55 protein-coding genes (1 of these 55 running past the window's edge) are annotated in these 57,671 nt (G+C 64.8%); 47 read left to right on the plus strand and 8 right to left on the minus strand.

Annotation, left to right across the window (positions count from 1 at the left end; genetic code table 11):
- On the plus strand, positions 1-1,443 hold a 1,443-nt coding region (locus AB1446_03750), incomplete at its 5' end, for an O-antigen ligase family protein (GenBank protein ID MEW6546014.1).
- A 63-nt stretch (positions 1,444-1,506) separates the two neighbouring features.
- Here AB1446_03750 and hydF read toward each other — a convergent pair.
- The 3 genes from hydF to gabT are packed head-to-tail and all read right to left on the minus strand — an operon-like array spanning position 1,507 to position 5,599.
- Positions 1,507-2,748: a [FeFe] hydrogenase H-cluster maturation GTPase HydF gene (hydF, locus tag AB1446_03755; protein ID MEW6546015.1), complete on the minus strand. Its 1,242-nt coding sequence runs from the start codon at positions 2,746-2,748 to the stop codon at positions 1,507-1,509.
- Positions 2,745-4,223, minus strand: a complete 1,479-nt coding sequence (locus tag AB1446_03760) for an aspartate ammonia-lyase (GenBank protein ID MEW6546016.1) — start codon at positions 4,221-4,223, stop codon at positions 2,745-2,747. The genes hydF and AB1446_03760 overlap by 4 nt, the downstream gene beginning before the upstream one ends.
- Positions 4,224-4,234: 11 nt before the next feature.
- Positions 4,235-5,599 (minus strand): 4-aminobutyrate--2-oxoglutarate transaminase, encoded by a 1,365-nt coding sequence (gene gabT / locus AB1446_03765; GenBank protein MEW6546017.1) that lies wholly within the window; start codon positions 5,597-5,599, stop codon positions 4,235-4,237.
- Between the two features lie 178 nt (positions 5,600-5,777).
- On the opposite strand from gabT, the gene AB1446_03770 reads away from it, so the two are divergent.
- From AB1446_03770 to AB1446_03790, 5 genes are read left to right on the plus strand one after another with little or no spacing between them, the layout of a single operon-like run.
- The gene (locus tag AB1446_03770; GenBank protein MEW6546018.1) at positions 5,778-6,665 is read left to right on the plus strand and encodes a HAMP domain-containing sensor histidine kinase; all 888 of its coding nucleotides are present in this window, start codon (positions 5,778-5,780) and stop codon (positions 6,663-6,665) included.
- A gap of 4 nt (positions 6,666-6,669) precedes the next feature.
- The gene (locus tag AB1446_03775) at positions 6,670-7,386 is read left to right on the plus strand and encodes a response regulator transcription factor (protein MEW6546019.1); all 717 of its coding nucleotides are present in this window, start codon (positions 6,670-6,672) and stop codon (positions 7,384-7,386) included.
- Positions 7,383-8,162 (plus strand): hypothetical protein, encoded by a 780-nt coding sequence (locus AB1446_03780; GenBank protein MEW6546020.1) that lies wholly within the window; start codon positions 7,383-7,385, stop codon positions 8,160-8,162. Before AB1446_03775 ends, AB1446_03780 begins: the two co-directional genes overlap by 4 nt.
- A 57-nt stretch (positions 8,163-8,219) precedes the next feature.
- Complete coding sequence (nikR, locus tag AB1446_03785; protein ID MEW6546021.1) at positions 8,220-8,639, plus strand: nickel-responsive transcriptional regulator NikR; 420 nt, start codon at positions 8,220-8,222, stop codon at positions 8,637-8,639.
- A 43-nt stretch (positions 8,640-8,682) separates the two neighbouring features.
- On the plus strand, positions 8,683-10,653 hold the full coding sequence (locus tag AB1446_03790) for a glycoside hydrolase family 125 protein (protein ID MEW6546022.1): 1,971 nt from the start codon (positions 8,683-8,685) through the stop codon (positions 10,651-10,653).
- Here the strand turns inward: AB1446_03790 and gyaR are convergent.
- A complete protein-coding gene (gene gyaR, locus AB1446_03795) occupies positions 10,613-11,605 on the minus strand; it encodes a glyoxylate reductase (GenBank protein MEW6546023.1) in 993 nt (330 codons plus the stop codon). The genes AB1446_03790 and gyaR overlap by 41 nt on opposite strands.
- A gap of 82 nt (positions 11,606-11,687) precedes the next feature.
- Between gyaR and AB1446_03800 the strand changes: the two genes are divergently transcribed.
- Positions 11,688-12,608 carry an MBL fold metallo-hydrolase gene (locus AB1446_03800; protein MEW6546024.1) on the plus strand — a complete coding sequence of 307 codons (921 nt, stop codon included), beginning with the start codon at positions 11,688-11,690 and terminating at the stop codon, positions 12,606-12,608.
- Between the two features lie 16 nt (positions 12,609-12,624).
- On the opposite strand, the gene AB1446_03805 is transcribed toward AB1446_03800, so the two are convergent.
- A complete protein-coding gene (locus tag AB1446_03805) occupies positions 12,625-14,463 on the minus strand; it encodes a transglycosylase SLT domain-containing protein (GenBank protein MEW6546025.1) in 1,839 nt (612 codons plus the stop codon).
- Between the two features lie 280 nt (positions 14,464-14,743).
- Between AB1446_03805 and AB1446_03810 the strand changes: the two genes are divergently transcribed.
- The 6 genes from AB1446_03810 to AB1446_03835 all read left to right on the plus strand — a co-directional run bounded on the left by AB1446_03810 (position 14,744) and on the right by AB1446_03835 (position 19,144).
- The gene (locus AB1446_03810; GenBank protein ID MEW6546026.1) at positions 14,744-15,424 is read left to right on the plus strand and encodes a thioredoxin family protein; all 681 of its coding nucleotides are present in this window, start codon (positions 14,744-14,746) and stop codon (positions 15,422-15,424) included.
- A gap of 135 nt (positions 15,425-15,559) precedes the next feature.
- Positions 15,560-16,729 (plus strand): FAD-dependent oxidoreductase, encoded by a 1,170-nt coding sequence (locus AB1446_03815; GenBank protein ID MEW6546027.1) that lies wholly within the window; start codon positions 15,560-15,562, stop codon positions 16,727-16,729.
- 143 nt (positions 16,730-16,872) lie between these two features.
- A complete protein-coding gene (locus tag AB1446_03820) occupies positions 16,873-17,271 on the plus strand; it encodes a DsrE/DsrF/DrsH-like family protein (GenBank protein MEW6546028.1) in 399 nt (132 codons plus the stop codon).
- Between the two features lie 17 nt (positions 17,272-17,288).
- Entirely contained in the window at positions 17,289-17,534 is a 246-nt protein-coding gene (locus AB1446_03825) for a sulfurtransferase TusA family protein (protein MEW6546029.1), read from the plus strand.
- A 79-nt stretch (positions 17,535-17,613) separates the two neighbouring features.
- Complete coding sequence (locus AB1446_03830) at positions 17,614-18,825, plus strand: FAD/NAD(P)-binding oxidoreductase (GenBank protein MEW6546030.1); 1,212 nt, start codon at positions 17,614-17,616, stop codon at positions 18,823-18,825.
- The gene (locus tag AB1446_03835) at positions 18,815-19,144 is read left to right on the plus strand and encodes a metalloregulator ArsR/SmtB family transcription factor (protein ID MEW6546031.1); all 330 of its coding nucleotides are present in this window, start codon (positions 18,815-18,817) and stop codon (positions 19,142-19,144) included. Before AB1446_03830 ends, AB1446_03835 begins: the two co-directional genes overlap by 11 nt.
- Before the next feature lie 135 nt (positions 19,145-19,279).
- On the opposite strand, the gene AB1446_03840 is transcribed toward AB1446_03835, so the two are convergent.
- Together AB1446_03840 and AB1446_03845 are read right to left on the minus strand one after the other, a co-directional pair.
- Positions 19,280-19,870 (minus strand): CAP domain-containing protein, encoded by a 591-nt coding sequence (locus tag AB1446_03840; protein ID MEW6546032.1) that lies wholly within the window; start codon positions 19,868-19,870, stop codon positions 19,280-19,282.
- Positions 19,871-20,041: 171 nt separating this feature from the next.
- On the minus strand, positions 20,042-20,422 hold the full coding sequence (locus tag AB1446_03845) for a hypothetical protein (GenBank protein MEW6546033.1): 381 nt from the start codon (positions 20,420-20,422) through the stop codon (positions 20,042-20,044).
- Between the two features lie 155 nt (positions 20,423-20,577).
- On the opposite strand from AB1446_03845, the gene AB1446_03850 reads away from it, so the two are divergent.
- The 24 genes from AB1446_03850 to AB1446_03965 all read left to right on the plus strand — a co-directional run bounded on the left by AB1446_03850 (position 20,578) and on the right by AB1446_03965 (position 48,717).
- Positions 20,578-20,709, plus strand: coding sequence for a hypothetical protein (locus tag AB1446_03850; protein MEW6546034.1), 132 nt, complete (start codon positions 20,578-20,580; stop codon positions 20,707-20,709).
- 299 nt (positions 20,710-21,008) lie between these two features.
- On the plus strand, positions 21,009-22,091 hold the full coding sequence (locus AB1446_03855; GenBank protein MEW6546035.1) for a DUF917 family protein: 1,083 nt from the start codon (positions 21,009-21,011) through the stop codon (positions 22,089-22,091).
- Positions 22,092-22,109: 18 nt separating this feature from the next.
- Positions 22,110-23,054 (plus strand): DUF1177 domain-containing protein, encoded by a 945-nt coding sequence (locus AB1446_03860; protein MEW6546036.1) that lies wholly within the window; start codon positions 22,110-22,112, stop codon positions 23,052-23,054.
- Between the two features lie 23 nt (positions 23,055-23,077).
- Positions 23,078-23,743 (plus strand): AroM family protein, encoded by a 666-nt coding sequence (locus AB1446_03865; GenBank protein ID MEW6546037.1) that lies wholly within the window; start codon positions 23,078-23,080, stop codon positions 23,741-23,743.
- Positions 23,744-23,889: 146 nt separating this feature from the next.
- Positions 23,890-24,687, plus strand: a complete 798-nt coding sequence (locus AB1446_03870) for a putative hydro-lyase (protein MEW6546038.1) — start codon at positions 23,890-23,892, stop codon at positions 24,685-24,687.
- A 23-nt stretch (positions 24,688-24,710) separates the two neighbouring features.
- Positions 24,711-25,469 carry a 5-oxoprolinase subunit PxpA gene (locus AB1446_03875; GenBank protein MEW6546039.1) on the plus strand — a complete coding sequence of 253 codons (759 nt, stop codon included), beginning with the start codon at positions 24,711-24,713 and terminating at the stop codon, positions 25,467-25,469.
- A gap of 82 nt (positions 25,470-25,551) precedes the next feature.
- Positions 25,552-26,736 carry a tyrosine-type recombinase/integrase gene (locus AB1446_03880; protein MEW6546040.1) on the plus strand — a complete coding sequence of 395 codons (1,185 nt, stop codon included), beginning with the start codon at positions 25,552-25,554 and terminating at the stop codon, positions 26,734-26,736.
- A gap of 2 nt (positions 26,737-26,738) precedes the next feature.
- Positions 26,739-27,290: a hypothetical protein gene (locus tag AB1446_03885; protein ID MEW6546041.1), complete on the plus strand. Its 552-nt coding sequence runs from the start codon at positions 26,739-26,741 to the stop codon at positions 27,288-27,290.
- Positions 27,291-27,428: 138 nt separating this feature from the next.
- Positions 27,429-29,780, plus strand: coding sequence for a [Fe-Fe] hydrogenase large subunit C-terminal domain-containing protein (locus AB1446_03890; GenBank protein ID MEW6546042.1), 2,352 nt, complete (start codon positions 27,429-27,431; stop codon positions 29,778-29,780).
- A 5-nt stretch (positions 29,781-29,785) separates the two neighbouring features.
- Positions 29,786-31,195, plus strand: a complete 1,410-nt coding sequence (locus AB1446_03895; GenBank protein ID MEW6546043.1) for a sigma-54 dependent transcriptional regulator — start codon at positions 29,786-29,788, stop codon at positions 31,193-31,195.
- Positions 31,196-31,507: 312 nt separating this feature from the next.
- The gene (locus AB1446_03900; GenBank protein MEW6546044.1) at positions 31,508-31,774 is read left to right on the plus strand and encodes a hypothetical protein; all 267 of its coding nucleotides are present in this window, start codon (positions 31,508-31,510) and stop codon (positions 31,772-31,774) included.
- Positions 31,775-31,789: 15 nt separating this feature from the next.
- Entirely contained in the window at positions 31,790-33,631 is a 1,842-nt protein-coding gene (gene nuoF / locus AB1446_03905) for an NADH-quinone oxidoreductase subunit NuoF (GenBank protein MEW6546045.1), read from the plus strand.
- Positions 33,609-35,396 (plus strand): NADH-dependent [FeFe] hydrogenase, group A6, encoded by a 1,788-nt coding sequence (locus AB1446_03910; GenBank protein ID MEW6546046.1) that lies wholly within the window; start codon positions 33,609-33,611, stop codon positions 35,394-35,396. The genes nuoF and AB1446_03910 overlap by 23 nt, the downstream gene beginning before the upstream one ends.
- 72 nt (positions 35,397-35,468) lie before the next feature.
- Positions 35,469-35,960 carry an NADH-quinone oxidoreductase subunit NuoE gene (gene nuoE / locus AB1446_03915; GenBank protein MEW6546047.1) on the plus strand — a complete coding sequence of 164 codons (492 nt, stop codon included), beginning with the start codon at positions 35,469-35,471 and terminating at the stop codon, positions 35,958-35,960.
- 246 nt (positions 35,961-36,206) lie between these two features.
- On the plus strand, positions 36,207-36,764 hold the full coding sequence (locus tag AB1446_03920) for a cupin domain-containing protein (GenBank protein MEW6546048.1): 558 nt from the start codon (positions 36,207-36,209) through the stop codon (positions 36,762-36,764).
- 27 nt (positions 36,765-36,791) lie between these two features.
- A complete protein-coding gene (locus tag AB1446_03925; protein MEW6546049.1) occupies positions 36,792-38,495 on the plus strand; it encodes a D-aminoacylase in 1,704 nt (567 codons plus the stop codon).
- 54 nt (positions 38,496-38,549) lie between these two features.
- Positions 38,550-39,644 carry an NAD/NADP octopine/nopaline dehydrogenase family protein gene (locus tag AB1446_03930; GenBank protein ID MEW6546050.1) on the plus strand — a complete coding sequence of 365 codons (1,095 nt, stop codon included), beginning with the start codon at positions 38,550-38,552 and terminating at the stop codon, positions 39,642-39,644.
- Positions 39,645-39,712: 68 nt separating this feature from the next.
- Complete coding sequence (locus AB1446_03935; protein MEW6546051.1) at positions 39,713-41,140, plus strand: serine hydrolase domain-containing protein; 1,428 nt, start codon at positions 39,713-39,715, stop codon at positions 41,138-41,140.
- 79 nt (positions 41,141-41,219) lie between these two features.
- The gene (locus AB1446_03940) at positions 41,220-43,199 is read left to right on the plus strand and encodes a S9 family peptidase (protein ID MEW6546052.1); all 1,980 of its coding nucleotides are present in this window, start codon (positions 41,220-41,222) and stop codon (positions 43,197-43,199) included.
- Between the two features lie 160 nt (positions 43,200-43,359).
- A complete protein-coding gene (locus AB1446_03945; GenBank protein ID MEW6546053.1) occupies positions 43,360-44,994 on the plus strand; it encodes an ABC transporter substrate-binding protein in 1,635 nt (544 codons plus the stop codon).
- A gap of 92 nt (positions 44,995-45,086) precedes the next feature.
- Positions 45,087-46,007 (plus strand): nickel ABC transporter permease, encoded by a 921-nt coding sequence (gene nikB / locus AB1446_03950; protein MEW6546054.1) that lies wholly within the window; start codon positions 45,087-45,089, stop codon positions 46,005-46,007.
- Positions 46,008-46,030: 23 nt separating this feature from the next.
- Positions 46,031-46,909, plus strand: coding sequence for an ABC transporter permease (locus AB1446_03955; protein MEW6546055.1), 879 nt, complete (start codon positions 46,031-46,033; stop codon positions 46,907-46,909).
- A gap of 57 nt (positions 46,910-46,966) precedes the next feature.
- The gene (locus AB1446_03960) at positions 46,967-47,176 is read left to right on the plus strand and encodes a hypothetical protein (protein MEW6546056.1); all 210 of its coding nucleotides are present in this window, start codon (positions 46,967-46,969) and stop codon (positions 47,174-47,176) included.
- Positions 47,173-48,717, plus strand: coding sequence for a recombinase family protein (locus AB1446_03965; protein ID MEW6546057.1), 1,545 nt, complete (start codon positions 47,173-47,175; stop codon positions 48,715-48,717). The genes AB1446_03960 and AB1446_03965 overlap by 4 nt, the downstream gene beginning before the upstream one ends.
- Positions 48,718-48,972: 255 nt before the next feature.
- Here AB1446_03965 and AB1446_03970 read toward each other — a convergent pair whose 3' ends face one another.
- The gene (locus AB1446_03970) at positions 48,973-49,350 is read right to left on the minus strand and encodes a hypothetical protein (GenBank protein ID MEW6546058.1); all 378 of its coding nucleotides are present in this window, start codon (positions 49,348-49,350) and stop codon (positions 48,973-48,975) included.
- A gap of 288 nt (positions 49,351-49,638) precedes the next feature.
- On the opposite strand from AB1446_03970, the gene AB1446_03975 reads away from it, so the two are divergent.
- From AB1446_03975 to AB1446_04020, 10 genes are all read left to right on the plus strand, one after another.
- Positions 49,639-50,328, plus strand: a complete 690-nt coding sequence (locus AB1446_03975) for a FadR/GntR family transcriptional regulator (GenBank protein ID MEW6546059.1) — start codon at positions 49,639-49,641, stop codon at positions 50,326-50,328.
- Between the two features lie 16 nt (positions 50,329-50,344).
- Complete coding sequence (locus tag AB1446_03980) at positions 50,345-50,728, plus strand: (2Fe-2S)-binding protein (protein MEW6546060.1); 384 nt, start codon at positions 50,345-50,347, stop codon at positions 50,726-50,728.
- Positions 50,721-51,821: an NAD(P)/FAD-dependent oxidoreductase gene (locus AB1446_03985; protein MEW6546061.1), complete on the plus strand. Its 1,101-nt coding sequence runs from the start codon at positions 50,721-50,723 to the stop codon at positions 51,819-51,821. Before AB1446_03980 ends, AB1446_03985 begins: the two co-directional genes overlap by 8 nt.
- Positions 51,815-52,318, plus strand: a complete 504-nt coding sequence (locus AB1446_03990; protein ID MEW6546062.1) for a 4Fe-4S binding protein — start codon at positions 51,815-51,817, stop codon at positions 52,316-52,318. Before AB1446_03985 ends, AB1446_03990 begins: the two co-directional genes overlap by 7 nt.
- On the plus strand, positions 52,311-52,679 hold the full coding sequence (locus tag AB1446_03995; GenBank protein MEW6546063.1) for a (2Fe-2S)-binding protein: 369 nt from the start codon (positions 52,311-52,313) through the stop codon (positions 52,677-52,679). Before AB1446_03990 ends, AB1446_03995 begins: the two co-directional genes overlap by 8 nt.
- The gene (locus tag AB1446_04000; GenBank protein MEW6546064.1) at positions 52,672-53,817 is read left to right on the plus strand and encodes an FAD-binding oxidoreductase; all 1,146 of its coding nucleotides are present in this window, start codon (positions 52,672-52,674) and stop codon (positions 53,815-53,817) included. Before AB1446_03995 ends, AB1446_04000 begins: the two co-directional genes overlap by 8 nt.
- 76 nt (positions 53,818-53,893) lie before the next feature.
- Positions 53,894-55,048, plus strand: coding sequence for an FAD-binding oxidoreductase (locus tag AB1446_04005; GenBank protein MEW6546065.1), 1,155 nt, complete (start codon positions 53,894-53,896; stop codon positions 55,046-55,048).
- 112 nt (positions 55,049-55,160) lie between these two features.
- Positions 55,161-56,312 (plus strand): branched-chain amino acid ABC transporter substrate-binding protein, encoded by a 1,152-nt coding sequence (locus AB1446_04010; GenBank protein MEW6546066.1) that lies wholly within the window; start codon positions 55,161-55,163, stop codon positions 56,310-56,312.
- Positions 56,313-56,384: 72 nt separating this feature from the next.
- Positions 56,385-57,386: a proline racemase family protein gene (locus AB1446_04015; GenBank protein MEW6546067.1), complete on the plus strand. Its 1,002-nt coding sequence runs from the start codon at positions 56,385-56,387 to the stop codon at positions 57,384-57,386.
- A gap of 72 nt (positions 57,387-57,458) precedes the next feature.
- Positions 57,459-57,671 carry the 5' end (the start) of a branched-chain amino acid ABC transporter permease gene (locus AB1446_04020; GenBank protein MEW6546068.1) on the plus strand. Its footprint extends 693 nt past the window's final position, so the window shows 213 of its 906 coding nt (coding positions 1-213); its start codon is at positions 57,459-57,461; its stop codon lies off the right edge, out of view.

Below are 57,671 nucleotides of genomic sequence, written 5' to 3' on the forward strand. Positions count from 1 at the left end.
CGGGCGGCCCGCCTGTCTGTTTCCACCCGGGGTGGCGGGCGCGTGAGGCCGGCCCTGGTGGCCCTGGCAGCTTTGCTGGTGGTGGCGGGAATGGGCCTGGCGCTGGGGCGCCCGGCGACTGTGGCTGCCCTGGTGCCCGAGCAGCTGCGGGGGCGGCTGGCGGCGATCAAGCTGGCGGAATCAGGAGCCCAGGACCGCATGCAGTGGACGCGGGATGCCCTCCGCCTGGTGGCAGCTAGGCCCGTGCTGGGGGCAGGAGGGGGAGGATGGAACGCCCTCTACGGGACCGTGCAGACCTACGCGTATTTCAGCACCGAGGTGCACAACCACTACGCCCAACTGTGGGTGGAGGCGGGAACGCTGGGCCTTGGGGCCTTCCTGGCCATGTGGGTGGGCCTGTTGTGGTCATACTGGCGGGCCCGCCAGGTGACCCGGGGACCGGCGGGGGCGCTGTTAGCCGCCACCTTCGTGGCGGCGGCCGGCCTGGGTGCCCACGCCGTAATTGATTTCAACCTTTCTTTACCCGCGGTGGCGCTGACCCTGTGGGCCCTGCTGGGTCTGGTGGCGGCCGCCGAGCCAGTGTCGGAGCCTTCGGGGAGGCGCGGGGTTCGCACCCCCTGGTGGCTGGGGGTGGGGGTACCGGTGGCGACACTAGCCATCCTGCTCCTCACGGTCTCCCTCCGGGTGGGACACGCGGCCGGTCAGCGGGGAGCGGCCGCCCTCAACCAGGGTAACCTGGAGAAGGCCCTGGTGGAGTTCGAAACCGCCCGCAGGTACGACCCCTGGACGGCCTCCTTCCACATCGACCTGGGGCAGGTGTACGAGAGGATGGCGCTGAAAAGCGGGGCACCCGGCCTGATCGAGCGAGCCCGGCTCAGCTACCAGCGGGGAGTGGCCCTTGACCCTTACAACTTTCAACACCGCACGTTGTACGCTAACTTCCTGCTACGGCAGGGTGAGGCGGAACCTGCCCTGCGCGAACTGGAGACGGCCATCACCTGCCGCCCGGCCCTGGCCGCCGGGTACGAGAACCTGGCCCTGGCCTGCGTACGGGTGGCCATGTCTCCCCATGTTGATACCGCCAGGGCCCGCCGGTACCTGGACCGGGTGGAGGAAGTGGCGCGGGAGATGGAGCAATATTCCAGGTTGGCTCCTCCCTTTGCCGGGGCCAGGAGAATGCCACCCAGCACGCCGCGGCTCGTCCTTGCCCTGGGGGAAGCCCGTGTCCTGCGGGGGGACCTGACGGCAGCCCGGGCGTCGCTGGAGGAGGCGGCCAAACAGGCGCATCTCAAACCCGAGGCCAACCTTTTCCTGGCCGCCTGGGCCCGGCTCAGCGGGGAGGACCCGGCGCCCTTCCTGAAAGAAGCGGCATCCATCGAGGACGCCGCCCTGCAGGCAGAATTCATTGCTCAGCGTGCCCGCACGCTCATGTCCGGGTCATAGGCCCGCCGCCGGGGGTCGGGGCGCCCACGGTATGCCCCCGGATCGGTGGGGCGGTCGGTCCCGTCACTCTTCGTCCTCTTCGAGGGCCAGGCGGGCCAGGGGGAACGGCTCCAGGACTCTCTCCAGGATGCCGTGCAGGTAGGCGATGGCCACGCCATAGTTGACGATGGGTACGCCCGCCTGCTGGGCCTGCATGATGCGGTACAGCATCTCCCGGCGGTTGATCATGCAGCCCCCGCAGTGGACGATGAGCTTGTACTGCCCGAGGTCCTCGGGGAAGTCCAGTCCCGACTTCACGTCCACCCGGAGCTCGCCACCCACCCGTTGCCTGAGCCAGCGGGGGATCTTCACCCGTCCGATGTCGTCTGCCACCGGGTGGTGGGTGCATGCTTCCGCAATGAGGATACGGTCTCCTGGTTGCAGGCGGTCGATGGCGCGGGCTCCCCGCACCAGGGTGGGCAGGTCCCCCTTGTAGCGGGCAAACAGGATGGAAAACGAGGTGAGCCAGACATCCCGGGGAGTGTCGGCGCTCACTTTGGCGAAAACCTGGGAATCGGTGATCACCAGGCGCGGCTTTTGGCCTAGCACCCCCAGCAGGTGGCGGAGCTCCCTCTCTTTGACGATGGCCCCGCATGAGTCGTGATCCAGGATGTCCCTGAGGGTCTGCACCTGGGGGAGAATGAGCCGGCCTTTCGGTGCCGCCAGATCGATGGGGACGACCAGGACCACCAGGTCCCCCGGGTTGAGCAGGTCGCCCACGATGGTGGGGGCGGCCCAGTCGCCCGGGGCCGAGCGCACGATCTCCATCTTGAGCCGCTCTATGCCGTCCCGGGTGAGGGAACTTACCGGTACGAAGGTGACCCCCAGGCGGGCGGACAGTTCTCCCGCCACGCGATCCGCCTCTCCGTGTGCGAGCAGGTCGGTCTTGTTGAGCACTCCGAGGATCGCTATTCCCCCTGCGCGCAGCCGGGAGATGATGCCTTCTTCGTACTCACCCGCGCCTGCGGCGGGGTCGACCACCACGAGGGCCAGGTCCGTGCGCCGCATCACGTCCTGGGTCCGGCGCACGCGCAGTTCCCCCAGTGCGCCCACGTCGTCGATGCCGGCGGTGTCGATGATCACCACCGGGCCCAGGGGCAGGATCTCCATGGACTTGTACACGGGATCGGTGGTGGTGCCGGGGACTTCCGAGACCAGGGCGATGTTCTGCCCGGTGAGGGCGTTGATCAGGCTGGACTTGCCCGCGTTACGCCGCCCGAAGATGGCAATGTGCAAGCGCTCGCCCCGGGGAGTGCGGTCGCTCACGGATTGCTCCCTTCCTGGTTTTCCTCCCGGCCGCACGCCGGGTCGCGGCCCCGCTGCGCGGTGGAGCTGGTGCCCTGGGGTGGGGCGTTGCGTTTCTTGAGCAGGCGGGAGCCGGGGATGCCGGGCCGGGTGAGTTCTTCCTTGCTGAAAATGACCTGGATTTCCTCTTCGGGCAGCAAGCCCTTTTCCGCCACCACATGGCTGAGGGGGCACCCCCGCTGGTGGGCTTCGCGGAGGACTTCACAGGCACGCGTGTATCCGATATGGGGTACCAGGGCGGTAGCCAGCCCGTCGCTGCGCTCCAGCAGGTCCCAACAGCGCCGGGGGTTGGCGGTGATCCCGTTGATGCATTTCTCGACGAAGAGTTTCAGGGCGCGTGTGAGCAGGCTCATGGCGCCCAGCAGGTGGTGGGCCACCAGGGGCAGGAAGGCGTTCAGTTCCAGTTGCCCGGCCTGGGCGGCCAGGGTGATGGCCAGGTCACTGGCCATTACGTGGTACGCCACCTGGGTGACCATCTCCGGGATGACCGGGTTCACCTTACCCGGCATGATGGAGGAACCGGGCTGCAACCGGGGGAGGGCTATTTCCGCCAGCCCCGCCCCTGGCCCGGAAGAAAGGAGCCGCAGGTCGCCCGAGATCTTGGCCAGGCTGACCGCGCCCGCCTTGAGCAATCCCGAGACCTCCACGAACACGTCGGCGTTTTGGGTGGGATCCACGGTGTTCTCCGCCCGCGCCAGCCCCAGGCCCGTCAGTTCCCGCAGCTTCTCGATCACCAGAAACACGTAGCGGCGGTCCGCCCCCAGACCCGTCCCCACGGCGGTGCCACCCAGGTTCACCTGGCGCAGTCGTTCCTCCATCTTGTACAGGCGCCAGCGGTCGCGGGCCACCGCTTCCGCCCAGGCGGAGAACTCCTGGCCCAGGGTGATGGGGACGGCGTCCTGGAGCTGGGTGCGTCCCATCTTGAGCACGCCTGCGAATTCCGCCTCTTTTGCTTGCAAGGCGGACTGCAATCCGGCGAAGGCGTCCGTGAGCGGCCGCAGCAGGCGGATGGCGGCAATGCGCAGGGCAGTGGGATACACGTCGTTGGTGGACTGGGACAGGTTGACGTGATCCAGGGGGTGAACCAGGGAATAGTCACCCCTGGTTCCCCCCAGGATCTCGATGGCCCGGTTGGCCAGCACCTCGTTCATGTTCATGTTGGTGGAGGTGCCGGCGCCGCCCTGGAAGGCATCCACGATGAACTGGTCGGCGAGCGCCCCATCCGCCACCTCGGCCGCCGCGCGGGCGATGGCCTCTCCGATGCGGCGGTCGAGCAGCCCCGCCTCCACGTTGGCGAGGGCAGCGGCCTGCTTCACCAGGGCGAGCGACCTGATCAGTTCGGGATGCACCCTTTGCCCCGAAACGGGGAAGTTGGCCGCCGCCCGCACCGTGGCGATACCGTAGTATGCTTCCTGCGGTACCTCGACTTCTCCCAGGAAGTCCTTCTCTACACGAGTTGCCGTACTATCCCGGCCTCCTCTTCCACTTCGGCGATAGCCTCTTCCATCACGTCCAGGGCTTCCGCCAGTTGTTCTTCGGTAATCACTAAAGTGGCGAGCATGCGGATGACGTTACCGTACAGACCGCACTTCAGGGGGATGACCCCCTTCTGCATGCACCGCCTGATCACTTCGGACGTTTCCCGGCTAGCTGGCTCCTTAGTAATGCGATCCTTCACCAGTTCTATGGCCACCATGCTACCCAGCCCGCGCACGTCTCCGATGAGGGGGTGGGAGTCCCGCATTGCCCGGAAGCGGTCCGTCATGAGCCGGCCCAGCCGTTCGGCGCGGCCGGGCAGGTCCTCCTTCTCCATTATATCCAGGACTTCCAGGGCGGCCACGCAACCCACAGGATTGCCCACGTAAGTGCCGCCTATGCGGTTATCGCCGGGTGCATCCATGACTTCCGCCCGGCCCACCACACCGGATAGGGGGATGCCGGCAGCCAGGGACTTGGCCACCGTGACCAGGTCGGCCTTCACTCCCGAGTGTTCCAGGGCGAACAGGCGCCCGGTGCGGCCGAAGCCGGTCTGCACCTCGTCCGCTATCAACAGCACCCCGTGCTTTGCGCAGATTTCCGCCAGGCGAGGCAGGTACTCGCGCGGCGGCACCACGAACCCGCCCTCTCCCTGAACGGGCTCCACTATAACGGCGGCCGTGTCCTCGGGAGCCACGAACAGTTCCAGCAAGCGGTCGAGCAGGTCGGCGCATGCTACCCCGCATTCAGGGTAGGTGGCACGGATGGGGCAGCGGTAACAGTAGGCATAGGGAACCCGGTATACCTCGGGTGCGAAGGGACCGAATCCCTGACGATACGGTTTGCTCTTACTGGTCAGGGTCATGGCCATCATGGTGCGGCCGTGGAATGCACCCTCGAAGGCGATGATGGCCGCACGACGTGTGTACGCCCGGGCGATCTTGATGGCGTTTTCCACCGCCTCGGCTCCCGAGTTGAAAAACGCGCATTTGGCCGGTTGCTTGACGGGGGCCTTCTGGCCCAGCTTTTCGGCCAGATCGACCAGGGACTCGTACGGGATTATGGTGAAGTCGGTGTGGAGGAAGCGGTCTACCTGGCGGTGGACGGCCTGGTTCACCTGTGGGTGGCAGTGACCCACGTTGAGGACGCCGATGCCGCCCGTCAGGTCGATAAAGGTGTTGCCGTCGATGTCGGTCACCAGGGCTCCCTGGCCGCGGTCGATGACCACGGGAGCGTGGACGGAGAACGCGGCTGCCACGTACCGGTCCTTGCGCGCCAACACCTCCCGCGAGCGCGGTCCCGGCACCTCGGTGACCAGCCTGATGAAGTTACGCACCACACACCCCTCCTCTTTTTATACGGTGCTGAATATCCCATTCGGTGCCCGCGCGGCACTTCCCTTCTCATGATGGCGCAGTCTGGTACCATGGGGAGCGTACGGGCTGAGCAACGGTATTGTCATCTACTTGCAACATTTTTTCCAGAAGGGTAATATGAGGTGCGGGGGTGCGGCTATGCCGGCACCGGCGGTTGACAGGACTGGTCAGTGCGAACCCGGCGAAGAGGCGGCGTCCCTGCAGCAGCGCCGGCGGGAATTGGAGTCCGACCTCCAGCGGCTGCAGCAGGAGAACCTCCGCCTCGTGCAGGCCAACCGGGAATTGCAGGAGCGCCTGGCCGAGTTGCGCCGGGCCAACGCTGAACTGGCGCGGGCCTGCCAGTTTACGTCCGACTGTTGCCACGAGTTGCGTGCTCCTCTGGCTTCCATCATCGCGTACGCCGAGTTGCTCCAGGAAGGTGCGGGAGGACCTCTCACCCCCGTGCAGCAGGAGTACGTCGACGGGATCGTGGAACAGGGGCAGGAACTGTTGAGCTCGATGAACGACATCCTGGACCTGGCCCGCATCGAGGCCGGTCGCATGGAGGTCCGCACTGCTCCCCTGCACCTGGACGAGGTAATTCTTCCTCTGGCCAGACGGATGGAGCCCCGCGCCCGCCGCAAGGGGTTGGCCCTCCACGTCAGCCTGGAGGGCCGGGGGCAGCTCCCCCCGGTGGAGGCTGACCGGCAAAAGGTGGAGAGGGTGCTGTGCAACATCCTGGACAATGCCGTCAAGTTCACGCCTCCCGGAGGTGAGATCAGGGTCAGGGCGATGTGGAATCCCCCGGCAGAAGTGGTGGTGGCGGTCCAGGACAACGGTCCCGGTATCCCGGAGGAAGAGCAGGAAGCCATATTCGACCGCTACTATCGCGCCCGTGACCAGGGCGACGGCACGGGTGCGGGACTCGGGCTCACCCTGGCCCGGCAACTGGTGGAGATGCAGGGGGGCAGGATTTGGGTGGAGAGCCAGCTGGGAAGGGGTGCCACTTTTTACGTAGCCCTGCCCACCCGGGCAGGCGGGAGGTGAGGAATTGCCAGGCAGGACGATCCTGGTGGTGGAAGATGATGCGGCCGTTTCCCGGTTGGTCGAACACCGGCTCGCCCAGGAGGGGTACCGGGTGGTTGTCGCCTCCGATGGGGAGCAGGGTTTGCGACTGTTCGAGGCGGTAAAACCCGACCTGGTGATCCTGGACCTCATCCTGCCCAAGATCGACGGGTACGAAGTGTGTCGCATCATCCGCAAGGCGTCCATGGTCCCCATAATCGTGCTCTCTGCGAAGGGGGACGAGGTGGATAAGCTGGTGGGGTTCCGCATGGGGGCGGACGACTACGTCACCAAGCCCTTCAGCGCTGCGGAACTGGCCATGCGGGTGGCGGCGGTGCTGCGCCGCTGTGAGGGCCTCCGGGATGATCGGGAGGGTGCGGTGCTGGATTTCGGTGAGCTGTGCATCGACCGACGCCGGCGTACGGTGACAGTGAGGGGCCAGAAAGTGGACCTCACTCCCAAGGAGTTCGATCTTCTGTGGGTGCTGGCTTCCCACGTGGAATACGTCTTCACGCGGGAGCAACTGCTCTACCAGGTATGGCAATCTGACTATGAGGGTGACGTCGACAACGTAACTGTGCTGGTGAGCCGGCTCCGGGACAAGATAGAAGAGGATCCCGCTCATCCCCGGTTCATCAAGACGGTTTGGGGCGTGGGGTACAAGTTCAGCGTCCCCAAGGCGGAACAGGAGGCGTCGGGTTGACCCTGACGGTGGCTACCGCGGCCGGGCTGGCCATTGCCCTGGGTGGGGCGCTGCCTGTATTATGCCGGGGCAGGCGTTGGCCGTCCACCCTGCTGCTGGCAGTGGCAGGTGGCGCGGTGCTGGGGATCGTGGTCCTGGACGTGTTGCCTGCGGCCTGGGAAAGGGGCTCTCTCTTCACCCTGGCAGGTGGGATGGCAGGCGGAATTGCCCTGATGACAGCCCTGCACGTCATCCTCGACCCCGCCCGCCGCGGTGGCGCGGTGCGCGACCGTGCCGCGCCGGGCTCTGGTGCCCGAGGGGACCACTGTACCGGCCTCTGCCCGGTACACGGTAACGATTACTGGGTCCAGGCCGGTTTTATGACCTGGCTGGCGGTAGCGTTGCACAACGTGCTGGACGGCTTCGGGATCGGGGCCGGTTTCCAGGAATCAGGACACCTGGGATGGGCACTGGCGGCAGCGGTGGCGTTACATAACATCCCGGTAGGGATGCTGGTGGCCACGCCTTTCGTGCTGGGACAGGCAGGGGCTTTCCGGGTGGTGATGACCACCCTGGTGGCGGGGCTGTTCACACCCCTGGGGGCGCTGCTGGGCGGGAGCCTGGCGGGGTTGTCCCGGACCGCCCTGGCCGGGTCGGTGGCCCTGGCGGGAGGAAGCCTGCTCTTCATCCTGGCCGAACTTTTCCGGATGTCCTGGAGCGAATCCCGCCTCCTCACGCTGGTGGGCGGGTGTTCGGGGGCGTTGCTGGCGCTGGCGCACCTGGCCGGTGGCCACTGAGGCCGCCCCCGGAGGGTCACTGAGGCTGCCGTTGAGGCCGTGATGGAGGGCTCGGGGATGGGAAGCTTACGCAGGTTCGGGGTGTCCATGGAGGAAGACCTCCTGGAGAAGTTCGACCATCTTGCCCGTTCGCGCGGTTACAGTAACCGGTCCGAGTTTTTGCGCGACCTGGCCAGGCGGGAGCTGATCCAGCAGCGGTGGGAGCTGGAAGACGCCGAAGTGGCGGGGACGGTTACTCTGGTATACGACCACGATGCCCGCGGCCTGGGTGACGAACTCACCCACCTGCAGCACGATCACCACGAGCTGGTGCTTTCCACCATGCACGTCCACCTGGACGAGCGTAACTGCCTGGAAGTGGTGGTCCTGAGGGGACCGGCGGCCCGGGTACGCTCCCTGGCCAATGCCCTGATCAGCCGGCGGGGTGTAAAACACGGTCAGCTTACGATGACCTCCACCGGGCGTGAACTGCCCTGAGGAAGGCCGAGGGCCGGGGAACGGGGGCCGAGGTGAGGTAGCTGTGGGTGGTGGGGACAGCCGTCTCCTCACTGTTCCCGAGGAGATAGCGCGTACCGAGGAGTTCTGGGTTACCGGAAACGAGTTCGTGGCCCTGCCCCAGATCCGGGCCCGGGACGGGGCCGTCCTGTCTATCAATGTGCTGTCCTGGGGTGCACGTGGCCTCCTGGAACTGACGGGGCCCCCGGGGCGCGACGCCGTGAATGGGTGCGCCTCAGGTTCAACTGGCCCCGGGGATCCCGAGGATGATGCGTCACCGCTGTTGCGGGTGGGCCTGGAGACAGAGGCGGGTCCGGAGAGGCTGGTCCCCACCGGTGTGCGGTGGCTGGGGGACTGGATCCCGGAGGTCCATTACCGGGTCCCCTGGGGCACCTTACGGGTTACCTGGCTGGCCCCCTGGGGTCACAAGGGCCTTGTGGTGAACGCCCGCGTCGATCCCCCTCCCGCCCCGGTTACCCTGTACGTGGAAGGGTGCGTGGGCCAGGTGCGTCACCGGGTGTTCACAGCGCGCGGCCTGGCGTCACCGGTGGTCACCCGGTGGCACCGGTGGATGGAATGCCTGGTCTGGGAGGTGGGATCTCCCTGGCCTTTCCTGGCGGTGGCGGTACGGCCCGCCCACTCCGACATTCGGTGGGAACAGCCGTGCCCCGCCGGCCCCAATGTTCGCCTGGGCCGGGAAGGCGAGGAACTGACCGTAGTGCTGGGGATTGCCCCCGATGGAGACGGGGCCGCCTGTCAGGCGGTGGACCTCTTACGCCACGGGTATCCTGCCCTGCGGGAACGCTCCCTGAATGAGCTTTCCCGCCTGGCAGCGGGGGCCGCAGGGCGAGCCGGGTCGCCGGCCAACGGGCTGGAGGGGTATCCGGTGTGGCGGCGCAACCTGCTCTTCAACTTTTTCTATAGTCGGGGGATGTGCCTGGACAGCGAAGAACTGGTGCTGGTGACTTCCCGCAGTCCCCGCTACTACGTGTGCGCGGCCCACTGGAGCCGGGATTCGCTGCTGTGGAGCTTCCCCGGTCTCTTGCTCGCGGATACCCGTACCGCCCGGGAGGCCCTGCTGCAGGCTTTCCGCCTGTATTCCCGGCGGGCGGGTACCCACAGCCTGTACCTGGATGGGACCGAACTCTACCCGGGGTTCGAACTGGATGAATTGGCGGCGTTCCCGGTAGCTCTGGGCCTTTACCTGGAAAAAACCGGGGACAGGTCCGTCCTGGAGTCCGCCCCGGTCAGGGAAGGGCTGGCCCGGGTGTGGGAGAAGCTGGAGGAGGCCCGCATTCAGCCCCATCACCTTTACCGTACGTTCCTGCTTCCTTCCGACGACCCGGCCCATCACCCCGTCGTCACGTACGATAACGTGCTGGCCTGGAAGGCCCTCACCGTTTTCGCCCGGCTGGGTTGGCCTGGGGCCGGGGATAAGGCGGGAGCGCTCCGGTGCGAGCTGCGGCGGCGGGCTGTCGTGCCCGGGCCTTTCGGACCTATGTGGGCGTGGTCCTTCGCCCTGCCCGCCCACAGCGGAGAGACGGGCGCCGGAGGCGAATGTACGGATGGGGGGTCGGCTGCGGGGGAGGCGTACGTGCTCTATGACGAGCCCCCGGGGTCGCTTGCCCTCCTGGCCCATTACGGGTGGTGTGACCCCCTTGACCCGGTATACCTGAACACTTTGCGCTGGATCTGGAGTCCCCACAATCCCTGGTACGTGGCCGAGGGCCCCTTCGCGGCGCCCGCCTGTCCCCATGCCCGCCATCCCTGGGTGATGTCGCTGGTCAACGCTCTCCTGGTGCCGGCCCGGAGCTGGAAGGCCCTGGGGGTTGACCCCGCTCGGTTCCGTCGTGCCCTGTGCTCGGCTGCCCTGGACGGGGGACTGGCCTGTGAGACCATAGACGCGCACACGGGGAAGGTGCGCACGGGAGCTGCCTTTGCCACCTGCGCCGGTTTCATGGCCTGGGCCCTCGCCCAGCCAGAACTTCCCGGTTGACCAGGTTGGGGGGTGTGTCCCCCTTGAGGCCGGCGATGAGGTTCTGGGCGGCCAGGACGGCCATGCGGGTGCGGGTGGCAATGCTGGCACTGCCTATATGGGGGAGGGCCACCACGTTGGGGAGGGAGAGCAGGGGATGATCGGGCCCGATGGGTTCCCGTTCGAAGACGTCCAGGCCGGCCGCCCATATCCACCCTTCCCGGAGTGCCCGGTATAGCGCCTGCTCGTCCACCAGGGGGCCGCGGGCGGTATTGACCAGGATGGCAGTGGGTTTCATCAGCCGCAGTTCCCGTTCGCCGATCAGGTGATAGGTGTCCGGGGTGAGAGGGGCGTGGATGCTCACCACATCGGCCTGCCGCAGCACGTCATCCAGGGGAAGCCAGGTGGCGCCAAGGGCCTCTTCCGCTGCCTGCTGGCGTTCTGGATCATGGTACACGATGCGCATGTCGAATGCGCGGGCCCGCCGGGCCACGGCCTGGCCGATACGACCGAACCCGACCAGGCCCAGGGTGCTGCCGTACACGTCCTGGCCGGTGAGAAGCATGGGTCCCCATGTCTTCCACTGCCCGGCCGCCAGGAACCGGGCTGCTTCCACCAGACGCCGGGCCGTGGCCAGGATGAGGGCGAAGGCCAGGTCGGCGGTGGTCTCGGTGAGGACCCCCGGGGTATTGGTGACCATCACGCCCCGGGCGGTGGCGGCGGGTACGTCGATGTTGTCGTATCCCACCGCCATGTTGGCAACGACCCGCAGCCGGGGAGCCCGGTCCAACAGTGCGGTGTCGATACGCTCGGTGAGGAGGCAGAACAGCCCGTCGCACCCGGCTACCTCTTCCAGGAGGATGGGGCGGGGCACGGGATCGTCGCTGTCCCATATCCGCACCTGGCACTGGGAACGCAGCAGGTCGAGAGCTGCTTGCGGGATACGACGGGTAACGTAGACGGATGGTTTCACCTGAGAACCCTCCCGAGGCAAATCGGTTGCTTCAGGTTTCTACCTTTGCCAGTCGATTCCTCCCGGAGAAGGGGGATGGAGCATGGAGTTCCGGCGGCTGGGCGACGGGGTCGGGTACTTTGCCGGCGCCACCAATTGCGGCCTGGTCTGGAAGGGGAAAGAGGCGGTCCTCATTGACTCCGGCCTGGACGAAAGCGCCGGGCGCAAGATCCTGCGTCTTCTCAATGGGGAGGGCCTCCGGCTGGTGGCCATCCTCAATACCCATTTCCACGCGGATCATGTGGGCGGGAACGCTTTCCTGGTGGCGCGCACCGGAGCGCGGGTGCTGGCACCGGAGGCCGAAGCCGAATTCATACGCCGGCCTCTACTGGAGCCGTCCTCCCTGTACGGAATGGCGGCCCCGCCCCCGGCGCTGCGCAACAAGTTCCTCATGGCTGAGCCCACGCCCGCCGTGGAAGGCACCGGCCCGGCTACCTGGGAGGATCCCCTGGAGGCTGGGTTGAAGCTGGTGGAATTGCCCGGGCATAGTCCTGGCCAGGTTGGTCTGGCGGGGCCCGAGGGGGTCCTCTTCGCGGGAGACCTCTTTCTCTCCAGCCAGGTGCTGGACAAACACGGCATCCCCTACAACGCCGATGTGGCGCGCCACCTGGAGTCCCTGGAGCGGGCGGCGGTGTGGGTGGCGCGGGGAGAATACCGCCTGATCGTCCCCGGTCACGGTCCCGCCTGCGATCCCGGGGACGCCCTGCGCACCATCGAGGAGAACCGTCAGCGGGTGACGGATCTCCTCTTCCTGATCACGGACATGCTGGCCGCGCCCCAGCCGGTGGCCGAGCTGGTGCACCGCCTGGCCCACCACTACGCCCGTCTCCTTTCCACCCCGGGCGAATACCTTCTGGTGCAATCCGCCATCCACGCCTGCCTGTCGTATCTGGCAGATGAGGGCCAGGTGGAGCTGGTGGTGGAGGATAACCGCCTGCTCTGGCGCCGCCGGGCTGCTCCCTGACGGGCGGTCGGCCCCCTTAGTGGTTTCCGGTCTCCCCTTCGCCGTAGAGGAACTGGTACACCAGGTAAGACTGGGCCACCCTGGTCACGTACTCGCGGGTCTCCGGGAACGTGATGGCGGTGGGGAATCCTTCCCGGCCCCGGAAGGTGGATGAGCTGGCCCAGCGCCTCACATTGCCCAGCCCCCCGTTGTAAGCAGCCAAAGCCCGGGGGATGTCTCCCCCGCAACTTTCCAGCATGCGGGCGAGGTACCAGGTCCCCAGCCGCAGGTTCACCTCCGGGCGAAAGAGGTCTTCCCGCTCCAGCGTGACGCCAAGGGCTCGGGCAGCACCTTCGGCCGTGGCGGGCAATAGTTGCATGAGGCCGCAGGCTCCGGACCGCGAGATTGCCCAGGGGGCAAAGTGGCTTTCTTCCCGCATCACTGCCCATACCAGGAGGGGATCCACCCCGAATTCCGAGGCCACTTCTTGCACCAGTTGGGGGTAGGGGAGAGGATATGCCACCCGGTATGCCGTGGGGGTGGGCAGGTCTGCCAGTACCGCCGTGGCGACTTGGGCCCCCAGCGTCACGTTCCCGTGCTCCGCGTACCACTGGGCCAGGGCCAGCCGACCCGGGGGGCCGCCCTTCCGGCTCAGGATCTCCATCTCTACATGGGCCAGGGATGTCCCTCCGGGCCCCAGGCGGTGGAGCGCCCGGGCTGCCCGGGTCGCGGGGGGCGGGGAAGGGGGATCCGGGACCGGCTGGTGAGGGAGCGGCTGCTTTACGCTCAGCCCGGCACACCAGGCCAGGCCGGGAGATATGGTACCCAGGAGCTCCCGGGCCCCATCAGCATCACCCTTGATGCGGGACAGGACGTATCCCCGCAGGGCGGCATCGTCGCGAACCGGACCCTTCTCACCAGCCAGTTGGCGGTACACCGGCAGGGCTTCTTCAGCCCGTCCCAGCTCTTCCAGCAGGCAGGCTCCCCGCCATCGGGCCTCTGGCTCGGGAGACTTCAGGTAGGCGCGGGCCGCTTCCTCCCGTCGACCCTGGCGTTCCAGTACCCTGCCCAGACCGCGGGCACCCGCGGGTCCCAGGCGCGCGTAGGCGTCACGGGCGGCCTCCAGTTTTCCCGATGCTTCCAGGGTGCGGGCGTACAGGCCCAGGGTCTCCATGTCTCGGGGAAAATCCTGCATGTACTGCGCCAGCCAGGGCAGGGCGGCGCGGGCATCCCCCAGGGTAAGCAGGGCCCGACCCCATTCCCGCGCCACCCGGGCCTGGGCGCGGGCCTCGGTCTCCCCGTGTTCGCGCAGGATGTCCAGGGCCTGCTGGGCCCACCCCCGGTCGTTGAGCCAGCCCGCCACCCGGCACCAATCGGACTCCAGGCGCAGCAGTGCTTCCACGGCTGCCCGGGCTGGTAATAGCTCCTTCCACTGCGCGATGGCCGCCGCCGCCTGCCCCTGTTCTTCCAGGAGGCGGGCCAGTTCTTCCCTCACCCCCGGGTCGGCGCGCAGCTCAAGGGCGCGCAAGTAGTAGCCAGTGGCGGTGCCATCCCGCCGCGCTTCCCGGCTGCGGGCGAGAACCAAGCAGGCATGGTATCCCACCCCGTCTGTGCGGGTGGCCAGCCGTTCCACCTGCCGACGGCCACCAGGCCAGCGGGCCAGGGCGGCGGCCAGCCGGCGGTATCCTTCCAGCTCCGGTGGCAGGTCCTTGCTGGCGAAAAGGCGGATCAGATCGGTGGTGAAAGATGAGAAAACCCTGCTTTCTCCGGCCAGCCGGGGTCCCATCAGCAGTCCCCGGTCCCAGGCCACTACTGCTGACACTGCCCCCAGAAACAGGAAAGAGACCGCGAATAGACGCAACCACCGTCTCCTCAACCCGTAGTCCTCCCCGTGCCCAGGCGGCCGCCCTTCCCTTTGAAAACGCAACCGTGGGGGTGAATCCGCAGTTCTCCCACACCTTGCATCCTGCTGTACCTTATGCGCCCGGCCAGGCCTTTCCTGCCTGGCCGGGCAACGACCCCGGTGGCATTTTGTGTGGCGGCCCGGGCGGCGGGGGATACGGTCGCGGCTGTGGAGGCGGGGACGGCCGGCACCGCCACTTTTTGACCCGGCACCCCCGGGGGCGGCATAATAAGCCACAGGAGGTGATGGCAGGATGCGGCTCATTTCCGAGAGGGACGCGGCAACGCTCCGCAGGCGCTTTGCGGAGTTAACAGGACCCGTTAAGCTGGTGATGGTCACCCAGTCGGAATCGGGTCTGACGGTGCCCGGCCATGAATGCGCCTACTGCCGGGAGACCCGCATGCTGGTCGAGGACCTGGGTGAGGTGTCCGACGGGCGGATCGGAGTCGAGGTATATGACTTCCTGCTGGACAAGGACCAGGCCGCCCGGTATGGGATCGAGAGGATTCCGGCGGTAGCCGTGGTGGGGGACCGGGACTACGGCATCCGGTATTACGGCATCCCGGCCGGGTATGAGTTCGCATCCCTGGTAGAGGACATCCTCGACGTGTCGGCACAAAGGAGCGGCCTGCGCCCGGAGACGGCGGCGGCCCTGAAAGGATTGCCCAGCGACGTACACATCCAGGTCTTCGTGACCCCCACCTGACCATATTGCCCGCGTGCGGCCAGGTTGGCCCACAAAATGGCAATGGAAAGCGACAGGGTGCGGGCAGACGTGGTGGAGGTGTCAGAATTCCCTCACCTGGCCCAGCGGTACCATGTGTTCGGGGTGCCCAAGGTGGTGATCAACGAGCGGGTTCAGTTCGAGGGAGCCGTACCGGAAAAGATGTTCCTCAGTTACGTGTTGCAGGCTGCAGGCGTGGAGGAATCGTGAGCCGTAGATAGGCCATGCCGGGAATTCTCCGGCCTGTGGGCCGGGCGCACTGAGGTGGTGCAGGAACTGCGATCTGAGGTGCCGTCCTGCCGTGCGCAACCCCGCCCCGGTGCATACTAGGGCGGGGTGATCTTCTTGGCAAAACCCAGAGTCACGGTGGTGGGCGGTGGGCTGGGCGGAGTTCCCGTGGCCAACGGGCTGGCGCGGCGGGGCACCTGCCAGGTTACCCTGATAGACCTGCTCGGGCAACACGTGTACCAGCCCGGGTTCCTGTACGTCCCCTTTGGTCGGGTGAAGCCGGGTAGCCTGGTGCGCGACCTGCGGGCTGTGCTCCATCCCGGCGTGCAGCTCGTGGTGGGAGAAGCCAAGGCGGTGGATCCCGAGGGGCGGGTCGTTCACCTGGCCGATGGCCGGATGGTATCTTCGGACTGGTTGGTGCTGGCGCCCGGGGCCGAGTACGGGCCAGCCGTCGTGCCCGGCTATCAGGGGAACATCCACCATTTCTACTCACTGGAAGCGGCCCTGGACCTCATGGGCGAACTGCACCGCTTCCGGGGCGGTGACCTGGTGATGGGGATCACCACGCTCCCCTACAAGTGCCCGCCTGCTCCCCTGGAGTTCGCCCTCCTGGCGGACGACTTTCTGCGGCGGCGGGGGTTGCAGGGCCGCTATCACGTCAGGTTTCTCACTCCGTTGACGCAGCTTTTCGGCATGAAGTCCCTGTGCGAGGCATACCAGCCCCTCTTCGCCCGTCGGGGTGTCGAGGTGGTAACCAGGTTCACGGTGGGGGAGATCGACCCCGGGCGGCGCAGGGTGCTCTCCCAGGAAGGGGATGAAGTCCCGTATGACCTGGCGATCCTGGTTCCTCCCCACCGGGGCACGAAGATGGTACGCCGCTCGGGACTGGGGGACCGCCACGGGTGGATACCCACCGAGCGAGACACCCTGCGGGTGGTGGGGCACGAGCACCTCTACGCCCTGGGCGATGCTGCCGACCTGCCCGTCTCCAAGCACGGGGCAGGTACTCACATGCAGGCGGAGGTGGTGGTGCGTAACGTGGCGGCCGAGATGGAGGGGCGCGAGCCCGCCTACCAATACACCGGACGGGTGTTTTGTATCAGTGACACCGGCCAGGGGAAGGCTAGCCTGGTATCTTACAGTTATGACCGTCCCCCTGCACCTCCCACGCCGCTGCCCATGTTTCACTGGGCCAAGCTGGCCACCGGTGCCCTGTACTGGAGGCTGGTGCCCCGGGGATTGCTGCCGCTGCACGGATTTCGTCGCCGCCAGCGGGGCGCCTCCTGACCGTTTTGTGAGGAGGGGCACAAGGAGGGGCACAAGGTATTGACTCCCCGGTCAGGGCGTGTTACGATAGTCCGGGAGTCGCGTATTTGCGCAAGTCACCAACTAAGCAGGGGGGAGGAACTGTGGCGGAGGACCGGTTTTCCATGGTGGTGTTTTCGGGAACGGTGGATAAGCTCTACCCGGTGGCCATCGTGGCCTCGGGAGCGGTGGCCATGGGCATGGAGGTGGACGTCTTCGTCACTTTCTGGGGCCTGCAGGCCTTCCGCAAGGGGAACCCCGCCCAACTGGCGCGGGTGAGCAAGGACTTTGAGGACCAGGCGGGGGTTATGATGCAGATTATGCAGGAGAAGAAGGTGCCCTCCTGGTACGACACGCTGCGTCGGGCGAAGGAGCTGGGAAACGTGCGGGTACACGCCTGCGCCATGACAATGGACCTGTTTGGCCTTACCAAGGACGACCTGGACCCCATCGTGGACGACGTGGTGGGCGTAGGGGAATTCGTGGACCGGGCCAGGGAAGGCAAGGTCACTCTTTTTATCTAGAAAGCGAGGATGTCCGGATGAGCGATCACACGGTCAGGGCGGACCGGGTCATCGATGCGCGCGGTGCTTATTGCCCCGGCCCCCTGATGGAACTGATCAGGGCGGTCCGCGAAGCCAGCGTAGGAGATGTGCTGGAGGTGCTCTCCTCCGATACGGGCTCCAAGCGCGACATCCCGGCCTGGGCGCAGAAGGCCGGGCACGAAGTCGTGGGAGTGTTCCCCGAGCAAGGATACGATCGCATAGTGGTGCGCAAGGCCAGATAGGGCCGTTGTCACAGACCCCCTTCGGCAGGGGGGCTGCCTCCGGTGGCCCCCCAGTGGGGGCTCCAAGGGGGGAAGAGAGTTGCAGAGCACGGATCGCGTGGTCGTTGTGGGTGGGGGCACCGGGGGAACTCTGGTAGCGAACCTGCTGGCCCGGCAGGGAGCCAGAGTTACCCTGATCGACGCCACTGGCTGGCACGCCTATCAGCCCTCATACCTGTATTTGCCCTTCTTGGACAGGGTGCCGCGCAGCAACGGACCTCTTTTCAGCCGCCCGTTGCGCCACCTGCTGGACGGGCGTGTAGAAGTGGTTGTGGGGCAGGTGAGCGGTGTCGACCACCGCGCCGGCCGGGTGCTGGTAGAGAAGGGGGCCAGCGTGCCGTACGATTGGCTGGTCCTGGCTACCGGGACTACGTACTATCCCGATGAGATCCCCGGTTACCGGCATGCCGCCCATCACTTCTACTCGGCGGACGCTGCCCTGCTCCTGCGCGAGGCCCTGGCTTCTTTCCGGGGCGGTGATGTGGTGGTGGGCGTCACCACCGTCCCCTACAAGTGCCCGCCCGCACCGCTGGAGTTTACCCTCCTGCTGGAAGCCTACCTCCGCCGCCGGGGGATCAGGGAAAAGACCCGTATCCGATTCCTGAGCCCCCTCCAGCGCGCGTTCGCCATCGAGCCGGTATCGGAGATGGTTACGCCGATCATGGAGAAGCGGGGTATCCAGATCGACACCTTCTTCAATACCGAAAGTGTTGACCCCGAGGCCAGGGTGGTGCGGTCCCTCGAGGGTGACGAGATCCCCTACGACCTGCTGGTCCTGATTCCGCCCCACGGGGGAGTGCGCGCGGTGCGCGACTCCGGGCTGGGCGATCGGAGCGGCTGGATACCCACGGACCGTCATCTCATGAAAGTGCTGGGTCACGAGCGGATGTACGCTCTGGGGGACGCTACCGACCTGCCCGTATCCAAGAGCGGCGTGGCCGCCCACTTCCAGGCAGAGGCCGTGGCGGGTAACATCCTGGACGAGATGGCCGGGCGTGCTTGCTCTCATGCCTACACGGGGCGGGTGCTTTGTTTCGCCGAGACGGGCCTGGGGCGGGCCACCATCATATCGTTCGACTACCAGCACCCACCGCGTCCTCCCCTACCCCATCCCGTACTCCACTGGGCCAAACTCGCCTTCAATGTGCTATACTGGTACACGGTACCTCAGGGCCGCGTGCCCCTGCGGGGCGTGGTCCGACTGGGGGCGAGGACGCGCTCGGTGGAGGAGGAAGCGCATATTGGCGACTGACGACCGTCTCTTTGAGTTGCAGAGCCAGATCTGCCGCACCCTGGCCCATCCCAAGCGGCTGCAGATCATCGAATTGCTAAAGACCGGTGAGAAGACCGTTTCCGACCTGGCGGAGGCCCTGGGCACCCAGATCCCCAATGTATCTCAGCACCTGCAGATGCTCCGACAGACGAGGCTGGTGGTGGCCCGCCGGGAGGGAGCCAACGTGTACTACTCACTCTCCAATCCCAAGATCGTGCTGGCCTGCAACACGCTGCGCGAGGTGCTGGCCGAACAACTGGAGATCGACCGGGCTGCTGCCGCGCTGGGTGGCCGGTGATCAATCACGCGGGCAGGTTGGTGCGCCCGGAGTCAAGCAGCTACTGTTTTTGATGCGAGGTAAGAGTGGTGTTGGGGTAAAGTAAGGGCCGCATCCTCACGGGATGCGGCCCGCCTGTCTACTCGTGCTAGTGAGCTACCTGCCGATGAAGAGCTGGGTTTCGGCTATGCCGTAGAGACCGTTGGAGACGATGCCAATCCCCACGTGGGTGTGATGGGGGTTGAGGATGTTGGAGCGGTGACCCTGCGAGGACATGAACATGGCGTGGGCGTAGCGGGCGTTGCGGGCCTTGGCGATGTTCTCTGCTCCCATCACGGGGGCGCGGATGCCGGCGGCCACCTCCATCTGGTAGGCCGTCCCGTAGGTGGGGGAGACGTGGGAGAAGTAGTTGTTGACCACCATGTCCTGGCTCTTTTTCCGGGCCAGGTCGGTGAGGACGGGATCCACGGTCAGGGGGGGCAACCCCGCCTGGGCTCGCGCCCCGTTGACGAGCTGGAGGGCGATGGCTTCTTCAGAGGTGAGGGGCACGAGGTCGGTGGTAGGTTGCGCCGGGGGCGGGTTTGGCGACGGCTGGGGTGCGGGCGTGGGTGCGGGCTCGGGCATAGGTGCCGGAGCCGGGCCAGGTATCACCGGGGATGGGCGCCAGTACCAGGAAGCCTGGGCGGTGAAGGACAGGGCGAACGTCACTGCCACGAGGCAGGCTGCCAGTAACCACGTTTTCCGCAACTGCAAGACCTCCTTTTATGTTGCCTGCCTTTCAGTGTAAAGGTGCGACCGGCAGCGGACAACCTGCCCGGTGTCTCCTGCCGGCCGCTCACAGCGTGTTATCTCGCCTGAGATGGCGGAGACGCCCGCTCCGCCCACCTCTGATCTCTTTAACTCAGAATTCCAGAACGTCTACCACTTCCAGCGTCGCTGCCGCTGCTTTTGCTCCAGCGTTGCCTGGTTCAACTGCCTTTCCAGGGTCCGGACCCGCTCCTCCAGGGCACGACTCCCCGCACGCAGTTTCTCCACTTCCTCCCCCAGAGCGCGCTTGTCCCGGTTGGCGGCCTCGAGTTCCTGCTCGAGGCGGGAGCGGTGGTTGCGGCACTCTTCGAGGGCAGCCCGGAGTGATGTCAGCCGCCGCTCCCGTTCAGTGATGGCCTCTTTGAACGCCCGCAGTTGTTCCTCCAGTTTCTGCTGCTCTTCTTCCAGTTGCAGGGCCATATCGAAGGCGCTGCGGATACACACTTCGAGTTGCTCCAGGTAGGGACGCAGGGGTTCCAGCTGGTCGGCCATTCTCCGTCCTCCCGGTCCATCGTATGCCGGCGTCTGCACCGTATGGACCTTCAAATCATAATCTGAAGCAGGAAGCATAGCTGGCAGCTATTCACTCGCTCGCCACAGAAGATGGCGACATAAGGTGCCAGCTCAGAAAGAAAGGAGGGTAGAGTATGAGTCAAGAGAAGCTGAAGCCCAGCTTTGCCCCGAAGCAGGTGGTGCCGGGACCGTGCCCGCCGGAGGGCTGTCCACCGCCCACGGAGATCGTGTGTATCCGGGCCTATCTGTTCTGGAGAGGCGGATAGCGCCGGGCACGAGGGTTCGCGAGTGCGGCCAGAAAGTGGGAATTCCAGAAGCCAGAAGTGGAATCCGGGGGGTCCGGGGGAGTCCAGCATCATTCGTTAGCAACGCGTTAGCAGGGCGGTCGCCCTGGAGTCTCCTCTGTTGTGCTGCTTGGCGCCAGGAAGGTGAGCTCAGGATGTCTAACAGTAAGATGCAGGATAAGGCGCCACGGGGGTGCGGCCATTGGTGGGGATTGTGCGGACGGTCTCATCAGGATCCGCAGCGATAAGCGGCCCGGGTGCGAGTCCGGGGGGGTGATGCGATGGCGAGCCTGGTTCTTGATCGCGATGTTGCAGAGGCTGCCATCCTGGGGGGTGCGGTGCTGGGTGGAGGTGGGGGCGGCTCGATGGCCGAAGGCCGCCGCCTGGCGCTCCTGGCGGTGGAGATGGGCGAGCCCGAGTTGGTGGATATCGACGAGCTGCCACCGGACGCCGTTCTGGTGACGGCGTCGGCGGTGGGGGCGCCCGCCGCCCGAACGGCCCGGGCCTTACCCGTGCATTACGTCAAAGCGGTGGAACTGTTGGGCAGGAGCACCCGCATCGACGGCCTCATCACGAACGAGTGCGGGGGTCTGGCCACGGTGAACGGCTGGCTGCAGGCGGCGGTCTTGGGTATTCCGGTGGTGGATGCCCCCTGCAACGGACGCGCTCACCCCACCGGGGTAATGGGTTCCATGGGATTGCACCGGTTGCCCGGGTACGTTTCCCGTCAGGCGGCGGTGGGGGGCGACCCGCGTGCGGGGACTTACGTGGAATTACTGGTACAGGGAAACCTGGAGCCGGCTGCCGCCCTGGTGCGGCAGGCTTCCGTTCAGGCCGGAGGCATGGTGGCGGTGGCGCGCAACCCCATCAGCGCAGCTTACGCCCGGGAGCACGCGGCGGTGGGCGCCGTACGGCAGGCCGTCTCGGTCGGGCGGGCAATGCTCAGCCGGCAGGGTAGGGGCGCCATGGCCATGGTGGAGGCTGCCTGCGAGGTTCTGGGGGGCGAGGTGCTGGCCAGGGCTCGGGTCGTGGACGTCCGGCTGGAGACCACGGGCGGCTTTGACGTGGGGAGCGTGGTATTGCGACCGGTGGCGGGTTCGCCGCTTGAGCTCTATTTTTGGAACGAGTACGCCGTGTGCGAGCGGGACGGGCAGAGACTGGCCACTTTTCCCGATCTGCTGGCCACTTTAGACCTGGATTCCGGATTGCCGTTGGCGACGGCTGAGATTGCCGTCGGGAAAGAGGTTGCTCTGGTATGGGTACCGCGTCAGCGCCTGATCCTGGGGGCCGGTATGCGCGATCCTGAACTGATGGTTCCCCTGGAAGCGGCAATCGGTAGGGAGATTGTGAAATACGTGTTCTGAGCCCGGGAGGTGAGGGTGTTGGCATGGCGTCACGTGATGGACGCGTTTGAGTTGCTTGACAGTGCGTATGTGGACGGTGCCCGGGTGGCGGAGTTCCTCCGTGCCCATGGGGTGGACGACGTGACCGTAACGCCCATCCAGGGTGACAAGGGCCGCACGGACTTCGTCAAGGCCGTCATCCCGGGTGCCCGGGGCAGGTTCGCGGGGGGTGATGCTCCCACCCTGGGCATCATTGGCCGGCTGGGAGGGCTGGGGGCCCGTCCGGAGCGCATAGGATTCGTGTCGGACGGGGACGGTGCCCTGGCGGCCATCTCCTGTGCACTGAAGCTGGGCGCGATGCGATGCAACGGAGATGTGTTGCCCGGGGACGTAATCGTGGCTACCCACATCTGCCCCCATGCGCCGACAGAGCCGCATGAGCCCGTGCCCTTCATGGGCTCCCCGGTGGACATGGCGGTCATGAACCGCTACGAAGTCGATCCCGCCATGGATGCCATCCTCTCGGTCGACACCACCAAGGGCAACCGCATTATAAACGTGCGTGGGTTTGCAATTTCTCCCACCGTCAAGGAGGGGTACATCCTCCGGGTGAGCGAGGATCTGCTGGATATCATGCAGATCGTCACGGGGCGGATGCCCGCCGTGTTGGCAATCACGACCCAGGATATCACCCCGTACGGCAACGGGGTATTCCACATGAACAGCATCATGCAGCCCGCCACCGCCACCACTGCGCCGGTCGTGGGCGTAGCCATTACCACCGAGGTGCCCGTGCCGGGCTGTGCCACCGGGGCCAGCCACCTGCAGGACGTTGAGAGCGCGGTGAGATTCTGCCTCGAAGTGGCCAAGGCCTTCGGAGCGGGGAAGTGCCGATTTCACGATGAGCACGAGTTCCGCCGCCTGGTGGAACTGTACGGCACCATGTCTCACCTTCAGACCCCGGGGAGGGTGGGCGCATCCTGAGTGGAGAAGCGGGGGAAGCGGCAGTGAAGGTAGGGGCGATCACCATCGGTCAATCTCCGCGCGCGGATGTCTTGCCCGAGATGATGCCCATTATCGGGGCCGGGGTCGAGGTCATCGAGGCCGGGGCGCTGGACGGTCTCGGCGGGGATGAAATCGCGGGTATGTCGCCCCGTCCCGGCGAGTACGTCCTGGTGACGAAATTGCGGGATGGCAGTTCGGTGCAGGTGGCCAGGGAGCGCATCGTCGCCCGCATGCAAGAACAGATCACCCGGGTCGTGGAGCGGGGGGCCGAGGTGGTGGCCATCCTTTGTACGGGGGAATTCCCCGAGTTGACCTGCCCTCGCCTGCTGGTCGAGCCCCAACTCGTGCTGCATCATTTCGTGGCAGCACTGGCCAGAGGTCGAAGGCTGGGGGTAGTGGTCCCGGCTCAAGAACAGGTGGAACAGGCCAGAGTGCGATGGGAAGGAGTTGGGGCTCAACTCCAGGTGGAGCCGGCGTCGCCCTACGGGGAAGTGACCGAGCTGAGGCGCGCGTCGGAAGTGCTGGGCGACTGGGGTGCCGAGCTGGTGGTGCTGGACTGCATAGGTTTCACCATGGCGATGAAAAGAGAGGTGCACGCCGTCCTGGGGGTCCCCGTAATACTGCCGCGCACAGTGCTGGCCCGCACGCTGGCCGAACTCGTGTCCTGACGGCGGCATGGGGTCCTCCTGGCGCCGGGCCGGGCAGGTTTTCCCGGCCCATGCGGTGAAACATCAGGTGTGGACGGGATAGGCCGCCTGTAGCCGCAATGACCGTCTACCAGGGCAGCGACCGAATACCGGAACAGTGACCGATTATGGCGTTCGCTGAATTTTCTGGGGCTACTCCGCGGCAGGTCCGGCAGTGGATCCGCGAGGGGCGGTGGACGGGACCCACCGCCGGGCTGGCTCACGGCTATGCGCAGGCCAACCTGGTGATCTTGCCGCGGGAGATCGCTTACGACTTCCTGGTTTTTGCCCACAGGAATCCCAAACCGTGCCCGCTCCTCGATATCACCGACCCGGGCTCCCCGGAACCCGTCCGGGCTGCGCCCGGGGCCGACCTGCGCACCGACCTTCCCCGCTATCGGCTTTTCAGGGACGGGGAGCTGGTCGAGGAAGTAACCGATGTCACTTCCGTGTGGCGGGGCGATCTGGTGGGCTTCCTCCTGGGCTGCAGTTTCAGCTTCGAATGGGCTCTGCTGCGGGCGGGTGTTCCCGTGCGTCACCTGGAGCAGGGATGCAACGTGCCCATGTACGTTACGAATATCCCGTGCCGCTCCGCTGGCGTGTTTTCGGGACCCATGGTGGTGAGCATGCGACCCATCCCTGGCGGCCTGGTGGGGCGGGCCGTGCAGGTTACCGCCCGCTACCCGCGTGCCCACGGGACGCCCGTGCATGTGGGTGATCCTGCCGCAATAGGCATCAGGGATCTGGACCGCCCGGATTTCGGTGACCCCGTTACGGTAAGGCCCGGTGAGGTGCCTGTGTTCTGGGCATGCGGGGTGACGCCTCAGGTGGCCCTCATGCGGGCGCGGCTGCCGCTGGCCATAACTCATGCTCCGGGACACATGTTTATCACCGACATCCCGGACGAGGAACTGGAGACGCTGTGACGACGGCGGGGGGATCAACATTGTTGAAAGTGGACCTGAACGCGGACGTGGGGGAGAGTTTCGGGTCCTACCGGCTGGGTGAAGACGAAGAGGTCATAAAGCACGTAACCTCCGTTAACATAGCGTGCGGGATGCACGCTGGTGACCCCCTGGTCATGCGTCGCACCGTGTCCCTGGCTAAGGAAGCGGGGGCGGCGGTGGGCGCCCACCCGGGATATCCGGACCTGCAGGGGTTCGGACGGAGGTACCTGGCTCTCACCCCCGAGGAAGTGGAGGCCTTTGCCATCTATCAGGTAGGTGCCCTGTGGGCGTTCTGTCGCTCCGCGGGGGTACCGCTCCGTCACGTGAAGGCACATGGGGTACTGTATAACGTGGCCGCCCGGGATGGGGCCATAGCGGATGCCATTGCCCGGGCCGTGGCTCAGGTTGACTCGGGCCTGGTGCTCGTAGGCCTGGCGGGCTCGGAGTTGTTGAGGGCCGGGGAACGGCTGGGGTTGCGGGTCGCTGGCGAGGCCTTCGCCGACCGCGGGTATAACCCCGACGGCACCCTGGTCCCGCGGGGTTGCCCGGGGGCCATAATCCACGATCCGGAAGCGGTGGCCGAGCGCGTGCTCCGGATGGTCAGGGAGGGGCGTGTTGCCGCCAGCGACGGGTCGGATATCGAGGTGAGGCCAGACACTGTCTGCTTCCACGGAGATACGCCCGGCGCGGCCAGGCTCGTGCGGTACGTGCGAGAGTACCTGGAGCGGGCCGGGGTTTGCGTGGTGCCCATGAGTGACTAGGGGATATCGGGGGGCAGTCGGCCAGTAAGAGTGAAAGGGGGGATTCTCGCTGCGTCCGGCCCTGTTGAGGGGGCGTTGAGGGGTGAGGGGGCACATCCGCAAGAGGTCCAGGGATAGCTGGACCGTGGTGGTCGAACTGCCCCGCGACCCGGAGACGGGGAAGCGCAGGCAGCGGTGGGTGGCCGTGAAGGGGCCCAAGCGTGAGGCGGAGCGCGTGCTGGCCCAACTGATTTCGGAGGTGGAGCGGGGGGCGTACGCGGCTGCGCCCGCCCGGCTTAGCGTGGGCGAGTACCTTGACCGCTGGCTGAAGGCGGTTGAGCCCAGGCTCAGACCACAGACCCGTGAGGTGTGGGGACGCTGTATAAGGCACTGGCAGGATGTCCTGGGCAGCGGGCCCCTCGTGAGGCTGACGGCCATGGACGTGCAGCAGGGCCTGAACGCGCTGCCCGGGCGTCTGGCGCCATCCACGCGGGCCCACCTGTTCGCCGTGCTCCGGGCTGCGTTGAAGCAGGCGGTGAAGTGGGGTTTCATCCCGCGGTCCCCCACGGACGGGGTAAAGGGCCCGCCCCGGAGGGGCCGCCAGATCACCGTCTGGACCGAGGAGCAGGTATGTCTGTTTCTGCAGGCGGCGCGCGCGTCGCGGTACTATCCGCTGTTTCACACGGCGCTGGCAACGGGGATGCGGTTGGGAGAATTGCTGGGTCTCACCTGGCAGGACGTGGACCTGGACCGGGGGGCCATTCACGTGCGTCGCTCCCTGGTCTTGCCGTGCCGGGGAGAACCCCACTGGCAGGAGCCCAAGACCTCCCATTCCAGGCGGAAAGTTCCCCTTGATCCGATCACCCTGGACATCCTCCGGGAACTGAGGAAGCGGCAGTCGGCAGAGAGGCTGAAGGCAGGAGGTTACTGGCAGGATTACGATCTGGTGTTCACAACGAAAAGGGGCAGACCGGTGGGCCGCGAGGAAGTCGGCAGGACGCTCAAGCGCCTTGCCCTGCGAACCGGGGTTCCGTTCATCCGCTTCCACGACCTTCGGCACACCCATGCCACTCTGCTCCTCGCGCGTGGCGTGCACGCCAAAGTGGTATCGGAGCGGTTGGGCCACTCCAGCGTGGCTCTGACCCTGGATGTGTACAGCCACGTCCTGCCCGACACGCAGCGGGAGGCCGCCCGGGCAATTGAGCAGGTCTTGACCGTCCCCGTTAGCAAGCCGTTAGCAGGGACGGACCAGAAGCGGCAAGAGAGCCCGGCCTGCAAGGGCTTGTGACCGTGCGCTCCGACATCGTGTGTATCCAGGTGGAAAAGGTCTACGACTTCTGCTTCCAGAACGAGGATCGGGAGGCCTGCTTCACGCTGCCCACTGAGTGCTTACCGCCCGCCCCTCCGGGGTCCACGGCGACGTGCACCATCACCAGCGTGATCTGCACCCCCGGCACGCCCGTACCGGTTCCCACCCAGCCCGGGTTTGTAAGCGTGGGCATCGTGTTCGTGGTTACGGTCGACATCACGGTCCTGAACCCGGATGGTACCACCAGGTGCACGTTCACCCAGAACTTTACCTTCGTGAAGACCGTGGTGTTGTACGCTCCCGCCGGGACGACCATCCAGTGCGAGGTGCCCGATTTCTCCTGCGGGCCCTGCGCCGTGGCCGACACCCAGGTGTGCTGCACCTTCCACCTGTGCATCCTGGTGCAGTCCAAGGCCCTGGTGAAGCTGCTGGTTCCGGCGTACGGGTTCTGCGTTCCTGCCGAGTGCGTGGTTGCAACAAGAGGAGAAACTGCGAGCTCGCTGGTGATTGATCGGCGGGCGCGCGCCTCGTGAACACGGTAACAACGCCTGCACTATCACGGGGAGATGCGCGTCGCCAGTGAACCCGGGGTGGGTGCAACCTCACCGCGCGCGGGTGCCCCTCCCTTGCCATCTTCGTGAACGAGAGTACAATGTGATAGGGGAGATCAGATGGGAGTTGTGAGCACCATACCGGGTCGGTGCCGGCAGTGTTATTCCTGCGTGCGGCACTGTCCGGTGAAAGCGATCATGGTACGCCAGGAGCAGGCCGCCGTCCTGGAGGAACGGTGCATCTCCTGCGGACACTGTGTCACCGTGTGCAGCCAGAAGGCGAAGCGGGTGGCCTCGGACCTGGCGGCGGCTAAGGAGTGGGTGGCCAGCGGTCGGCCCGCGTGTGCCATGCTGGCTCCCTCTTTCGTGGCCGAGTTTCACCCCTTGCGGCCCGGGCAGGTAGCTGCCGCGTTGCGCCGGCTGGGGTTCCGGTGGGTGTACGAGGTGGCATACGGTGCCGAACTCGTCACCCGCGAGTACCTGAGCGTTCTCCGGCGAGGGGCGGGTTCGACCCGGAAACCCCGTCCCCTGGTGAGTACCCCCTGCCCGGCCGTGGTCCACCTGGTGGAACGATACTTCCCTTCCCTGGTTTCCTTTCTCGCCCCCGTGGTTTCCCCCATGGTGGCTACCGGGAGGGCGGCGCGCATCCTTTTGCGGGACAGTGCTCCCGATCTGGCCACAGTGTTCATAGGTCCTTGTGTGGCCAAGATCGAGGAGGCGCGCCATCCCGCAGTGGCGGGGGCGGTGGATGGTGTCCTCACCTTTCCCGAACTGAGGGCCTGGTGGCAGGAGGCAGGGGTAGATCCATCGTCCTGTCCGGAAGAAGGCTTTGACAACCCCCCCACTGCGCTGGGGAAGCTGTACCCGGTCCCGGGGGGCCTGCTGCGTACCGCGGCCCTGCGCGCTGATGTGCTGGACAACGAGATTCACACCGTGGAAGGCCGGGAAAAATCCCTGGAGTTCCTGCGCGCGCTGGAAAAGGGAGAGGTACAGGCTGCCTTCGTAGACATCCTGTTTTGCGAAGGATGTGTGAACGGCCCCCTGGCGGGCAGCCTCTTGCCCGGATACGGTCGCCGTAACCGGGTGGTGGACGAAGTGCGTTCTCTACCCCGGCGCGCCTTGCGCCTGGCAGAGCCTCCTCCCGCGATCGATTTGCGGCGCGACTTCACGGCCCGGGCCGTCCGCCTGCCCGAGCCGGGGGAGGCAGAGATCGGTGCCATCCTGCGGGAACTGGGCAAGACCAGGCCGGAGGACGAGTTGAACTGCGGGGCCTGCGGGTACCCCACCTGCCGGGATAAGGCGGTGGCGGTGTTCCAGGGTCTGGCGGAAAACAAGATGTGCCTGCCCTACCTGATCACGGAATTGCAGGCGAAGAATGCCGAGCTGGCATACCTGCGCGACTACAACCGCAGCATAGTGGAGAGCATCGCCGAGGGGGTCATCGTTGCCGACCGGGAGGGGATCATCACCGTTTTCAACGATCCTCGTCAGCACGTGTCAGATCGGCCCCGTCAGGAACTGATCGGTAAGGGGTTCTTCGCCGGCCTTCCCCACCTGGACCGGGAAGAGGTGAGAAAGGCAATCTCTGCCGTGCTAGAATCGGGCAAGGTGGGGGCCGTCCCGGAACTCCGGTACCAGTTGCGGGACCGCACGGTGGTGGCGAGCTTGCGGGCCTACCCGCTGCGGGGGGAGCGGGGGGAGTTGCTGGGTGTGGTGGTGATTTGCCAGGACATAACCGAGGAAAAGCGGCTGTTCAGCCGGCTGGCGGAATCCGACCGGCTGGCTTCCCTGGGCCGCCTGGCGGCCGGGGTCGCCCACGAGATCAACAACCCCCTCACCCTGGTATCCGGCTACGCAGAGCTGCTACGGGAAAGTGTGGCAGACCCGACCCTCAGGGAGCAGGCAGCGGTCATCGTGGAGGAAGTCGAGCGCATCGCGGGCATCGTCCGCAATCTGCTTACCTTTGCTCGCCAGCAGCCAGCCACCGTAAGCCCCTGCGACGTGAACGCCATCCTGTGCCGGCTCTATTCCCTTACCGCCTCTCAGTTCCAAAAGGGACGGGTGGAATTGGTGCTGGATTGTGAACCGGGGCTTCCCCAGGTGGCAGCGAATCCATCCGAACTGGAGCAGGTCTTCCTCAATCTCATGATCAACGCCCTGGAGGCCATGCCCGGCGGGGGCAGGCTCACCGTGGAGAGCCGTTCGATCTGCTCCAACGGAGAGCCCTGGGTTGAGATACGGTTCGCCGATACCGGCTGCGGGATCAAGGAGGAGCACATCGACCGCATTTTCGAGCCCTTCTTCACCACCAAAGAGGTGGGTAAGGGAACCGGTTTGGGACTATCCGTGTCCTACGGTATAGTGCGCAAGTACGGGGGCACCATCGAGGTCTCCAGCGAGGAAGGGAAGGGGAGCGTGTTCGTGGTGCGGTTACCGGTGCGCCGGGGCGCCGAGGTGAATAACGTGAGGTGATGGCGGTGTCCTCCCGTATCCTGGTGGTGGACGATGAACCGCGCGTGTGCCAGTTCCTGCGGACCATCCTGGAGGCGGAGGGGTGGCAGGTGACCATCGCCCCGGGCGGGGCGGAGGCGCTCGAGGAACTGAGGCGGAGCAGCTTCGACCTTGTGATCACCGACCTGGTCATGCCCGGGGTGGACGGGATGCAGGTGCTGGAGGCGGCCCGCGCCGAGGATCCCGATGCCTTCGTCATAGTGATAACCGGGTACTCGACGGTGGAATCTGCCGTTGAGGCCATGAAGAAAGGCGCCTTCGATTACATCCCCAAGCCGTTCAAGGTAGAGCACATCAAACTACAGTGTCGCAAGGCCCTGGAACAGCGGCGGGTGGTCCTGGAAAACCGGGTGTTGCGCCACCAGCTGAGCGTCACCGGAGTCCGCTTCGGGCGGATGATCGGTGACAGCCCGGCCATGCAGGAGGTCTACCGTCTCATCTCCAAGGTAGCCCCCACCGACAGCACGGTGCTCATCCGGGGAGAGACGGGCACCGGCAAGGAACTGGTGGCGCGGGCCATCCACTATCACAGTCCCAGGCGGGAGCACCCTCTGGTGACGGTGAACTGCGCCGCCCTCCCCGAAGCGTTGCTGGAAAGCGAATTGTTCGGTTATGCCCGTGGTGCTTTCACCGGTGCCACCGCTCCCAAGAGAGGCCTGCTCGAGGAAGCCGACGGGGGAACATTCTTCCTGGACGAGATAGGGGACATCAGCCTGGCCCTGCAGGTCAAGCTGCTGAGGGTGCTGGAGGAAGGGGAGTTCTTGCGTTTGGGTGAGACCAGACCCCGCCGGGTGGACGTGCGGGTTATCGCCGCTACCAACCGCGACCTGGAGGCGGCCCTGGCAAGCGGTGCCTTCCGACCGGACCTGTACTTCCGGCTGAACGTTTTCACCATCAACCTGCCCCGCCTGCGCGACCGCGAGGGGGATGTGCCCCTGCTGGCCAGCCACTTCCTGCACAGAAGTGCCCAGCGTATGGGCAAGGCCCTGCGCGGGTTCACGCCTCGCGCCATGGAGTGCCTGTGTCGCTACCCCTGGCCGGGCAATGTGCGGGAACTGGAAAACGTGGTGGAGCGGGCGGCCATCCTGGCAGAGGGGCCTTTCGTCGACGTGGGGGATCTCCCCCGCGAGATGCAGCATTCCGGTGACTACCCGCCTGCGCAGTTTGCGGGAGCGGGGGGGAAGACATTCAAGGAGGCTGTTCGGGAATTCGAACGCTCCCTGGTGGTGGAAGCCCTCGCGCGGGCGGGAGGGGTACCCGCTCGTGCCGCCCGCCTGCTGGGGGTCAGCCGCTCCACCTTTCACGAGATCACCCGCAGGCTGGGGCTGCAGGAAGAGGTGCGGGCCGGTTCCCGCACGGGACCGTCTCCCGCCTGAGCCCCCGTTCGGGCGATTCCCCCGGGGGAGCGACTCCCCGTGAGGCTGCCCATGGGAGCGTGCGTTCATTTTTATTGACGAGTTCGGGTTCCCGAACGGGTCGCCAGCCGCGGGGGCGGGAGCAGGGGGACGCGTGAGGACACTCCCCGCCGGCGGAAAGCCGCTTTTGCGCGGGTTCGGGAGCGCACGCGTGCTCCGCCGACGGCGGCTACCATCTGGCACGCCTCTTGCAATTGTGGATGGGCGGAGGGCCGCGATGGCGGGCCCGGTCCCCGGGCCGAGACCCCGGGGTAAAGCAAGGAGGTGGGCCAGATGGCCGAACCGGCTGTCACTCGGGAACAGTTGCTCGAGGAGAGGAAGTTCTGGGAAGAGAAGGTGCGCAGGCTACGGGTACTGCCGCCGGTTGAGAAGAAGGTGGGTTGGGGGTTCGACATCGATCCCGACCTGGAGTACGCCCGCGTAGAGGAAATTTACAGCACCCTGGGCCCCAACTGGGAATGGTTCGCCCGCACCGAGAGGGTGGATTACAGCGGTCTGCGCCGCCAGCGGGAAATCGAACACCGCCTGAACCAGAACTAGCGAGGAGGCCCGGACGTGTCCAGACGAGTGCTTGTGTGCGGGGGCGCAGGTTGCGTCTCGTCCGGCTGCGCCGCGGTCAAGGAGGCCTTATCGGCAGAGGTAGCCAGGGCCTTCTCCGGCGGGGTGGAGGTGGTGGTGACGGGGTGCATAGGGGTCTGCGCCCTCGGACCCCTTGTCCTGGTAGAACCGGAAGATGTACTTTACTGCCACGTCAAGCCGGAGGACGCCTCCGAAATCGTGGCTTCCCACCTGGTGGGGGGACGGGTGGTGGAGCGCCTGCTCTGGCGTGACGCCCAGGGTCGACCCCGGGCCGCCCTGGCGGACATCCCCTTCTTCAGCCGCCAGGTGAAGCTGGTCCTGCGCAAGTGCGGGCGGATAGACCCGGAAAACGTGGATGAGTACCTGGAGCGGGGCGGGTACCGGGCGCTGCGAGAGGTGCTCAGCGGTTGGACCCCTGCCCGGGTGATCGAAGCCGTGAAAGCCTCCGGGCTGCGGGGCCGGGGAGGCGCCGGATTTCCCACGGGCAGGAAGTGGGAGCTCGCCCGCCGCGAGGCCTTGTACCCCAAGTACGTGGTGTGTAATGCCGACGAGGGCGACCCCGGGGCATTCATGGATCGCAGCGTTCTGGAAGGGGATCCCCACAGCGTGCTGGAAGGGCTGGCCATCGCCGGATATGCCATCGGGGCGAACAAAGGCTTCATTTACGTGCGCGCCGAGTACCCCCTGGCCCTGAGCAGGCTTGAGATCGCCCTCCGGCAGGCTTATGATCGCGGTCTGCTGGGGAAGAAGCTGTTCGGGACCGACTTCGACTTTGATGTCGAGGTTCGCGTGGGGGCCGGTGCCTTCGTGTGCGGAGAGGAGACAGCCCTGCTGGCTTCTCTGGAGGGGCGGCGGGGCATGCCCCGCTTTCGACCACCTTTCCCGGCTCAGAGGGGGTTCCTGGGCCGGCCCACGGTGATCAACAACGTGGAGACCCTGGCCAACGTGCCCCTCATCATCCTGGAGGGTCCGGAGAAGTTCGCTTCCCTGGGTACGGAGGGAAGCAAGGGAACCAAGGTCTTCGCGCTGGCGGGGAAGATCAACCTCACCGGACTGGTAGAGGTGCCGATGGGGACTACCCTGAGGGAGATCATTTACGACATAGGCGGCGGCATCCCCGGAGGGAAGAGGTTCAAGGCGGCCCAGACGGGGGGCCCGTCCGGCGGCTGCATCCCGGCCGAGTGCCTGGACGTACCCGTCGACTACGATTCCCTGGCCGGACTGGGCTCCATCATGGGGTCGGGCGGGCTCATCGTCCTGGATGAGGACACGTGCATGGTGGATGTTGCCCGTTTCTTCCTGCAGTTCACCCGCGACGAATCCTGCGGCAAGTGCACGCCCTGTCGGGAAGGCATCCCCCAGATGCTGGCCATCCTGGACCGCATAGTAGCCGGTCGCGGCCAGGAAGGGGACCTGGAAGAACTCGAGAGACTGGGCAGGTTCATCAAGCTGACTGCCCTTTGCGGGTTGGGCCAGACCGCACCCAATCCGGTTCTCTCTACCCTCAGGTACTTCCGGTCCGAATACGAGGCCCACATTTACCGGCAGGAGTGCCCTGCTGCCGTGTGCCGATCCCTCACCAGCTTCGTGATCGATCGCGCCGAGTGCATGGGCTGCGGGGCGTGCACCCGCGTGTGCCCCTCCGGGGCTATCACGGGCAACGTGAAGGAACCCCACGAAATCGACCAGGAAAAGTGCATACGCTGTGGCCAGTGCCGGAGCGTCTGTGCGTTTTCTGCCGTCCGTCAGGTGCCCGGACGACTGGTACCGCTGCCGGTTGGGGAGGGAAATGGACATGGAGTCCGTCACGGTTATTGACCGCGCTGTGCCCGGCCGCGTACTGGAAGAGGTCCGTCCGGAGGTTAGCCTGGTCACGCTTACCATCGACGGGAGGCTGGTGCAGGCCCCTGTGGGGACGACGGTCCTGGACGCGGCCCGGCAGGCGGGTATCCGCATACCTGCCCTGTGCCATCACCCTGCCCTTCCTCCTGATGGAGCGTGCCGGGTTTGCCTGGTGGAGGTGGAGGGGCGCCAGAACCTGGTCCCTGCCTGCCAGTTCCCCGTGGCCGAGGGGCTGAAGGTGCGGACCAACTCTCCCCTGGTGCGGGAAGCCAGGCGGACGATGGTGGAGCTGTTGCTGGCGCGTCATCCGCACGATTGCCTGAGCTGCGTCCGGAGCGGCAACTGCGAATTGCAGGAACTGGCCCGGCAGGTGGGGGCTCGGGCCGGGCGCTTCGCCGGGCAACCGCCCTCGCTGGAAGTGGATGACTCCAGCCCGGCCCTGACCCGGGATCCCGGCAAGTGCATCCTGTGTGGCCGGTGCGTGCGCATGTGCTCGCTGCAGGGGGTGGGGGTCCTGGGATTTGCCTATCGGGGGCTGAGGACCATGGTTGGCCCCGCTTTCTCCCACAAACTGGCCGAAGTGTCCTGTGTGGCGTGCGGGCAGTGCGCCAGCGTCTGTCCCGTAGGCGGCATCACGGAGGGGGACGACACCGCCCGGGTATGGGAAGCCCTGGCGGACCCTGCTCGCCTGGTGGTGGTTCAGGTGGCCCCCGCGGTGCGTGCTTCGCTGGGGGAGGCACTTGGGCTACCACCGGGGATGCCGGTAACGGGGCGCCTGGTCACTGCCCTGCGCCGTCTTGGGTTCGGCCGGGTGTTCGACACCGAGTTCACCGCCGATCTCACCGTGGTCGAGGAGGCCAACGAGTTCCTGCACCGGCTGGCGGGAGGCGGTCCCCTGCCCATGTTCACGTCCTGCAGCCCGGCCTGGGTCAGGTTCTGTGAGCACTTCTTCCCGTCTTACCTGCCGCATGTCTCTAGCTGCAAGTCGCCCCAGCAGATGATGGGGGCCCTGATCAAGACTTACTTCGCCGAAGTGGAGCAGGTGGCTCCGGATTCCATCTTCTCGGTGGCGGTGATGCCATGCACCGCCAAGAAGATGGAGGCCGCCCGTCCCGAGATGGGTCGGGACGGCAGGCGGGACGTGGATGCCGTGCTCACCACCCGAGAGCTGGCTCGCATGATCCGGGAAGCCGGGCTCGACCTCGCCTCCCTCCCGGAGGATCGCTTCGACCCTCCGCTGGGTGCGGCCACCGGGGCGGCATCTATCTTCGGCGTGTCGGGCGGGGTGATGGAAGCTGCCCTGCGCACGGTGTACGAGTGGGTGACCGGGAGCGAACTGGGTACCCTGGAGTTCTCCGCCATCCGGGGCATGGAGGGCATGCGGGAAGCGACCATCCACCTGGACGGCCAGGCGGTGCGGGTGGCCGTCATACACGGGCTGGGGAACGCGGCCCGCTTCCTCCGCACCCTGGGAGGTGACGTCCGCCCCTACCACTTCGTGGAGGTAATGGCCTGCCCGGGTGGGTGTGTGGGCGGCGGTGGCCAGCCTTACGCGCACGAAGTGGACGTGAAACGGGCCCGCGCGACGATCCTGTACCGAGAGGACATCGGCAAGAGGCTGCGGGTCTCCCACCGCAACCCGGCCGTGCAGTGGCTGTACCGCCACTGGTTGGGCGAGGTCGGTGGCGAGAAAGCACACCGCCTCCTGCACACGTCGTACCGGTCCCGCGAGCCCTACTGAAAGGGACCGGGGACGGGGCTGCGCGATAGTACAAGCTACCTGACTAGCAGAGGGTACGGGAGATGATGCCGGATGTCCATGCAAGCTGTTGAGTGCATAGAAGATTCGGATCCCCGTTTCCGTCGCCTGGACGAGGTGATCGAGCGGTACGGGCGAGATCCCTCCGCCCTCATCCAGGTTCTCCACGAGGCCCAGAAGCTCTTCGGCTACCTGCCCGAATCGGTGCACGTGCGGATAGCCAGCAGGCTGGGAGTTCCCGTGAGCCACGTGTTCGGGGTCTCCACGTTTTACGCCCTGTTTGCTTTGCGCCCGGTGGGCCGGCACCGCATTCAGGTGTGCATGGGGACTGCCTGTTACGTCAAAGGGGGAGAACAGCTCCTTGCCGAACTGCAGGAGCGGCTGAAGGTAGGCATCGGGGAGACCACGGGCGACGGGCGTTTCCAGCTGGAGGCTGCCCGCTGCCTGGGGTGTTGCGGCCTTTCCCCCGTCATGACCGTGGACGGCGACGTTTACGCCCAGTGTAAACCTCGCCAGATCCCGGCCATACTGAAGAAATACGACTGACCTTTCTGCTCACGAACGTGCCTGTTCCGGCCGGGCCCACGCCCGGCCTTCTTCGCTTTCGGTCAGTATCTTCCCACTCCCCGCGCAACTGCCCCGTGTTTGTTGTTTCCCAGTGGTGAGCAGGATTTTTGGCGTAGGTGTAGAACCCTTCTTTCCGTTACCGCTGGCAAAGTACCCGGCTGGCGGGAGTGCACGGTGAGCTGCCAGGACCAAATTCATTAGGTTCGGGGAAGGGAGTAGGGCAACGTGCTGGGGGATGTCGTCAGGCAGTTGCGCAGGGCCAAAGGGCTCACCCTGCAGCAGGTTTCCGAGTTGACCGGGTTGAGCGCTGCCTTTATCTCGCAGGTTGAGAATAATCAGGCGAACCCCACGTTGTCTTCGTTGCGCAAAATCGCCAGTGCCGTAGGGACTTCGGTATTCGCGTTGTTGGCTCAGGGCGAGCTGGGGGAGGCGGCCTGTGTCCGCATACCACGCGACCACCGCAGGTCGTTCGTGGCCCCTGGATTCAACACCACCTTCGAGCTGGCCTCGGCGTCCCACCCCGGGGCGAAAATTCAGGCTGTGTGGGTGGAACTTGAACCGGGTATGGAGACGTGCGACGAGCCCATGTGTCATGGTCCGTGGGACGCCGAGGAGTGGGCACTGGTAATAGAGGGCGAGGTGGATCTTGAGGCTGGTACCGAAGGATGCCGGCTCCAGGCGGGCGATGCTGTCCACTTTCGTCCCGCAGTTCCCCACAAGTATCGCAACACGGGCAAGACGCGCGCGCGGTTCATATGTATCATGTGCCCGCCCACGTTCTAGCCGGTCGGGCGGCGGGAGGTGCGAGAGTTGCTGGATCTACTTATCAAGAACGCCAGGGTGGTTGATGGCTCTGGCAATCCGTGGTTTCGGGGTGAGGTGGGAGTGCGGGGAGGAAAGGTGGCGGTGGTTTCACGCCACTCGCTCGATGCCCCTGCGGCTCGCGCCATCGACGCCGCCGGTATGGTAGTTTGTCCCGGATTCATCGACCTGCACAGCCACTCCGATTACACCGTTTGGGTGCACAATCGGGCCGAGAGCGCATTGCGTATGGGCGTGACCACGGAGGCTGTGGGTCAGTGCGGGGGTACTGTACATACGTTCTCCGGCGAGGCGTTGCGCGACCGTATCCGGGATACCATGGCCTCTTTCTCACTGGTCCTCCCGGCCGAAGCCGAGGTGCGGTGGAACACTCTGGCCGAGTGGCGGTCGGCGCTCGAGTCCCGGGGCATAGGAATCAATCTCTGCCCCTTCATCGGCCACGGCACGGTGCGCGAATCCGTGCTGGGAACGGAGGGTAAGGGCGGGGAAAGAAGCGAGCCGGCTCCCGAGGAGATGGAGAGGATGAAAGCCCTGGTGCGGCAGGGAATGGAGGACGGGGCCTTCGGAATCTCAACCGGACTCCGCTATGCCCCGGGGCGGAATGCGTTTACGGAAGAAGTAGTCGAACTCGCCAGGGTGGTGGCGGAGTGCGGCGGAGTTTATACTTCGCACATCCGCAGCGAAGAAGAGTACCTGGTCTCCGCGGTTAGGGAGCTTGTCCGCATCAGCCGGGAGGCCCGCTTGCCGGCATGCGTGTCCCACCACAAGGCCATGCTACCCGAGAACTGGGGCAAGACGTTCGAAACTATTCGCGTCCTTGAGCGTGCTCGCGACGAGGGTGTGGACGTCATCTGCGACGTTTATCCGTGGACGCTGGCGCGTCAGGCCAACCTCGGAACCTGGTTCATGGGGCACATCCTGTCTCCCGACAGCGGCACTCCGGAGTCCGAGCAGTTGTTCCGGCGCCTGAAGGACGATGGCGAGTGGGGCAAGATCAGGGAAGCGGTCCGAGCGGGGCATGCAAAGGAGGTGCAGCTGAACGAGGAGCGTCGCCGGGTTCTTGCCAGGAAGGGAGTGATGGTGCCTGACATCTGGGACCCGGAGACGTTCGACTACATAGTGTGGTCCCCGGCGCATCCCGAACTGGAGGGGCTGAACTTCCGCGATGTGGGGCGGGTCCTGGGCTGCGACGATTACTGGGATGCCGTGCGAATGGTGTACCTCGAAGACGAGGGCTTTACCCAGGTAGCGGCGGGCGGCATGGCCGAGGAAGACATGCTGCATGTTCTGAGGTGGCCGTGGTCTTGCGTTTCGACGGACGGATTTGCGCTGGACAACTCTCCCGACCTTAGTCGCCCGCAATGCGGGGTGCACCCGCGGCAATATGGGACCTACCCGAAGGTGCTGGGCCGATACGTACGGGAAGCCAGATTTCTCCGGCTGGAGGAAGCCATCCGCAAGATGACGTCGTTGCCTGCACAGTTCCTGGGGTTGAGAGACCGGGGGCTGGTGCGGGAAGGGATGTGGGCTGACCTGGTGGTTTTCGATCCCGAGACGGTGGCCTGCGCTGCGACGCACCGTGAGCCCTCGAAGTATCCGATGGGAATCGCGTACGTCCTGGTGAACGGGCAACTTGTGATAGACCAGGGGCGGCACACGGGTATTCTGGCTGGGAAGGTTTTGTCCAGGTGAGGCCGGCGGCTATAGGGCTGCATTGTACGGGCATATGGCAGGAGGTGTAACATCGTGAGCAAACCTGTGGCGGTGCTGGGCGGAGGTAACGGGGGTCACTGCATGGCGGCTGACCTGGCCCTGGCGGGGTACCGGGTGAATTTTTACGAACTACCCGACTTCGCCGGTCGGGTTGAGAAGGTCCTGAGGACGGGGGAGATCAAGCTTACGGGGATCGGGAGGCAGGGGATTGCTCGGCTGCACACGGCTACGACCGACATGGCCGAGGCCCTGCGGGACGTGGAGCTTGTCAACGTGGTGGTCCCCGCATTTGGCCACGGGCGGTTTTTCCGGGAAATGTTGCCTCACCTGCGGGACGGGCAGTTGGTGGTGATGTGGGCGGCTGACTTCGGTTCTCTGGAGCTGCTGCACTTTCTCAGGCAGAATGCCCCCGACTTGCGGGTAGACATCGTGGAGACCAACACTTTACCCTACGGGACCCGGATGGTGGAACCGGGCTGGGTTCACCTTGCCCTGGTTGCTCCCCTTGTTACGGCGGCTGCCCTTCCGGCCATGAGAAACGCCTCGGTGATTCCGCAACTGCAAGGGTATTTCCCCATGGTGCAGCCGGCCCGGGACGTCCTCTCGTGTGCGTTCAGCAACCCCAACCCCATTGTCCATCCCCCCGGTTCTCTCCTCAACGTGGGTCGTATCCAATACAGTGGCGGCGACTTCTACATGTACCGGGAAGGGATAACCGAGGCGGTGGCCAGGGTCATCCGCCGGGTGTTCGACGAGGTGAAGAGGGTGGCGGACGCCTACGGGACGGAGGTGATCGAGTACGAGGACCGTGACTTCAACACCACGGGGAGCATCATGGCGGTGGCTTTCCAGGCGCCATTTAACACCCTCGGTGTAATCGCCCAGATCAAGGGACCCAGTTCCGTACACGACCGGTATATCACCGAGGACCTGCCCCAGGGTTTGGTTCCCATCTCCCAGCTTGCCCGCAAGGCGGGCGTGAGCACGCCGCTCATCGACGCCATCGTTTCGCTGGGCTCGGCTGTGTGCGATCGGGATTTCTGGTCGGAGGGAAGGACACTGGCGAAGCTGGGAATCGACGGCCTTTCCGCCGCTGAAATCCAGCGCCTGGTGCGGGAGGGACTCTGAGCAGGTGCGCGAGTGTGAGGATTTATGAAACATCGCCCTGGACAACCGCACGGGGAGGGAATGTAGCGATGACGGGTGATTGGGCGCCATTTGAGGCGTATGCTGAGCGCATGATGGCGGCGTATCAGGTACCCGGGATTGCAGTCGCGGTAGCACAGGACGGCAAGCAGGTTTTCGGCCGCGGGTTCGGGTGGCGCGACCGGGAACGCGAGTTGCCGGTTACTGAGAACACGGTTTTTGGCATTGGCTCGATCACCAAGTCGTTCACCGCCGTGGCGATTATGCAGCTGGAGGAGGAAGGCAAGCTTTCGGTGGAGGACCCCGTCGTCAAGTACCTCCCGGAGTTCCGGGTGGGTAAGGACGGGGCCGCGGGGAAGATCACGATCCACCACTTCCTGACGCATACCAGCGGGCTGCCTCCTCTGCCTTCCCTGTTCTTGTGCATGGCCCCCAGCATGCAGGGCGATCCCAGCGTAAAGGACTTCCCGCTCAGCGTGGGCGTTGACGGTAAGCAACCGATTTACACGTACGAGCAGCTGATGGACTTCATTGCCAGCCTGGACGTCCAACTGCTCGGCCCGCCCGGGGCATACTTCAGCTACTCCAACGATGCTTATGCCCTCCTGGGGGCGATTGTTGAGCGTGTGAGCGGGCAATCTTACGAGTCCTTCGTCACCGAACGCATCCTTGAACCGCTGGGGATGGAGCACACGACCTTTGATCTGAAGGTCATGGAGCAGTTTCCGGAAGTCACGGAGCTGTACGCTGCCCGGGAAAATAACGGCAAAGAGGAAGCGTATGCGGCACCCCAGTGGTGGGAGGCACCTGCCATGGTGGCAGCAGGCTTTCTGCGTTCCAACGTGGGTGACCTGCTGCGGTACATGGAGGTGTACCGCACGGGAGGCGTGGGAAACGGCCGACGCATCCTCTCGGCCGAAAGCGTGGCCCGGATGACAGCACCCCATGTCTGGTGTGAACCGGGGCTGTATTACGGCTATGGTCTGGTAATTCACCCCAACTACCACGGCGTATCTCTGGTCGAGCACGGGGGTGGCATCAAGGGGGTATCTGCGTACGTCAGTTGCGTTCCCGAAAAGGGTGTGACGGGGGCAGCTCTGGCCAACCTTGCGGGGGTTCCCTCGGGCCAGATCCTGCTTGGTGCGATGAATATCATCCTGGGCCTGCCGGTGGATACCCGCCGTTTCGACTACCCCGATTATGCGTGTCCCCCCGAGCGGCTGGAGCGGTATGCGGGTGAATACCGTTCGGGCGAGGGAGCTCAGATCAAGGTATCAGTCACGGACGGCACGCTCCAGGTCGAGATGCAGGGCAAGCGCATGCACGCGAGGCCCGTTGGCGTTGGCATGTTCGTGATTAAGCAGAAAGAAGAGGAATCGTTGCTGCGTTTTCTCTTCAACGCCCGCGGTGAGGTATATGCGGTTGCCTCCGGTTTTCGCATCATCCCACGGGTGGGGGGCCTCGCCAGAACGGCGTGAGGCGCGCGGCGAAGGTCTGTTGGACTTGTGACCTCCCGGGAATACATCGTCAGGCGTGGGCTGAGAGGAGGCAGGAGTTGTGTCTGCCACCAGGTTGCCAAAGTATGAGGATTTGTATGACATCAAAATGGTGTCGGATCCACAGATTGACCCTCAGGGCAACTGGGTAGTGTTTACGGTCACAGAGGTAGACAAGGAGTCAGATGGCTACCGTTCTTCGCTGTGGCTTGTCCCCACGCGGGGCGGGGAACCCCGCCGGCTCACCCACGTGGGCAAGGTTAACATGCAACCCCGGTGGTCGCCGCAGGGAGACAAGCTGGCCTTTATTTCCGATCGCGGGGGCGGCAATCAGGTTTGGGTGCTACCCTTTTCCGAGGGAGGGGAGGCGTACCCGGTCACTGCGGATCTCAGGGGGATTTCGTCTCCACCCGTGTGGCGCCCTGATGGGAAAGCCCTGGCAGTAGTCGCTCTGGGTCCGGCTCAGCCGGGAGAAGATCTGCCCGAGAGATCTGAAATCAAGACGTCGGACCGTTTGCTACACAAGTTCGACGGGACAGGAGTGTTCGGTCCAGGCAGGCAGCAGGTGTACGTGGTTCCCTCTTCAGGAGGAAAAGCAACTCAGGTAACTTGGGGAGATTGCGATCACGGCGTGCCCGCCTGGTCGCCCGACGGTCGCCGGCTGGCCCTGGCCGTCAGGCGTAGCGCTGATGCGGACCACACCGCCCTTAGCGATCTGTATCTGCTGGATGTCGGCTCGGGCGAATATCAACTCCTGCGTACGAATTTCTCCCGCTTCCTGCTTCCCAGCCCCGTGTGGTCGCCAGACGGAAGTAGGCTGCTAATGGTGGCCGCAGAGGGCAGGTCCTGGGGGAACCGCACTCCGGAAATATGGTTAGTCGAAGTGGAAAGCGGTCATGCCGAGAGCCTGACGCGCGAATTCGATCGACCGCCAGCCCCGGTCGATAGCGGGGACATCGTGACGGTGGATGCCCGTCCTCTGCCGCAGTGGAGCCCGCACGGAGACAGGGTCTTTACCCTCTTCGCTGAAAGGGGGCAGTGCGAGCTTTATTCCCTCGACTTGCGTACGAGGGATATTGAGCGGCTCTCCAAAGGTCATCGCAGGGTCCTCACGGCCTTTTCCATGGCTCGCGACGGATCCTTCGCTTACACCGTTACCGATCCTTCCCGGCCCAACGAGGTGTACTACCTCAGTCCCACCGGAGAGGAAAAGAGGCTTACCGACTTCAACGGGTTCTATTTCGGCGAGATGGCGTTGCGACCGGTAGAGTTGGTCACGTATCAAGGACCTGATGGCCTCCCGCTGGAAGGCTGGCTGATAACCCCCGGGGGACAGGGGCCTCACCCCCTGATCCTCAGCATCCACGGAGGGCCCCACGGGGCTTACGGGTTTGCCTACCATCACGGGTTCCAGTGCCTGGCGGCCCAGGGTTACGCCGTGCTCTACACCAACCCCCGCGGCAGCCAGTCATACGGGACTGCCTTCGCCCAAGGTTGCGTGCGGGATTGGGGTGGCAAGGATTTCGGTGACCTCATGGCTGGCGTGGATGAAGCGGTCAGGCGGGGGGTCGCCGATCCCGATCGGCTGGGAGTGTCGGGATATAGCTACGGCGGCTTCATGACCAACTGGATCATAACCCACAGTGCTCGATTCAAGGCTGCGGTCTCGGGCGGGTGCCTTAGCAACCTATTGAGCTTTTACGGCTCGTCCGACCTGGGGTATTTGTTCCTTCTGGATGAAATCGGAGGGCCTCCTTGGGAAACGGTAGAAGCCCTTCTCCAGCACTCTCCCCTGATGCACGTGGCCAACGTTACCACTCCCGTGCTCTTCCTGCACGGAGAAGCCGACGACCGTTGCCCCATTGAGCAGGCCGAGCAAATTTACGTGGCGCTCCGGCAACTGGGAAAGCAGGCGCAACTCGTGCGCTACCCCCAGAGTAGCCATCTGTTCATACTCACCGGCAAGCCGAGCTTCAGGATCGACTACTGGCGGCGCCTCACCGAATGGTTCGACCGGTATCTGAAGGACCGGAGCAGCTGAGACAACACGTAGCATGCCCGCGGTACACCGCAATGCCCTGTGCAACACCCGAGGAGGGAAGCCCTGGAAAGGGGGTGACGGCCGGGAAACTCTGGGTATTCACTACGGGTCAAGTTGGTTTGTGTGTGCGGGAAGGATGTCAGCTTCAGGAGGTGAGAAGATGAGACGGTGGCGGTACATGGCCATTACTTTAGTAGTGGTCCTGGTCGCGACGGTGCTGGTGGGTTGTCGGACGCGGTCAACCGGGGAGGGCGCGAAGGAGCCTGCCCAGGAGGTCAGGCGGGGCGGGACCGTGGTCATTGGCTACATGGAAGAACCCAACACGCTCGATCCCCACAAGACCGCAGCTGGTGCTGCCTATTTCGTGATGAGTCTTATATCCGATCCCGTCGTGCAAACCGATCCCCAAACCGGCGACTTCATCCCGCACCTGGCCAAGCGGTGGGAGGTATCCGGGGACGGGCTGGAGGTCACGTTGTACCTGCGCGATGACGTAAAGTTCCACTCAGGTGTTCCGTTCACCGCGCATGCCCTGAAAGCTACGTGGGACCGAGCCTTTGATCCCAAAACCAAGACCGTCGCAGCTTCGAAGATGCTCGGGCCGGTGAAGGAAATCATCGCCCTGGACGATTACACCCTCAAATTGCGTATGGAGAAGCCTTTTGGTCCCTTGTTCTACGGCTTGTCCCTGGGAGGGTATACGCACGCCATCGATCCCACCAACCTGGAGAAGTACGGTGAAGATTATGGCCGGCATCCGGCCAGCACCGGGCCGTACAAGTTCGAAGAATGGGTGACCGGTCAGTGGATCACGCTGGTGCGAAACGAGGACTACAAGTGGGCACCCAGTTTCGCCTCCAACCAGGGTCCCCCCTATCCCGAAAAGATCCAGATCAAATACATCCTCGAGGATGCCACCCGCGTGGCGGCCCTGGAGGCCGGCGAGGTCCATATTGCCCCCGTGCCCCCCATGGAAGTTGACCGGTTCACGAATAACCCGAACTTCAGCGTGTTCTCCTACCTTGCATCAGGAGTAAGTATGTCCCTGTGGTTTAATCAGAACAAGCCCCCTCTGAACGACGTGCGGGTCAGGCAGGCCCTCTCTTACGCGATCGACAAGCAGGCCATTATAGAGGGAGCCGCCGCTGGGCACGCCCGCCCGGCCCACGGTCCCCTGCCCCCTACCATATGGGGCTACTGGAAGGGCGTAGAGGATATCAGCTACAAATTCGACCCGGAGAAGTCCAAGGCGTTGCTGGAGGAAGCCGGCTGGAAGCTGGCCCCCGGGGACACGGTTCGAAAGAAGGAGGGTAAGCCCCTCAAGCTGAGCCTCTTCATCATGCCGGCGGATGCGTGGAGGCGCACGGCCGAGCTCCTGCAGGCACAGTTCCGTGATGTTGGGGTCCAGGTGGAGATCCAGAGCTACGAGTGGGGTGCGCTCATGCAGTACCTCGGCGAAGGGCGCCACCACATGAACCTGATGGGATACGGTTACGGTGACCCCGACATCCTGTACCTCGCCCTGCACTCCTCCCAGGCGGGTTCGGGAGTGAACTGGTGTTTCGTGCGCGACCCTGACATCGACGCTGCTGTTGCGGGTCAGAGGAACACCGTGCTCCCCGAAGAACGCCTCCGCTATGCGGCCGAGGCGCAGCGGTTGGTCGTGGAACGGGCCGTTTGGGCCCCCATATACATCTCCGAGAATTACGTGGCGGTGAATAAGAAGGTGCAGGGCTTCAAGCTGAACTTCCGGGGGACCTGGCTATTGCATGACATCTGGTTGAAGGACAACTGAACACATACCGGGAGGGATGCGGCCTCCGGGGGCGGGGGATGAGGATCCTCCGCCCCCGGCGGATGCAACCGCAGGGCAGGAGGATCACCTAAATGTCTACTTACCTTGCCAAGCGGGTTCTGGGAACCATTCCGGTGCTGGTGGGCGTGTCGATACTGGTGTTCTCTATGCTACATTTTGTGCCCGGGGACCCGGCACGCATCATGCTGGGCATGGAGGCGGGAGCAGAAGACGTGGCCCGGCTGCGAAAGCAGCTGGGTCTGGATGATCCGTTGGCAGTGCAGTACCTGAGGTTTGCTGGGGGGGCTCTGCGGGGTGACCTGGGACGTTCCCTGAAGAGCAATCGCCCGGTTGTGGAGGAAATAACGGCGCGGTTCCCTGCCACCTTGAAACTGGCATTCTGTAGCCTCAGCATAGCCGTCTCCGTCGGCGTCGTGGCTGGAGTGCTGGCAGCAAAGCACCATCAATCACTGCTGGATAACGCGGTCATGTTAGGGGCGATAGTGGGGGTCAGCGTCCCCGGTTTCTGGCTCGGACTGATGCTCATCTTCCTTTTTGCGGTCAATCTCCGCTGGTTCCCGGTCGCGGGAGCCGCGACTCTTCGGCACCTGGTGTTGCCGAGCCTTTCGTTGGGGCTGATGGCGTCCGCAGTTGTGGCGCGCATTACCCGTTCTTCGGTTCTGGAGGTCATGCGCCAGGACTACATCCGAACGGCACGTTCGAAGGGCCTATCGGAACGAATCGTCATGTACCGTCACGCGCTCAAGAACGCCCTGATACCCGTGGTCACCGTCGTGGGATTACAGTTCGGCGGCCTCCTCGGCGGCGCGGTGATTGTCGAGCAGGTGTTCGCCTGGCCTGGCCTGGGGACGTTAGCCGTCACTGCTTTACAGGCCCGAGACTTTCCTATGGTGCAGGGCATTGTTCTGTACATGGCGCTGGGATACGTGCTTGTGAACCTGATAGTGGACGTAATGTACAGCTATCTTGATCCACGCATCCGTTATCAGTGAGCTGGGAAGGTGGAACCTTGGCGGTGGTGGTTAAGAGAAAGGATATGCGTCGTGCCACGCCCGACTCGTTTTCGTTCCGGAAGTACGCCGTGCGCAGGTTCGTTCAGAACCGGGGCGCTGTGCTGGGCTTGTTGCTGTTTGTCTCCCTGATAGTCTCCGCCGTCCTGGCCCCCTGGATTGCCCCCTATGACCCATACGAAGTGAGTTCTAACCGTCTCGCTCGTCCCTCGCGGGAGCATCCCCTGGGAACAGATGCGCTGGGAAGGGATGTCCTGAGCCGGATCCTGTACGGAGGCCGGATTTCCCTGCAGGTGGGAGTGATAGCGGTAGGCATTGCGGCAGTAACTGGGACTGTGCTGGGCCTCATCGCCGGCTACTTTGAAGGTTGGCTGGACCATGTCATCATGCGCTTGATGGAAGTCATGTTAGCCTTTCCAGGTATACTCCTGGCAATGGCAATTATCGCCGTGCTTGGCTCCGGCCTGTTCAACGTTATGATCGCGGTGGGCATTGCCTCCGTTCCCTCCTACACCAGACTGGTGCGGGGAGTGACTCTGTCGGTTAAGCAGAACGAATATGTGCAGGCTGCTCGCGCGTTGGGTAGCGGGACCGGGCGCATCATGTTGCGCCACCTGGTGCCAAACATTGCTGCCCCCATCGTGGTTCTGTCCACCCTGGGGGTGGCGAGTGCCATCCTCACCTGTGCGGGGCTGAGTTTCATCGGGTTGGGCGCACCTCCTCCCACTGCGGAGTGGGGTGCCATGCTGGCTGCGGATCGGGTTTACCTGCGTCGTGCCTGGTGGGTGGTGGCTTTCCCGGGCCTGGCCATTACCATTTCAGTGCTAGCCATCAACCTGTTGGGTGACGGTCTGCGGGACGCGCTGGATCCTCGGCTCAAGTGAGACGCCTCGAGGGACTGGGACGAGGGTCCTCCCGCGTAATCTGTTCCGGGTGAGAGGGTGGTTGACCGGGAAAGCAAGAGGGAAGTGGCCACCGATCCGGGCAACGCCGCCCGCACCGGGTCCAAGAGGCGCTTCCGGGTGATTCTGCGCGTCATCCCCGACGGGGGTCACGCCCTGACGAGGGCCAGGGGCTTCATCATCGACCGGTTTCTGGGCGAAATACTGGCGGAGCTCGAGGGCGAGGGCGACGGGCGTTGCGGGCGGTGATATACGCGCGCGTCTCCACCGACGAGCAGGCGACCCGGGGCTACTCCTTGGAAGACCAGGTGGAACGGTGCACTGCCCACGCCCGGGAACTGGGGGCAATCCAGATCGAAATCTTCCGTGATGTGGAATCCGGGAGTGTCCTCACCCGGCCGGGACTGTTGGCCGCACGGGAACGGGTGGCGAGGGGCGGGGTGGAGCTTTTCGTGTGCTACGACCCGGACCGGCTGGCGCGCAATCTATCCCACCAGCTCCTGCTCACGGAGGAGATCGAGTCACGGGGGACACGGCTGGAATTCGTCAACTTCGCATGGAAGAACACCCCCGAGGGGAAGCTCTTTTACTCGCTGCGCGGCGCTATTGCCGAATACGAGAAAGAGAAAATCAGGGAACGGAGCGTGCGCGGCAAGTTGCGGAAGCTACGGGAGGGTCGGCTTACTCACGACCCGCGCACCTACGGTTACCGGTTTGATCGGGAGCGGGATACGCTGCTGGTGGTCCCCGAGGAGGCGACCGTGGTGCGCCGTATCTTTTCCTGGTACGCCGATGAAAACCTGGGTTGCGGCGCCATTGTATCGCGGCTCACTTCCCTCGGCATCCTCCCTCCCCGGGGGAGAAGCTGGCACCGGTCAACCGTGTCCCGTATCCTGCGTAACCCGGCGTACATCGGTTCCGCCTGCTTTCACCGGTACAACGCCGAGGGCGTGCACGCCACCAGGAGACTTCCCCCCGGCCAGAGGGTGCTCAGGAAGGAACGACCTCCGGAGGAGTGGGTTGAGGTCCCCGTTCCCGCCATAGTGGACCGGGAACTGTTCGAGCGCGCGCAGGAGAAACACCGGATGGCGAGACGCCTCTGGGCGGGGAAGTCGAGAACCCAGTATCTCCTGCGGGGCCTGGTGTGGTGCGGGGTATGCGGGGGCAGGATCAACGGCAACCTCATCACGTCTAAAGCTAAGAAGCGGAGGTATTATGTGTGCCGGGCCGGAACAGGCCGTACACAAGGAGGCAGGGCAGGGCCTGCTTGTACGCTGGGGTACGTCCCCGCCGACGACCTGGAACGGGCGGTCTGGTATGTGGTGCTCACCGCACTGTCCGACCCGGACGCCTACCGCCGTGATCTGCAGGAAAGGACCAGGGAGGCGTGCCTGTATTTGAACACGACCGTTGAGGGCATCCAGGAGCAGATCTCCCGGTGGGCAGAACGTCGTCGCCGCCTGCTCGAGTTGTACGAGAAGGGAGTGATCCACCTGGGGGAGGTCGAGGAGAGGCTTGCGCAGTTGGGACGTTTGGTGGCCGAGCTGACCCGGCGACGAGATGACCTCCTCAGGAATGGGCCCCCGGTGGTGGTTCCCACAGATCCGGCCAGGCTGGAGCACGTCGCGGCTAAACTGGTGGAGCGGTTGGGTCGCCTGGGTTTCGAGGAGCGTCAGACCCTGGTGCGCACGCTGGTTGCCGGGCTCACCGTTCTCCCTGACGCGGTGATCCTGCACGTGCGCTGGCCCGCCGGTGCGGCAGTCTCGGGGAAAGTTGCCTCGTGCGTATAGTTCCGGCACCTAAAAGGTGGGGGGCGGGGTTCTCCCTTTGTTGCGACCACGTGCGTGGTGGCGCCCAAGATCCCGTGCCCGCCCGGGTACCCGCCGCAGTTCCTGTTCCCGACTGTCGGAGTCGGCTAACCAGGACTATTACCCCCACCTGGCGTCATAGGGGGAGGGTGCATCCCTCCCCAATCTTTGTCTGGGGGATCGAAGTGAGATGACCAGGCAGAAAGACGGGCAACAACAAGGCCCCAGGCTGGGCCGTCAGCGTACGAGAACGTGTTCTGCCCCCAGCTGGCGGAGGGCGGTGGTTACCCCCGCCAGCCGTTCTCTTTCCAGGTCCGTGATCACGACCAACATGTGATTCAGCCACTGCCGTTCCACAGCGGGGAGATCGCCCCCGGGGCGGGCCGACTCCAGGGCATCCCCCGCCTGCGTGGCAGCACGCAGGGCCGGGTTCTCCTTTCCTGCCCGTCCGGCCACGATGCTCTGTTCCGGCTCGGCCAGAGCGGCCTGGGCATCCAGCCAGCTCTGGGGACCCACCATTTGCACCTTTTCGGAGGGGAGGCCCGCCTGCACCAGTTCCTGGCGGGCGAAGCGCGCCTTGTCTTCAGATGGGAAAGCTGCCACCACGGTGGCCATGCGCAAGCCTCCTTTCCGACCCCCGTGTATTTTCTCCCGGGGATGTGCAGGGGAATGAGCCCCCGGCCGTGGCGCAGGGCATCAATCTCCACGCAGGGGGATGGGGCCGTGACCGAAGTCGGTGAGGAGCATGTGGATACCGGTGCGCTCAAGGGGCGGCTTCCATGGACGGGCCAGTGTCCACAAGCGTGTGTCAGGAGCAGGACTTTCCGGCCAGGCGTCGAATACACACACCATCGGGCAGCTGGGCTGCCCAGTGTCTGTGCAGTCATGGGCGGGAGTCGAGCGATGTCGTTCCAGAAGGTCAGCCGGTATCGCTTGTACCAGGACGTGGTAGGACAGCTGGTCGAGCACATAAGGAGCGGCCGGATCCGGCCCGGTGAGCGTTTCCCTTCCGAACGGGAACTGGAGCGGCAGATGGGGGTGAGCCGGGGCATCCTGCGGGAAGCGTTCCGGGTGCTGGAGGTTCGGGGCATTATCGAATCCCGGCCCGGGGGCGGTAGGTTTCTCAGGCAGCTTGATGGCCAGAGCCTGTTCGATCTGGAGGCGGGCTTCGTCAGGCTGGAAAAGGCAGTTTTGCTGGACATTTGCGAGGCTAGACAGATCATCGAGGTTAGGGCGGCCCAGCTGGCGGCGGAACGGGGCAAGGATGAGGAAATCAGCCACATCGGGAGGGTAATCAACGACTTCTTCAGTACGCAGTTCGATTTGGGAGAGCAGATGGACCGCGACCTGGACTTTCACGTGGCCGTGGCGCGTTCTACCGGGAATCTGGTGATATGGGAGCTGGTGCGGGTGCTGGTCGGGATCCTGCGGGAACACCGGCAGCAGATGCACCTGCCACGCGAAGAATGGGCCACGATGTGCCGCCAGCACTGCCACATCTACGAGGCAATCAGAGGCCGCGACGGCCCGGAAGCAGCCCGGCGCATGGCGGAACACCTGGATCGGTTGCGGAAAGCGTTACAGGAATCATAGCCGGGAGGCGGTAGCGGTGCGGATCAGGGAGCATCCCATCCTGACTTTCCCTGCGCGCAGGAAGGTGACGTTTTTCTTCGAGGGCCGTCCCCTGGAAGGGTATGAGGGGGAACCGATTGCTGCGGCGCTACACGCGGCCGGAATCCGGGTATTGCGCGAGAGCCCGGTGCTGGGCCGGCCGCGGGGGTTCTTCTGTGCGGTGGGCAACTGTTCCTCGTGCCTGATGGTGGTGGATGGGGTGCCCAACGTGCGGGTGTGTGTGGAGAAATTACGGGAAGGAATGCGGGTGGAGCGTCAGGCGGGGAAGGGTAACCTGCTCGCTGCCGTGGGTGGGGGCCGGGCTTCCGGGCTGGACTCTGGCGCGGCGCTGCACGGGTGTGGGGGTGAGGAGGGTGCTTAACCCCCAGGTGATGGTGGTGGGTGCGGGGCCGGCGGGGATGTCGGCGGCCTTGGCGGCGGCGGAATGGGGAGCCCGGGTTCTTCTGGTGGATTTGTTCTCGGAGCCGGGTGGGCAGCTGGTGAAGCAGACCCACAAGTTCTTTGGGTCCCGGGGGCAGTATGCGGGCACGCGGGGGATCGAGATTGCCCGCCTGCTGGGGGAGAAGGTGCGGTCTCATCCCGGCATAGATCTGTTGCTGGACACCCAGGTGCTGGGGTACTACCCCGACGGGGTGCTCACCATGGAGCGATCGTTCAACGGGGAATCGGAGTACCTGAAGGCGCGTCCGCGCCGGCTGGTGGTGTGCACGGGTGCGCAGGAGAGGCCGCTTGCTTTTCCCGGCAATGACCTGCCCGGGGTGTACGGGGCGGGGGCGGTGCAGACGCTGATGAACGTGCATGGGGTGAAGCCGGGGCGGCGGGCGGTGATGGTGGGTGCGGGCAACATTGGTCTCATCATCTCGTATCAGCTTCGCCAGGCGGGCGTGGAGGTAGCCGCGGTGGTGGAAGCTGCTCCCACGATCGGGGGGTATGCCGTGCATGCCTCCAAGATCCGCCGGCTGGGGATACCCATCCTGACGTCGCATTCGGTGAAGGAGGCCCGTGGTGAGCGGGAGCTGGAGGGTGTGACGGTGTGGAGGCTGGACGAGAGGTGGCAGGGTATCCCGGGTACCGAGTGTGACTTCGAGGCGGACGTGCTGTGCCTGGCGGTGGGTTTGTCGCCCCTGACGGAGCTTCTGTGGCAGGCGGGGTGCCGCATGGTGTACGTGCCCGAGCTGGGTGGTCATGTTCCCTGGCGTGATGAGCACCAGCAGACGTCGGTGCCGGGGATATTTGTGGCTGGTGATGCCTCCGGGGTGGAGGAGGCGTCGTCGGCCATGGTGTCGGGGCGGATTGCGGGGCTGGCGGCGGCGGCTTCGCTGGGGTTGTGCCCGTGCTACCGGGAACTGGCCCGGGAGGCACATGCCCAGCTTGAGGTGCTGCGGGCGGGTCCTCCGGGGGAGAAGATTCGCCGGGGTCTTGCGCGTCTGGGGGAGGTGGCGCGGGCATGCTGAGGCAGACGGGGGTGCCCGCGGTGGAAGACCTGGCGCGGGTGATGCCTCCTGAGGAGGTGAGGCGCCGGGGGCCGGTGGCGATATTCGAGTGTTTTGAGCGGATCCCGTGTGATCCGTGTTACTGGGCGTGCAAGCGGGGTGCGGTGAGGCCGTTTAAGGACATCAATGATCTTCCCGGTGTTGATTGGGAGAGGTGCAATGGGTGCGGTCTGTGTGTGGCTGCCTGTCCGGGGCTGGCCGTATTCGTGGTGCACGAGGGGTACACGGATAGCACGTCGCTGATCAAGTTGCCCTATGAGTTCCTCCCCCTGCCCGAGGTGGGGCAGGTGGTGGAAGCCCTGGACCGCGAGGGGAATTGCGTTGGTGAGGCGCGGGTGGTGAAGGTGCAGAGGTCGCGGGAGAAGGTGGGCACCCCGGTGCTGTGGATCGAGGTGGAGAGGGACCTGGCCCATGTAGTAAGGAACATTGCCGTGGCCGGGGGTGGGCAAGGTGAGTGACCGGGATCAGGACGTGGTGATCTGCCGCTGTGAGGATGTCACGTTGGCCGAGATCAGGCGTCTGGTTGCCGAGGGTGCCTGTACTCTGGATGAGATAAAGAGGCTGACGCGGGCGGGGATGGGTTTGTGTCAGGGGCGTACGTGCCGGCACCTGATCCTGCAGGAGGTGTCGCGGCTGACCGGGGTGCCGGTGGAGGAGCTGGTGCTGCCCACCTTCCGTCCTCCCACCCGTCCTGTGAAGCTGGGTGTTATCGCGCGCGCGGCGGCTGCCCATGAGGCCGGCGCCGGGGTGGCTGCCCAGCACGCTGTCGGCGAGGTGCCTGCCTGCCAGGCTCCGGCAGGGGATGGTGGCCATGGTTAAGACGGCGGATGCGGTGGTGGTGGGTGGGGGGATCCAGGGGGTATCGGTGGCCTACCAGTTAGCGCTGCGGGGCCTGAAGCCGCTTCTGGTGGAGAAGGGGTACCTGGCCTCCGGGTCCACGGGCCGGTGTGCGGCGGGTGTGCGGCAGCAGTGGGGTACGGAGATGAACATCCGGCTGGCCCGGGCCAGCATCAAGATGTTCGAGCGGCTTGAGGAGGAGCTGGGTTACGCGCGGGGGATAGAGTTCAAGCAGCGAGGGTATTTGATTCTGGCGTACCAGGAGAGGCAGTGGGAGCAGTTTTTGCGGAACGTGGCCCTGCAGCGTTCGCTGGGTGTTCCCGTGGAGGTGCTTACGCCCGAGGGGGCGCGGGAGATAGTACCCTACCTGAACCCTGAGGGGGTGGTGGGTGCCACTTTCTGTCCGGAGGATGGGCATATCAATCCCTTCCGGGCGGTGGAGGCGTATGCGCAGGGGGCCTGCCGGCTGGGGGCAGAGATTTGGACTTTCACGCGGGTGACGGGGGTCAGGGTGGAAGGTGGGCGGGTGGTGGGGGTGTGCACCACCCGGGGAGAGGTTTCCACTCCGGTGGTGGTGAACACCGCCGGTCCCTGGTCGGACGAGGTGGCGGAGATGGCGGGTCTTGACATCCCCACCTATGCTCAGCGGCATCAGATTCTGGTCACTGAGCCGGTGGGGCCAATGCAGGGTCCGATGGTGATTTCCTTCTTCCACGGGCTGTACTGCCAGCAGACGCCGCACGGGAGCTTCATCATGGGGCTGGGGGATCCCCACGAGCCCCGCAACCTGGACTGCGGGGCCACCTGGCGTTTTCTGGAGGAGATGGCTGGTATCGTTGTGCGCATCCTGCCGCCTCTGGCCCATCTGCGGGTAGTGCGGCAGTGGGCGGGTTCTTACGACATGACGCCCGATGCCCAGCCCATTGTGGGGCCGGCTCCCGAACTGGAGGGCTACTACTATTCGGTGGGGTTCTCCGGGCACGGCTTTATGCTGGCTCCCATGACGGGGAAGCTGCTGGCGCAGATCATCGTGGGCGAAGAGCCGGACATCCCTGTCGACCGGCTGGGTCCGGATCGCTTCGCACGCGGTGAGTTGATCCTTGAACCCGCGGTGGTGTGAAGGAGCCCCCGCCGCAGGACGGGCGTGACCCCTGAGGCGGGAGGGAGCCGGGCAGGGCGGAGCGCGGGGTGGGAGCGTGGCAGACCTGATCGAGCGCACAGCCGACGCGGTCATAGTGGGGGGCGGGGTGCACGGGTGTGCGGTTGCCTACCACCTCTGCCGCCGTGGGCTCAAGGTTTCTCTGTTCGAACGGGGATACCTGGCCAGCGGCGCCACCGGGCGTTCTGCGGCGGGGGTCCGCCACCAGTTCGGCACCGAGATAAACTGCCGCCTGGCCATCTGGAACATTCGTCTCCTGGAGCACCTGGGGGAGGAACTCGACTACCCGTACGACCTGGAATTCACCCAGGGAGGGTACCTCCTGCTGGCGTACACACCCGGCCAACTGGAGCAGTTTGCCCGGAATGTGACCCTGCAGCGCAGCCTGGGCATTCCGTCAACCATCCTGTCTCCCGAGGAAGTGGCCCGGGTCGCACCTGGTCTCAACCTGGACGGGGTTCTGGGAGCCAGTTTCTGCGCGCGGGACGGTCACGTCAACCCCTTCCACCTCACCTGGTCGTACGCCCGGGCGGCCCGGCGCCTTGGTGCCCGCATTCACTGTTTTTGCCCGGTACATGCCGTGCTCGCCGGTGACTCGCGGGTGCGCGGCGTGCTTACCGGTGCCGGACGGGTGGAGGCCCCGGTGGTGGTGATATGTGCGGGGGCGGAAGGAGCGGAACTGGCCCGCGCTCTGGGGCTAGATGTCCCTGTGTATGGTGAGCGGCACCAGATCCTGGTCACTGAGCCCGTGGCCCACTTCCTCGATCCCATGGTGCTCTGTTTCGAGGACGGCAGTTACTTCAAGCAGACCCCTCACGGCAGCCTGCTCATGGGTATCGGAAGCCCCTTCGAGCCCAAAGGGTACGGGCAGGGGTCCAGCTGGCACTTTATGGAGGAGATGGCGTCGCGCATCGTGCGCCACGTTCCTGCCCTGGCCGGCGTGCGGGTGGTGCGGCAATGGGCCGGCCTCTATGATATCACTCCGGATTCCCAAGCCATCGTGGGGCCTGCCCCCCTGGAAGGGTTGTGGCTGGACCTGGGCTGGAGCGGCCACGGTCTGCAATTTGCCCCCAGTATCGGCCTCATCCTGAGCCAGCTCATCGTGGGAGAGCCTCCCTTGGTGGATGTCAGCCCGTTCCGCCTGGGGCGTTTTGCCACCGGCGAACTGGTACCGGAACCGGCCTGTGTGTGATGCAAGAGGAAGGAGGCGAGAGCGACCCATATTCCGGTGACTCGTAGCGGCCCCAGAGGCCAGGTCAAAGGCGGTTAGAGTCAAGCTCACCATCAGCCAGGAGGAGAGAACGATGAGAAAAATAATGGTGTGTGTGGTTGTCCTGGGTCTATTGCTCTCCGTATCCGCTGCCTGCGCCCAGCAACCCAAGGCCAAGCCTACGATCAAAATCGGTTACTTGGCGCCTCTAACGGGTGATTGGGCGTTCGAAGGCCAGGAGGGCATAAAGAAGCCACTCGAAATGCTGGTCGAGCAGGTGAACAAGCAAGGCGGGTTGTTGGGAGGCAGGCAGATCGAGCTTATCTCCGCCGACGATCAGAGTGATGCCAAGCAGGCTGCTCTAGCTGCCCAAAAGCTCATAACAGCCGGTGCGAAAATCGTTATCGGGTCTTACGCTTCCACGTGTACCGAACCGGCTTCGCAGCTGTTCAACGACGCAGGGATCCTGCACATCACGCCGATATCCACGGCTACACGGCTAACGGAAAAAGGCTACAAACGATTCTTCCGTACCTGCGTTACGGACGACAAGCAGGGGCTGTTTGCTGCTGAGTTCATTTCCAAGACGCTGGGCAAGAAGCGGGTAGCCATCATACACGACAACACCACGTACGCCAAAGGCCTTGCTGATTGGAGCAAGAAGTACATGGAAGACGCCGGGCTGGAAGTGGTGTTCTTCGATGCAATTACTCCCAAAGAAAAGGACTACACGGCTGTTCTTACGAGGCTCAAGGCCGCTAAGCCCGAGGTCTGGTACTTTACCGGCTATTACCCAGAAGCTGCTCTACTGGTCAGACAGGCCGCAGACGTGGGTTTGGATGCGCAGATGATGGTGGGCAATGCAGTTAACAACCCCGAGTTCGTGAAGATGGCGGGAATTGAGTTTGCCAAGCGTGTGATCATCACTACCGAGCCGATGCCGAAGGACCTCCCATGGCCGGAGGCCAGGAAGTTCCTGGAAGATTACAAGGCTCGGTATGGCGAATATCCGCGCAGCGTCTGGGCGCCTTTCACCGCAGATGCTTTCCGCGTAATCGTGGAGGCGATCAACCGCACGAACTCGGACGACCCAGCCAAACTTGCTGAGTACCTGCATAATGAGCTTAAGGATTTCCCTGGCATCAGCGGACTGATACCAGGCTTCGATGAAAAGGGCGACCGTAAGGGCACCATCCACATGGCGTATACCGTTAATGACCAGGGCGAGTTCGTGCTGTGGAAGTAGCCGTGGGGGGGAGGGGCGGTCGAGTACCGCCCTTTCCCCTGTCGATCCTGAAGGGGTAGGGTGGTTCGAGCCATGGCGTGCTGCTTCGAGGTGGTTGACACCCACACGCAGGGGGAACCCACGCGGGTTGTGGTGAGAGGTGTCGAAGATGTGCCCGGCTCCACCATGCGAGAGAAGAAACAGTATCTGGCTGAACACCTGGACCACATCAGGCAGTTGCTGATGTTTGAGCCACGAGGGCACATCGATATGTTCGGAGCGATCATTCTCCCGCCGACCTCCCCGAAAGCCCACCTGGGCGTGATCTTCGCGGAGGGTGCAGGGTACCTGGACATGTGCGGACACGGTACCATGGGAGTCGTCCGGGTTGCCATTGAGTTAAAGCTTGTTCCTGTCCAAGAACCACACACGACGATTGTTCTTGATACCCCTGCGGGGCTCGTTACGACCCATGCACAGGTGAAGGATGGTAAGGTCTCCGCGATCACCGTCGCAAATGTTCCCTCCTTTGTACGGTACCCCAACGTTCGTGTTCGGCTCCCCGATGGGCGCACTGTAGACGCAGCCGTGGCTTACGGTGGAAACTTCTTCGTCCTTGTGCGGGCCAGGGACGTTGGGCTGAACATCGAACGGGGCAACGTGCAGCAATTCAGGCAGATGGGGGAACTGATCAGGCGAGCGGTGTCAGATGCGGTTGATATAACTCACCCGGATGCGCCGTCGGTTAGGCACACGCCCTTGGTTGAGTTTTACGAAGAAGCCGATTCCGTGACCGGTCGACCTGCGCGGAACGTGGTGTTCTTCGGGGCTGGCCAGATCGACAGGTCGCCGTGCGGAACAGGCACCTGTGCTAAGATGGCGTGGATGTACGCCCGGGGGGAGTTACGGCTGAATGAGGACTTTGTGCATGAGTCTATCCTGGGAACTAGATTCGTCGGGCGTGTCATAGGCGAAACGACCGTGGGGTCCTATCGTGCGGTGATCCCGCAGGTAAGTGGCAACGCCTTTATAACCGGCTACAATCGGCTGGTCTTGGAGGAGGACGATCCGTTTCCCCACGGGTTCCTGCTTTGAAGCTCCCAGGTGTTGCTGGCTGGGACGCCAGGGGGCTCACTGGGCCTTGTTAGGTGGAGGTAGGCGAGGCGCATGGAGCAAATCGTTCAGCAGGTGTTAAATGGGCTCACGGTGGGGTCGGGTTACGCCCTGGTTGCCCTGGGCTACACGATGGTATACGGGGTCCTGAAGTTCATCAACTTTGCTCACGGAGACCTGTTCATGTTGGGCACGTACGTCGGCCTCAGCGTGGCCCTTGTTTGTCTGGGCGGCGGCTTGTCGAATCAATGGCTCGTTCTCTTACTG

The organism is Bacillota bacterium, assembly GCA_040757085.1.
In the GTDB taxonomy this organism is placed as follows: domain Bacteria; phylum Bacillota; class Sulfobacillia; order JACIYH01; family JACIYH01; genus JACIYH01.

Bases quoted from the DNA above. Each gene is read 5' to 3' on its own strand.
- AB1446_04010 (MEW6546066.1), top strand. From the start codon at position 55,161: ATGAGAAAAATAATGGTGTGTGTGGTTGTCCTGGGTCTATTGCTCTCC.
- AB1446_03990 (MEW6546062.1), top strand. From the start codon at position 51,815: ATGCTGAGGCAGACGGGGGTGCCCGCGGTGGAAGACCTGGCGCGGGTG.
- AB1446_03970 (MEW6546058.1), bottom strand. From the start codon at position 49,350: ATGGCCACCGTGGTGGCAGCTTTCCCATCTGAAGACAAGGCGCGCTTC.
- nikB (MEW6546054.1), top strand. From the start codon at position 45,087: ATGTCTACTTACCTTGCCAAGCGGGTTCTGGGAACCATTCCGGTGCTG.
- AB1446_03855 (MEW6546035.1), top strand. From the start codon at position 21,009: ATGGCGAGCCTGGTTCTTGATCGCGATGTTGCAGAGGCTGCCATCCTG.
- AB1446_03935 (MEW6546051.1), top strand. From the start codon at position 39,713: ATGACGGGTGATTGGGCGCCATTTGAGGCGTATGCTGAGCGCATGATG.
- AB1446_03825 (MEW6546029.1), top strand. From the start codon at position 17,289: ATGAGCGATCACACGGTCAGGGCGGACCGGGTCATCGATGCGCGCGGT.
- AB1446_03845 (MEW6546033.1), bottom strand. From the start codon at position 20,422: ATGGCCGACCAGCTGGAACCCCTGCGTCCCTACCTGGAGCAACTCGAA.
- nikR (MEW6546021.1), top strand. From the start codon at position 8,220: ATGGGAAGCTTACGCAGGTTCGGGGTGTCCATGGAGGAAGACCTCCTG.
- AB1446_03900 (MEW6546044.1), top strand. From the start codon at position 31,508: ATGGCCGAACCGGCTGTCACTCGGGAACAGTTGCTCGAGGAGAGGAAG.
- AB1446_04015 (MEW6546067.1), top strand. From the start codon at position 56,385: ATGGCGTGCTGCTTCGAGGTGGTTGACACCCACACGCAGGGGGAACCC.
- AB1446_03870 (MEW6546038.1), top strand. From the start codon at position 23,890: ATGGCGTTCGCTGAATTTTCTGGGGCTACTCCGCGGCAGGTCCGGCAG.
- nuoE (MEW6546047.1), top strand. From the start codon at position 35,469: ATGTCCATGCAAGCTGTTGAGTGCATAGAAGATTCGGATCCCCGTTTC.
- AB1446_04000 (MEW6546064.1), top strand. From the start codon at position 52,672: ATGGTTAAGACGGCGGATGCGGTGGTGGTGGGTGGGGGGATCCAGGGG.
- AB1446_03945 (MEW6546053.1), top strand. From the start codon at position 43,360: ATGAGACGGTGGCGGTACATGGCCATTACTTTAGTAGTGGTCCTGGTC.
- AB1446_03800 (MEW6546024.1), top strand. From the start codon at position 11,688: ATGGAGTTCCGGCGGCTGGGCGACGGGGTCGGGTACTTTGCCGGCGCC.
- AB1446_03850 (MEW6546034.1), top strand. From the start codon at position 20,578: ATGAGTCAAGAGAAGCTGAAGCCCAGCTTTGCCCCGAAGCAGGTGGTG.
- AB1446_03770 (MEW6546018.1), top strand. From the start codon at position 5,778: ATGCCGGCACCGGCGGTTGACAGGACTGGTCAGTGCGAACCCGGCGAA.
- AB1446_03820 (MEW6546028.1), top strand. From the start codon at position 16,873: ATGGTGGTGTTTTCGGGAACGGTGGATAAGCTCTACCCGGTGGCCATC.
- AB1446_03890 (MEW6546042.1), top strand. From the start codon at position 27,429: ATGGGAGTTGTGAGCACCATACCGGGTCGGTGCCGGCAGTGTTATTCC.
- AB1446_03975 (MEW6546059.1), top strand. From the start codon at position 49,639: ATGTCGTTCCAGAAGGTCAGCCGGTATCGCTTGTACCAGGACGTGGTA.
- AB1446_03910 (MEW6546046.1), top strand. From the start codon at position 33,609: ATGGAGTCCGTCACGGTTATTGACCGCGCTGTGCCCGGCCGCGTACTG.